The following is a 55546-nucleotide window of genomic DNA, read 5'->3' on the forward strand; positions in this document are numbered from 1 at the left end:
GGGCGCGCCCAGGTAATAGGCGTCGGCGCCTTCGGCGGCGATGGCGCTCAGTACCCTGGCCAGTTCCGGGTTGCTGAAGGTCTCGCCGGCCACGGGCGGGCGCCCGGCGCGGTAGAGCGCGGCGCAGACCGGGTCCTGGTGCAGCACGCGGTCGAACACGGCCCATTCGCGCGCGGCCACCGGCGCCACCGCGAAGCCGTCGCGCGCCAGCGCGATGGCCGGGGCGAACAGTTGCTTCCACTCCATGCGGCCGTAGCGGCGGTGCAGGTCTTCCCAGCCGCGCACCGCGCCCGGCGTGGTCAGCGAGAGCGCGTGGCGCTCGGGGATGCGCTGGTTGGGCAGACCGGCCAGCGCCTCTACGGGGAAGGCGGCCGGCGCGCGGCCGGTGCCGTTGTAGCTGACCGCATGGCCGTCGGGCTCGACGATCATGGCCAGCATGTCGCCGCCGATGCCGGTGGCCATCGGCTCCACCACGCCGAGGATGGCGTCGGCCGCGAGCGCCGCGTCCACGGCGCTGCCGCCTTCGCGCAGCACCCGCAGCGCCGCCTGGGCGGCGAGCGGGTGGCCGGTGGCGACCATGCAGTGCGGCGCGCGCACGCCTTCGGGCGGAATTGCGGTTGTCATGCGGTTTGCTCCATCGAGGTGAGGGGAATGGGGGCTTGCGTTTCGGCGTTGCGGCGTTTCAGCGCCACAGCACCACGGCGCACATCGTCGATACCGCCAGGCCGGCCAGCACCGGAACCAGCAGCGCGCGCACGGCGTCGAGCACCGGCACGCGCGCGAAGCCGGCGATGGCCACCAGCGAGGACCAGGCGATCAGCGTGCCGCCGCCGGTCCACACCGCGCCCATCTGGCCGACCGCGCACAAGGTGGCGGCGTCCAGCCCGACGGTCGGGCCGAGCGCGCCGGCCAGCGTGCCGGTCAGCGGCAGGCCGGCGAAGCCCGAGCCGTCGATGCCGGTGATCATGCCGACCAGCAGCACGCCGAAGGCCACCAGCACGTGGTTGCTGGGGATCCAGTTCTCGGCGCCCTGGATCAGCTCGAACAGCAGGCTGGGCGCGTGGCCGGCGCCAATCTGCAGGATGGCGCCGGCGGTGTCGCCGGCGCCGATGAAGAAGAAGCCGGCGATCGGCAGCACCGAGCCCATCGCCTTGAAGGCGAACACGAAGCCGTCGGTGATGTGCTCGGCGCTGGTGTCTAGCATCCTGCGCGGGCCTTCGGCGGCCAGCGTGCACAGGATCATCAGCAGCGCAGCGGTGCCGCCCACCAGCGCGGCGGCCTCGCCGCCCTTGAGCTCGGCCATGCCCAGGCCGAGCTTGGGCGAGACCATCAGCGCGATGACCGCGGCGAAGGCCAGCGGCGTGAGCATGGCGAAGGCCTTGGACCACTTGATGCGCCGCTGCTCCACCATCGACAGGCTGCGCGCGATGTTCGCATCGGTGCCGAGCGGCTCGCCGTGCGCGGTGCCGCGCGCCAGCTCGCTCTTGTCGAAGCTGCCGGCGGCTTCCACGCGGGCCAGGTCCGCGTCGGGCGCGCGGCCCTGCCAGCGCTCCAGCAGGCTGGCGCTGGCGGGGCGGATGTGGCCGCGGATGGACAGGTAGGCCAGCGTCAGCGCGATGCCGCCGGTGATCAGCGACAGCACCAGCGCGCGGTCCGCCACCATCGTGGCGCTGACCGCGGCGCCGGCGGCCTTGGCGCTGATGCCGGGCGCCACGCCGATCACGTAGTCGGACGACAGCGCCGTGCCCTGGCCGGCGATGGCGATGGCCATCGCGCCGGCCAGCGGCGGCAGCCCGGCGGCGATCGCGGCCGGCAGCAGGATGGCGGACACCAGCGGGATCGCCGGGGTGGGCCAGAAGAACAGCGAGATGGCGTAGGTGATGGCCGCCAGCATGAAGTAGGCCGCGTGGCCGTTCTTCATCACCGCGCGGAACGGCTCGACCATGCGCACGTCGGAGCGCAGCGCCTTGAGCGCATTGAGCAGCGCCGTCATCAGCGCGATCACCAGGAAGATGTTGAACAGCTCGCGCGCGGCCACGAAGCTGGCGTTGAAGATGCTGGCCAGCGCGCTGACCGGGTTGTGGGTCCAGGCCAGCGTGACCAGGAAGGTGGCGATGATGGCGGGCACCACCACGTTGGCGCGGAACACCATCGTGAGCACGATGGCGAACACGCCGGCGAGGTAGACCCAGTGGGCCGCGCCGAGGGCGATGTGTGAATCCATTTGGGGGCTTGTCTCCTGTGCCGGCGCGCCTGGGGGCTGGCGCTGCCGGTCCGTGCAGAGGCGGCATCGTAGCCGGCTTCGCGCCGGGGCGGCAACCCTGGCGCGGACCGGCGGCTGCCGGAGGGGCGGCGCGCGCATGTCCCGCGGCGGGCAGGGCGCCTGCCGCGGGACGGCGAACGGCGTCCGCGTGCCTATTCGGCGTCGGTGGTGCTGGCTGCCGGGGCGGTGGGCGCCGGCGCGGCCGCGGTGGGCCGCACGGCGATCGAGGGCGGCCTGGCGGGGTCGGCCTGCGGCTCCCACGACACGCTGATGTCGCCGTTGACGAAGGTCTGGCACGCCATGCGGTAGCCCTGCGCGAACTGCTCGTCGGTCAGGTGCCGGCGTTCCTTGGGCTTGATGGCGTCCGTGGATTCGCGCCCTTGTTCGATCCTGCACTTGCAGGTGCCGCACAGGCCGCCGCCGCACTTGAAGGGGATGCCGCCTTTCTCGCGCAGCGACACGCGCAGCAGGTTGCTGTTCTCGGGAGCGCTGACGACCTTGCTGCCGTTGGTGAGGAAGGTGATTTCAATCATGGGGCGGTCCGATTGCATGAGGGGGCTGCCCGGCGCCGTGCCGGTCATACTCGGGGTTTGTCGTGGGGCGGGCGGCGGGCTCAGCGCCTGACCAGCGCGATGTCCATGCTGCCGAAGCTGGCCAGGTGCCTGAGCTCCTGGCGCGCGTCTTCGAGCGTGTCGAACTTTTCCAGGAACTTGGAGGGCACGTAGTTGATCAGCGGCGGCGCGGCGCTGTCGGCTTCCGTTTCCTCCACCACCTTGAGCTTGACCGGATGCGCCAGCTCGGCGATCACGTACTGCGCCGTCTTGCGGCCGTAGAAGAGGTAGTCGTAGGCCTCCACGGCCACCAGCCCGTCGACGAGCTCGGTGCGGAACTGGCCTGGCTTGCTGCTGAGAATGACGTACATGACTGCGCTGCCTGCTGGATGCGGTGGGTTGCGGCGGATTGCCGGAGATTACGGATTGGCTGCCGGCACTATCGTGGCCGGCTGGAGCGCGGCGGCGGCGCTTTGCGCCGGCAGCTCGTCCTGCTCCAGTTCGATGTCATGCTCCAGCCAGAGCTGGCAGGTCAGGCGGTAGCCCTGTTCCAGCCGCTCGCCGAGCTGCTTCTTTTCCTTCCAGTTGGGCGGCGGCAGGTGCTCGGCGCCCGCGATCACGCGGCACGCGCATTTCGAGCACTTGCCCATGCCGCACTCGTAGCGCAGGTTGGGATACGGAAACTGCTTGATCCCGGCGCGCACCACCAGGTTGGTGTTGGGCTTGACCTCGTCTTCATAGGTCTCGCCGTTCTTGTGGAATACGACTTTCGGCATACGGCTGTCCCGCGGGCGGTCTCTCTGGTGCGGGCGGCATCGCGCGATGCCGCCCGCGTCATGGCAAATTCAACGCGCCTTCAGGCGGCGAGTTCGAGTTCGGGCAGGGGGATTTCTTGGGCGACGTAGTCGTGGTAGAGCGCGGTGGTGTAGAGCAGGCGCATCTGGGCGCCGATCTCGCAGATCTTCAGGCAGCGCTGCTGCAGTTCGGGCGTGTTGGCGTGCTCGAGCACGATCTGGTAGCCGCGCTCGCCGTGGATCTCGTCGGAGACGATGTGCAGGTCGAAGAACTCGACTTCCTCGTCGGTGAAGCCGTACTTCTCGCGCAGCGTGGGGGTCTGCTTGCGGTAGATGGAAGGCACCTGCGATTCCAGGCCGACCACGAGTCCGGCGACGGCGACGATGGGGTCCTCGCGCATGGCGACGGCGTAGCACCAGCTTTGCAGGCCGCGGGTGGTGGCGGACATGTTGTCGGGGTCGATGACACGCTCGCGGGTGGTGCCGCAGGCTTCGGCGAAGCGGATGAGCAGGTCGGTGTGGCGGTCGCCGCCGATTTCCTCTTCATACATATTGGCGAGCAGGAAGTCCTTGGCTTCGGTGAAGCGGTCGGGGGTGCGGGCGTAGATGTAGGCGAGGTAGTCGGCGAAGGGGCCGACGTAGTGGTAGTGGTTCTCGGCCCAGCGGGCGAGGTGATCGCGGGAGAGCTTGCCGCTGGCCCAGGCGATGCTGAAGGGGGCCTTGTTGGCGCTCTTGCCCTTGATGGCGTTTTCGAGCGCGGTGCGGAAGACTTCGCGGTTCATGAGTTCGGGCATTTGGGGGCTCCAGGGTTGGGATCGCGTTGGAATCGGGCCGCTGTGGCCCTGCCGGTGAATCAATGTGTAGATTGTATACTATCTACCGGGTTGACCAAGGTCAACCCGGTTTTCGGATTTTTTCGGCGTCCGGCGCGTTTTTCCGCTTCAGGCGACCTTGAGTTCACCCGCCTCGCGCACCTTCCGGTAGGCGAAGCCCGCCAGCGCCACATCCTCCAGGCCCACGCCGACCGACTTGTAGATCAGCACGTCCGCCTCGCTGGCGCGCGGCCGGACCTTGCCGGTCACGACGTCGGCCAGTTCGACGATCTTGTCGGCCGGCAGCGCGGCGGGATCGGCCAGCACGATGTCGCCGGCCTCGCGCATCGACTGTGGCCGCCACTCCACCACCAGCTTGCTGGCGCGCGCGAGCGCCACGTCGTCGAGTTCGCGGGTATGCGGCAGGCTCGAGCCGATCGCGGCGACGAAGGCGCCGGGCTTGAGCGAGCGGCCCGAGAACAGCGGCGTGGTGGAGCGCGAGGCGGTGACCACGATGTCGGCCTGGGCGACGGCCTCGTCCGGCTCGGCGAAGGCGACCGGGATGCCACACCACTGCGCCAGGCGCTCCGGCATGGCGGCATCGGCATACGGGTCGGACAGCAGGATGCGCTTGAGCGGCAGGGCCGCGGCGAGCTGGCGCGCATGTTGCACGCCTTGCGTGCCGGCGCCGAACAGCGCCAGCACCTCGGCGCCGGCGCGGGCCAGGTGGCGCGCGGCCAGCACCGAGCAGGCCGCGGTGCGCAGGCGGGTGATGGCGCCGGCATCGAACGAGGCCAGCGGGCGGCCGTCCTCGGTGGAGAAGATCAGGATCACGAAGGAGAACTGGCCGTCGATGGTGGTGTACACCTTGGCGCCTGCCACCTGCTGCTCGGGGATCACGGCGCCGAGCGTCGACAGCTTCACGCCGCCGGCCTCGGTGCGGATGCGCTCCTGCATGGCGGCCTTGCCTTCGCCGAAGCTGCGGAAGGCGTCCAGCATGACTTGCTGGACGTCGGCGGGGCTGACGTGGCGGTCGATCATCTCGTCGGTGATATGCAGCATGGTGTGTTTCCTCGGGTGGCGCGGGGGCGCGATGGGTTAATGGATTGGGTGGCGGTCGATCAGGTCGGAACCGCCTGCGTCGCAGCCGGTGAGGCGGCGGGCGCGCCTGTCCGGCTCACCGGCTGCGCGCGGCATCCCCATCGGGCCGGATGGCGGGGCGGTGACGCCGGCGGGAGGCGGAAATGCGGATGTCATGTGCGGTCGGGGCGGCGGGAACGGGCCGGCAACAGGCGCCGGCTGCGCTTTCTTACGTCTATTTGTATACAGTCTACATAAAATACGAGATGAAGGCATCTGCCGGAAACGCACATAACGTAGGCCTGCTCTCAAAAGGTGCTGGAAATCCCTGTTTTAGCGCGAAAATATAAGGGTTCGCACCAATCCGGGGGCATTCCCTAATCCTTTCAGATTTCGCTTGTTTTGACCTCGATCAAGAATATAGTATACGTTCATGGGGCAGCGATAGCACCCAGAGAAAACAGCACACAGGTCTCTACAGGCAAGGATCCAAGGGGAATACATGCAACACGAAGCAGTGATTGGCGCGGCACACTGGATCTATCTACTGGGCGTGGCGGTCATCGTCCTGACCATGATCCTGCGGGCCAACGTGGTCGTACCCTCGATTCTGGGTACGTTCCTGGTGGTGTTCGCGCTGACCGGCAGCCCGGTCTCGGCGCTCGGAGGCATTTTTTCGGCCAGCCTGGTGGCGGCCAAGGAGTTGTTCAACATCTTCCTGGTCATCGCCTTCATGACGGCGCTGCTCAATTCGCTCAAGACGCTGCGCTCGGACATCCGCATGGTCGAGCCATTCCGCGTGGTGATGAAGAACGGGCATTCCGCCTTCTTCATCCTGGCCGGCATCACCTACGTGATCTCGCTGTTCTTCTGGCCCACGCCGGCGGTGCCGCTGGTGTCCGCCATCCTGCTGCCGGCGGCGATCGCGGCCGGGCTGCCGCCGCTGGCCGGCGCGATGGCCATCGCCATCGCGGGGCAGGGCATGGCGCTGTCGTCGGACTACGTGATCGGCGTGGCGCCGGGCATCAGCGCCAAGGCCGCCGGCGCCGCGGTCAGCGCCGCGGTGGTGGCGGACCGCGCGCTGGTGCTGTCGATCATCACGGGCGGCATCGCGCTGACGCTGGCGTATCTGTCGATGCGCCGGCACATCGTGCCGGCCAGCGGCAGCCTGCTGACCAAGTGGCAGGCGCGCGCCAGCGGCACCGATGCCGAACTGGAGCATTCCGGCACCTTCGACAAGGCGGAGATCGCGCGCGGCACCGAGCATGAGGAGCCGCTCGTCACCGATTCCAACATCGAGCGCAGCCTGTCGATGGTGGCGCAGCGCCGCGTGAAGTGGTCGAAGTGCTTCGCCATCGTCACGCCGCTGGCTTTCCTGGCGGTGGTCGCGGTGATGGTGCTGCCCAAGATGGGCACCGGCCTGCCCGAGCTCAAGGGCGGCGACGCCGCGGCGCTGGTGGGCGGCGTGGCGGCCGTGCTGATGATGCTGGCGACGCTGGCCGCCGAAGGCCCGCGCAAGATGCTCGACGTCTGTCCCGAGCACATCACCGACGGCTTCGTGTTCGCCTTCAAGGCGATGGGCTCGGTGCTGCCGATCGCCGGTTTCTTCTTCGTCGGCGCCGGCGAGACCGCCGCGCAGATCCTGGGCGTGAGCGCCGACCGCGCGCCCAGCCTGCTGTTCGAGCTGATCCAGGCCTACCAGCACATGATTCCGGACAACCACGTGCTGGTCGCCTTCGGCGTGCTGGTGGTGGGCATGATCACCGGCATCGACGGCTCGGGCTTTGCCGGGCTGCCGCTGACCGGCACGCTGGCCGGCGCGCTGGGGCCGGTGGTCGGTTTCGATTCGGCCACGCTGGCGGCGATCGGCCAGATGGGCGCGGTCTGGACCGGCGGCGGCACGCTGATCGCGTGGTCCTCGCTGATCGCGGTGGCGGGTTTCGCGCGCGTGCCGGTGCTCGACGCGGTGCGCGCGCTGCTGCTGCCGGTGCTGATCGGGCTCGGTGTCTCCACGGTCTGCGCGATGCTGATCTGGCACTGACCTGACCACCTGACTGGCCTGAACGGGGTGGCTCCGGGCTGCTTCCTCGGGCTGCTTTCCTCGGGCTGCATCTTCGCCACTGCCTGTTTTCGAGGGCGGCCGTGCCTGCCGGCGCCGCCGCCCTCGTCGCTTTCGCGGCGCCTTCCTGCCTCGCCGAAAAAACCATCCCCGATTCCGCAAGAAACTCATTGACCTTGGTCAACCCGGTAGATAGTATACAATCTACACATTGATTCACCGGCAGGGCCACAGCGGCCCGATTCCAACGCGATCCCAACCCTGGAGCCCCCAAATGCCCGAACTCATGAACCGCAAAGTCTTCCGCACCGCGCTCGAAAACGCCATCAAGGGCAAGAGCGCCAACAAGGCCCCCTTCAGCATCGCCTGGGCCAGCGGCAAGCTCTCCCGCGATCACCTCGCCCGCTGGGCCGAGAACCACTACCACTACGTCGGCCCCTTCGCCGACTACCTCGCCTACATCTACGCCCGCACCCCCGACCGCTTCACCGAAGCCAAGGACTTCCTGCTCGCCAATATGTATGAAGAGGAAATCGGCGGCGACCGCCACACCGACCTGCTCATCCGCTTCGCCGAAGCCTGCGGCACCACCCGCGAGCGTGTCATCGACCCCGACAACATGTCCGCCACCACCCGCGGCCTGCAAAGCTGGTGCTACGCCGTCGCCATGCGCGAGGACCCCATCGTCGCCGTCGCCGGACTCGTGGTCGGCCTGGAATCGCAGGTGCCTTCCATCTACCGCAAGCAGACCCCCACGCTGCGCGAGAAGTACGGCTTCACCGACGAGGAAGTCGAATTCTTCGACCTGCACATCGTCTCCGACGAGATCCACGGCGAGCGCGGCTACCAGATCGTCCTCGAGCACGCCACCACGCCCGAACTGCAGCAGCGCTGCCTGAAGATCTGCGAGATCGGCGCTCAGATGCGCCTGCTCTACACCACCGCGCTCTATCACGACTACGTCGCCCGCGAAATCCCGCTGCCCGAACTCGAACTCGCCGCCTGAACGAGGACAAGGCACGACTGCATTGGCATCGACGGCCCCCGCGCGGGGCCTGACCGGACGAAAGGCTTGCACATCATGGCAGTAACCAAGACAGACGAATTCGCCAACCACATCAACGGCGAATGGACCAAGAGCGCCAGCGGGCGCACCTTCGACAACGTCAACCCCGCGGACACGGACGATATCGTCGGCCGCTTCCAGGCCTCCACGGCGCAAGACGCGCAGGCCGCGGTAGCCGCCGCGGCGGCGGCGTTCGAGGCGTGGAAGAAGACCCCGATCGGCAAGCGCGCGAAGATCCTCAACGGCGCGGCCGACTGGCTCGAAGCCAACGCCGCCCAGATCGCGGAGGAACTCACGCGCGAGGAAGGCAAGGCGCTCGGCCTGAGCAAGGACGAAGTCCTGCGCTCGGCGCAGACCATCCGTTTCTACGCCGTGGAAGGGCAGTCGTTCGCGGGCGAGACCTATCCGCAGGACGACCCCGACATGCTGGTCTACAGCCAGCGCGAGCCGCTCGGCGTGGTGACGGTGATCTCGCCGTGGAACTTCCCGGTGTCGATTCCCGCGCGCAAGATCGCGCCGGCGCTGATCGCCGGCAACACGGTGGTGTTCAAGCCCTCGTCGGACGCGCCGCTGAGCGGCTACCGGCTGGCGCAGGCGTTCGTCGAGGCCGGCATGCCCAAGGGCGTGCTCAATTTCATCACCGGCCGCGCCGGCGACGTGGGCCCGGCCATCACCGAGGCGCCGGCCGTGCGCGCGATTTCCTTCACCGGCTCGACCGCGGCCGGCCAGCACATCCACCGCTCGGTGTCGCTGAGCACGCGCACGCAGATGGAGCTCGGCGGCAAGAACCCGCTGATCGTGATGGAAGACGCCGACCTCGACCGCGCGGTGGACCTCACCATCAAGGGCGGCTTCTCGCTGAGCGGGCAGGCCTGCACCGGCACCAGCCGCGTGCTGGTGATGGCCTCGGTCAAGGCCGCCTATACCGAGAAGCTGCTGGCCAAGGTCGGCACGCTCAAGATCGGCAGCGGCATGACCCCGGGCATGGACCTCGGCCCGCTGGCCACGCGCAAGCAGCTCGAGACCGTGCTGGGCTACGTGGACATCGGCAAGGCCGAGGCCACGCTCCTGTGCGGCGGCGAGCGCCTGAGCGGCGGCGATTTCGACAAGGGCTTCTACGTCGCGCCGGCCATCTTCACCGACGTCACGCAGCAGATGCGCATCGCCCGCGAGGAAATCTTCGGCCCGGTGATCGCCATCATCGAGGTGAGCAGCTACGCCGACGCCATCGCCAAGGCCAACGACACCGAATACGGCCTGTCCGCCGCCATCGTGACCAGCAACCCGCGCTACGCGCACGAATTCGCCAGCGACATCCAGTCGGGCACGGTCAAGATCAACCGCACCACCACCGGCAACCTGGTCAACGCGCCGTTCGGCGGGCTCAAGCAGTCCAGCACCTCCACCTTCCGCGAGTCGGGCCGGGCCGGGCTGGAGTTCTATACGCAGATCAAGACCGTGTACCGCGGCTGCTGAGGCGGCGCGGACTCAACCCATCAAGCAGGAAGCAGGAGCAGGACATGAGAAAAGCCATCAAGCTGGAACTGAAGGAAGCCCGCCACATGGTGGCGGCCGCGATCCGCAAGTCGGAGGAAATCGGCGTGCTGGAAACGATCTGCGTGGTCGACGACGGCGGCTATCCGCTCGCGCTCGAACGCATGGACGGCGCCCGCATCACCGGCCCGCAGATCGCCTGGAACAAGGCCTTCACGGCCGCCGGCCACAAGCGCTCCACCCATCTGTTCAACCAGGTGCCCAATGGCCCCGCGCTGCCGGGCAACGAAGCGTTCGGCATCCAGTGGAGCTTCGAGGGCAAGTTCGCGGTGTTCGTCGGCGGCTTCCCGATCGTGGTCAACGGCGAGGTGATCGGCGGCATCGGCCTGAGCGGCGGCAACGGCGAGCAGGACACCGCCTGCGGCGTGGCCGCGCTGGCCGCGCTGCAGGAACTGCTGGCCGGCGACGACCTCAAGGTGCTGGTCGAAGCCGACATCAAGAAGTAAGCAGGAAACCGCCAAATCGGCCTGCCGACTGTTGTCTCCCTTCTCCTGCGTGCGGGAGAGGGGCGCAGACCGCCGGCAGCACGCCGCGCCTTCGCCTTTCACGCATTGCCGAGTCAGCCATGTCTTACCGTATCCATCTCATCGAATCCCAGCAATCGTTCGAAGTCGGCGCCGACGAATCGGTGCTCGACGGCGCCCTGCGCGCCAACGTGCAAATGGCCCACGACTGCCGCTTCGGCGGCTGCGCCACGTGCCGCGTCAGGCTGGTGGAAGGCACGGTGGCCTATGAGGAATACCCCATGAGCCTGACGCCGGAGGAAGAGGAGGAAGGCTTCGCGCTGGCCTGCCAGGCGCGTCCCACCAGCGACCTCGTGATCAGCACCGCGCGGCCCGGCGAGCCCGGCGTCGAGCCCGCGCGGCACACCGCGGTGATCCGCAAGATCGAGCCGCTGTGCGCCGACGTGGTGCACCTGACGCTGGAGCTGCCGCAGGCCGAGGCGCTCGACTACCGTCCGGGCCAGTACCTGAAGATCTTCACCGGCGACGGCGTGGCGCGCAGCTTTTCGATGGCGTCGGTGCCGAAGGACCGCATCGTGGACCTGCACGTGCGCCGCATTCCCGGCGGCTACTTCACCGAGCGCCTGCTGGCCGGCCTGCGCTCCGACGACCAGCTCGACGTGGAGCTGCCGCTGGGCGGCTTCTATTTCCGCAAGGACGACTACCGCCCGCTGGTGATGGTGGCCACCGGCACCGGGCTGGCGCCGATCAAGAGCATTCTCGAATCGCTGATGGACGACCCGGACTGCCCGCCGGTGTCGCTCTACTGGGGCATGCGCACCGAGGCCGATCTCTACCTGCACGACCAGATCCAGCAGTGGGGCGCGCGCCTGTACGACTTCCAGTACGTGCCGGTGCTGTCGCGCGCGGGCGAGGGCTGGAGCGGGCGCCGCGGCCACGTGCAGCAAGCGGTGGCCGAGGACCTGCCCGACCTGTCCGAGCACGCCATCTACCTGTGCGGCTCGCCGGACATGATCCGCGACGCGCGCGAGACCTTCATGGGCCTGGGCGCCAGCGGCGCGCACATCTACGCGGACAGCTTCACCTTCCAGCGCACCTGAACATGGACCAGCCCGGCGGCAGCCTCGGCGCGCGCCATTCGCCGCTGTTCGCGCAGGTGACGGATACCTTGCGCCAGCGCATCGTGGGCGGCGTCTACCGCCAGGGCGACCGCCTCGTGGAGCATGCCTTGTCGGAGGAGCTCGGCGTGTCGCGCGTGCCGGTGCGCGAGGCGCTGCGCGCGCTCGCGGCCGAAGGGCTGGTGCGCATCGAGCCGCGCCGCGGCGCCTCGGTGGCGCGGCTGTCGGAGCATATGGCGCGCGAGATGGTGGAAGTGCGCGCCACGCTGGAAGGGCTCAACGCCAAGCTGGCCGCGCAGCGCCGCGACCCGCGCCTGGTGACGGAGCTGCAGGCGGTATTGCGCGAGGGCACGGCGGCCGCGCGCGGCGGCGAGGAGGAGCGCCTGCTCGCGCTCAACTTCCGCTTCCACGAGGTGCTCGGCAACATTGCCGCCAACAGCGTGCTGCAGGAGATGATGCGCTCGCTGCGCGAGCGCACCGGGCTGGTGTTCGCGCCGGCGCACCGCCTGCGCGCGCAGCAGAACTGGGACGAGCACGCGCAGATCCTGCGGGCGGTCATCGCCGGCGATGCCGACCTCGCCGCGCTGCTGGCCACGCGCCACGTCTACAGCGCGGCGGACGACGCCACGCCGGTCGCGCCCGAGGTGCAGGCCGGCGCATGAGTCGCGCAGCCGCCTTCGCGCCGCGGCCGCGCTTCGCCTAGACTCAACGGAGTGGGCGCGATGCGCGCCGGCGCGCATCGCATGCCGCCGTTCCCCGTTCCCCGTTTTCCGACAGGAGAGTGCTCATGACCTGCAAGATCCAGGTGGTCTTCTACAGCATGTACGGACACGTCTACAAGATGGCCGAGGCCGTGGCGGCCGGCGCGCGCGAGGTCGACGGCGCGGAAGTGGCGCTGCTCCAGGTGCCGGAACTGGTGCCCGACGCGGTGCTGGAAAAGAGCGGCGCCAAGGCCGCGCGCGCGGCCTTCGCCCACGTGCCGGTGGCCGAGCCGGACAAGCTGGCCGACGCCGACGCCATTCTGTTCGGCACGCCCACGCGCTTCGGCAACATGTGCGCGCAGATGCGCAATTTCCTCGACCAGACCGGCGGCCTGTGGATGAGCGGCAAGCTGGTGGGAAAGGTCGGCAGTGTCTTTACCAGCACCGCCACCCAGCACGGCGGGCAGGAAACCACGATCACGAGCTTCCACACCACGCTGCTGCACCAGGGCATGGTGATCGTGGGCGTGCCCTACGCCGAGGCCCGGCTGCTCGACATGAGCCAGATCACCGGCGGCACGCCGTATGGCGCGTCCACGCTCACCGCGGCGGACGGCTCGCGCCAGCCCAGCGAGAACGAACTGGCCATCGCGCGCTACCAGGGCCGCCACGTGGCCACCATCGCCGCGAAGCTGGCCGCGCATTGAGCGCGCATAGGGAGGGCGCGCAGGGAGGGCGCGCAGGCGGCTAGTCCTGCGCGGCGCTCCGCAGGACCTCGGCCACGCGCCCGCGCAACACCGGCAGCAGGTCCTGCGCGAACCAGGCGTTGTGCTTGAACCAGCCCTGGTTGCGCGGCGACGGGTGGGGCAGCGGCAGATACGCCGGCCCGTGCGCGGCAAAGCCGGCCACCGTGGCCGTCACGCCCTCGCGCGCCGCCGCGCCGAGAAAATGCCGCTGCGCGTATTGCCCGACCAGCAGCGTCAGTTCGACGCGCGGCAGGCGCGCCAGCAGCGCGTCCATCCACAGCGGCGCGCATTCCTTGCGCGGCGGCAGGTCGCCGCTGGCGCCGCGTCCCGGATAGCACAGGCCCATCGGGATGATGGCGATGCGCGCCGGGTCGTAGAACACCGTCTTGTCCACGCCCATCCATTCGCGCAGCCGGTCGCCGCTCGGGTCGTCCCACGGGATGCCGCTGGCGTGCACGCGCGCGCCGGGCGCCTGCCCGACGATCAGGATGCGCGCGGGGGCAGCGGCCTGGACCACCGGGCGCGGGCCGAGCGGCAGCGCGCCGGCGCAGACGCGGCAGGCGCGGACCTGGGTGAGCAGGGCGGGAAGGTCGGGTTCGGTGGCTGGCACGTCGTGAAATGCGTACGGCATCGGGTCTGGCGGCGAAAGCTGCCGGTCGGCATTGTCGAGAGTCTATTCGCTATCCCGGTCGACGGGCGCGCGCCTGTCGCTCCCGCCGGAGTCGAGCGAAGGCGGCTGATCGGCAGGCTGGAGCCAGATGGATCCTCCACGACACATGCCGAAGATCCGCAATTCAACGAACGATCGATGACGCATCGGATGACTCGGCGATGCCCCATCGGGGGATCTCGTGCTGCCCCATCGAGAGGCAGACGTTCTTGATCTCGCAGAAGGTCTCCAGGCTTGCCGCGCCACCTTCGCGGCCGATGCCGGAATCCTTGATGCCGCCGAAGGGCTGGCGCAGGTCGCGCACGTTCTGGCTGTTGATGAAGACCATGCCTGCCTCGATGCCGCGAGCCAGGCGGTGAGCCTTGCCGATGTCCCGCGTCCAGACGTAGGAGGCCAGGCCGTAGCGGATGTCGTTGGCCATCCGCAGCCCGTCGTCTTCGGCGTCGAACGGAATCAGGCAGGCCACCGGGCCGAAGATCTCTTCCTGGGCGACGCGCATGCGGTTCTCGACGTTGGTGAGGACGGTGGGCTGGACGAAGTTGCCATGCCGCATGCTCGCCGGCAGCCCGGGCGGCACTGCGCCGCCCGCGGCGACGGTGGCCCCCTCTTGCCGTGCCATCTCGACGTAGCCCGTGACCTTTTCCCAGTGCTGTCGCGTGATCATGGCGCCGACATGAGTGGCCGGATCGCGCGGATCCCCCACTACCAGACGTTGTGAGCGCTTGGCGAAGGCGTGGGCGAAACTGTCGTAGATGCTGCGCTGGATGAAGATGCGCGAGCCGGCCGTGCAGCGCTCGCCGTTGATCGAGAAGATGGTGAACAGCGTGGCATCCAGCGCCCGGTCCAGATCCGCATCGGCAAACACCAGCACGGGGGACTTGCCGCCCAGTTCCATGGACAGGCGCTTGATGCCCGCGCGCTCGGCGATGCGGTGTCCCGTGGCCGTGCCGCCCGTGAAGGAGATCACCCGCACATCGGGGTGCCTGACCAGGGCATCGCCGGCCTCGGCGCCATAGCCATGCACGATGTTCAGCACGCCCGCGGGCACGCCCGCTTCCAGGGCCAGTTGGCCCAGCCGGTCGACGGTCATCGGCGACAACTCGGACATCTTCAGCACCGCCGTATTGCCCAAGGCCAGGCACGGCGCGACCTTCCAGGTGGCATTCATCAGCGGCACGTTCCACGGCGAGATCAGGCCGCACACGCCCGCCGGCTGGTACAGCGTGTAATTGAGCATCCGGTCGTCGGCCGGATAGGTGTGGCCGTTGGCGCGGGTGGCAACCTCGGCGAAGAAACTGAAATTCTCGCCGGCCCGGGGTACCAGTTGATGCCTGGTCTGCTGGATCGGCAACCCGGTATCGTCCGTCTCCATCGCGGCGAGCTCCGGCACATGGCGCTCGATCAGCGCGGCGAGGTCGCGCAGGATGCGGGCGCGTTCCCTGGCGGGCCGGCCCGCCCAGGCGGGAAAGGCTGCCTTGGCGGCGGCGACGGCCAGGGCAATCTCCTTCTCGGTGCCGCGGGCAACCTCGGCCAGGACCTTGCCCGTGGCGGGATTCAGATTTTCAATGACGGACGGACTTTCGACTGACCGGCCGTTGATCAGGTGGGAAATCATGGCTTGGCTTCTCGATCGGTGAGCGGGCGGGCGGTGCCGCATGGTGTCTTACGGGAGGCGCGCGCGATGGCCGGCACCGGCGGAGCCGACCGCGACGACGGCTTCGATCTCGATCTTCAGGCCGGGGCGGGCCAGTTGCGCCACGCCGACGGTGGAGCGCGCGGGCGGAGACTCGGGAAAGGTCCGGCGAAAGACGGCATTCATGCCCTGGAAGTCGGCATCCAGGTCGGTCATGAAGACCGTCAGCTTGGCGATGTCCGCCATGCTCGCCCCGGCGGCATCGAGTACCGCGCGGATATTGCGGAATGCCAGCTCGGTTTGCGCGGCAATGCCTTCGGGAATTTCTCGGGATACCGGATCGGACCCGGTATGCCCGGAAACGAACAGCAGGTCGTCGACGCGGATCGCGGGCGAGTAAGGGCGGTGCGGCAGCAGGCCCGTGGCAGGGATGATGACTTCGCGCTTCATGAGGATGCTGTTCTCCGTGCGGCGGATCGAGGGTTTCATTCGACGTAGAGGGGGATGGCGCGCGTAGTGGGTGCCTGTACCGGTTGGGGTTCGCCGGTCGCCAGGGAGGTCACGCGCATGGACTCCTCGAACCAGCAACGCGGCGGCGGCGGGCCCCACAGGCTTTGGCGGCGCGGGTTGTCGAGCTCCCAGCGCTTGGGCGGCTGGTCCCGGTCCACGGTAAGGTAGTCGCCGGTGTACAGCTCGAAGCGGTTGCCATCGGGGTCGCGGACGTAGACGAACAGGGCGTTGGAGATGCCGTGGCGGGCCGGACCGCGCTCGATGTTGTCGGCGTATCCGGCCGCGGCCAGGGCATCGCAGGCGCGAATCACGCCCATCGGTTCCATCAGGGAAAAGCCGGCATGGTGCATGGTCGGCCCCGGCCCGGTCATGACCGCCAGATCGTGCGTCGTGGGCTTGCGATAGAGCCAGGCGCCGTACACGTGGTCGTCGGGCGGAGCCGATTGCGTGTACTCGGAGCAGAAGAAGCCCAGCTCGCGGGTGTACCACTCGTAGCCGGCCTGCGCGTCCGGCATCAGGACGTTCACATGGTCCAGCCGCGTCGGACAACCGTGGCGATGCAGGTGGTATTGCTGCAGCAGCGATTCCACCGGCTGCTTGGTGGCGTAGTACTCGATCGGGAAGCCGAACGGGTCCTGTACCTGCAAGGTGCGCCCCTGGCCGCGCTTTTCCCACGGCTGGAGCCAGCGCATCGGCAACTGCCGGGCCTGGAACTTCCGTGCGAGCTGGTCCAGGTCTTCCTCGCGGGACACCCGAAAGCCAATGGCGCCGACGCCCGGCGTGCCGGACTGCGTCAGCACCATGCTGTGATGCTCGCGATCTTCGATGGCGCGCAGATACACATGCCGTTCGTCGCGCTCGGTCTCGAACAAGCCGATCGCGTCCACGTAGAAATCGCGCGAACGGGAGAGGTCGTCAACGAAGTATTCGATATGCCCGAGGCGAAGGATGTTGAAATTCATGTCGTCCATATTGCGCTCCATGTGGTTCTCCTTGTCCATGCCGCTGCCAGCGGCGATTCGATGTCATCGATTTTCTTGTGGTGGCTTGCGTGGCGCTGTATCCAGAGATACAGCGCCACTCAAGCGGCGAACGGGGCCAGCCGCAGCGGCAACACGCTCTCCAGCCACATCGCCAGGGCGAGCAGTCTTCCTTCCTGGTAGCGTGGAGCGACAAACTGGATGCCCGCGGGCAGATCGTCGCTGGCCGATGTCCAGAGCGGATAGGACATTGCCGGTACCTGCGCGCCGTTGAACGCCGGCGTATAGGGATTCCACGACATCCAGTCCGCCCCGGGCCAGTGCTCCGGCTGGTCCATCCCCGCGCGGAAGGCCCGGATCGGGACAGTGGGCAGCAGCAGCATGTCCACGCGCTCGAACAGCGCCTCCAGTGCGCCGGCGTGCGCATCCCGCTGCCGGCACAGGGCGTGGTACTCCGGCATCGACCCGCATCGGGTGGCGCCGGCAAACGCGACGAGCCCGGGGTCCAGCTTTGCGCGCTGGGCGGGCGGGACGCCCGCGACCGCGGCCGCGCACCCCAGCCGGTATAGTTCTGCGGCGGTCCGGGATGCCGCATGGATGTCGTAGTCCACCTCCTCGATGCAGGCGCCGCCGTCGGCCAGGAGGACGAGCATGCCGTGCATGGCCGCGTGGACGGCCGGTTCGCTTTCTGCCCAGCGTCGCGGCGCGAGCAGGCCGATGCGCAGCTTGCCCGGAGGCGTGCCCGCGGCGGATATCCGCAGCGCCTGGCCCAGGTTCGAGGTCCAGTCCGCCGGGCTGGGGCCGCTGACGACCTGCAGGGTTTCGGCGATGTCGCGCGCGTGCGTGCCGAGCAGGCCGGCATGCACCAGGTGCGAAAACGTACTGGGGAACGGCGCCAGCGGGATGCGGCCATGATTCGGCTTGAACCCGATGATGCCGCAGAAGGCCGCGGGGATACGCACCGACCCGCCGGCATCGCTGCCCAGCGAGATGCGGACCACGCCGGCCGCCACCGCCGCGGCGCAGCCCCCGCTGCTGCCGCCCGGCGTGAGCGCCGTGTTCCACGGATTGCGGGTGATGCCAAAGGCCGGGCTGTCGGTCACGCCTTTCCAGTTGAACTCCGGCGCGCGCGTCTGGCCCAGCAATATTGCCCCCGAGGCCAGCAGCCGCCGCACGAAGACCGTGGTGTCCGGGGCGGGAGTGTCGGCGGTGGTGGCCGATCCCCGGCGGGACGGCCATCCCCGCACGGAAGCGGACTCCTTGACAGTGATGGGCATGCCGTCGAGCGGCCCCAGCGGCGTGTCGTGCCGCCAGCGCCTGGCGGACTGCGCCGCCGCCACCAGGGCCGGCTGCCGATCGATCAGCGCAAAGGCATTCAGGACCGGATCGACCCGCTCGGCATGCTCCAGGGCCGAACGAACGACGTCGACCGGGGTCAGCGCACGGTCGCGGTACAACGCGCGCAGGCGCTGGAAACTGGCTTGGTGGATCATGCCGCCCGGCCCTGAACGGCGGAGGATTCGCATTCGTTCCGCCTGGCGCTGCCAAGGTAGCTGCGCAACAGATCGGGATCGTCGGCCATCGCCTGGCTGCTGCCGGACTTGACGATGCGGCCGAGTTCGATCAGATACGCCAGGTCGGCGTTCCTCAGGGCCAGGCGGGCGTTCTGCTCCACCAGGATGACGGTGAGCCCTTCCTCGCGGCGCAGCGCCACCACCACTTCCATGATCTGCTGGACGATCTTCGGCGCCAGTCCGATGGAGGGTTCGTCCAGCAGCAGTATCTTCGGGCGTGCGATCAGGGCGCGGCCAATGGCGACCATCTGCTGCTCGCCGCCCGACAATGTCCCCGCCAACTGGCCGCGGCGCGCTTGCAGGATCGGGAACAACGTGTAGATGCGCGCGAGCTCGCGCGCAAGATCGGTCCGGCGCCACCGGGTGTAGGCGCCCAGCAGCAGGTTGTCCTCGACGCGCATCGAGCCGAACAACGCGCGTTTTTCCGGGATCAGGCTCATGCCGCGGCGCACGCGCTCGACCACCGGCGCATGCCCGATGGCGGTTCCGTCCAGCGCGATGCTGCCCGAATGGATGGGCAGGCTGCCCATCAGGGCCTTGAGCAAGGTGCTCTTGCCGGCGCCGTTGGCGCCGATCAACGTCACCAGCTTCCCCTGTGGCACGTCGAAGCTGACATCCTCGAGGGCATTGACCCGGCCATAGGCCACGGTGAGATTGCGCACGGCCAGCGTACTCATGCCTCGGCTCCCAGATAGGCGGCGACCACGGCCGGGTCGCGCTGCACCTCGGCGCTGGCGCCTTGCGACAGCAGCTCGCCGTAGTTCAGGACAAAAAGGTAGTCGACGCAGCCCATGACCAGGTTCATGTCATGCTCCACCAGCAGGATGGCCATCCCCTGTTCGTCGCGCAGCCTGCGCATGAGGGCGACGAGCGCGCGCTTCTCCGGCTCGCGCAGGCCGGCCGCCGGTTCGTCCAGCAACAGCACGCGGGGATGCGCCATCAGCGCGCGGGCTACCTCGACCAGGCGCTGGCTGCCCAGGGTCAGCTCGGCCACCGGGCGCCCGGCCTCCGCCGCCAGCCCGACCTGCGCCAGCGCGGTATGAGCCGCCGCGGCCAGGGCGCGCTCCTCGGCCCGGTCCCGGCCCAGCGCCGCCGCCAGCAGGCCGGCGCGGCCGTGGATGTAGCCGCCGAGCATGACGTTCTCCAGGACGCTCAGTTCCGCGACCAGTTGCACGTGCTGGAAGGTCCGGGCCACGCCCTGGCGGACGACCTGCGCCGATGTCCTTGCCAGCGGCTCGCCGCCCAGGGTGATCCGGCCCCGGGTGGCGGGCAGCACGGCCGTCATGACGTTGAACAGGGTGGACTTGCCCGCCCCGTTGGGCCCGATCAGGCCGGTGATGCGCGCGGCGCCGATCTCGATAGACACGCCCTGCAGCGCTCTGAGGCCCCCGAAATGCTTCTCCACCGCCTCCACGCGCAGCGCGCGCGCCGGCAACCTGTCCGCCCCGGCAGGCGAGACCGCATGGTCTTCCATTGCCGGCGCGGCGGCAGAGCGGGGCACGCGCACCCAGGTCATCAGGCCGTTCGGCCAGCGCAGCAGCGCGGCGATGAGAATCGCACCGAACAGCATGCTCTCCATCTGTCCCGGCAGGTCGAGCAGACTGGCGACCAGGTACTGCGCGCCGATTTCCAGGCCGGTGAACGCGATGGCCCCCAGCAGCGCGCCGAGCGGATGGAGCACGCCGCCGAGAACCACCATGATCAGCAGGTTGAACGAGGCGCCGACGGAAAACGAACCGGGACTGAGGAATTGCATGTAGAACGCGTACAAGCCGCCAGCCAGCGCGGTCATGGCGGCGGACAGGACGAATATCCGGATCTTCACCGCGGCCACGTCGACGCCGAACGCGCTCGCCATCGTCGGATTGGACTTGATGGCCGCGGCGGCTCTTCCGATCCGCCCGCGATGGATGCGGCAGAAGGCGAGGAAGGACAATGCCACCACACCCCAGGTGAGCGCCGTCATGGCGCGCGTGCCCAGCACGGCGCCATGCAGGCTGAAGGCGGGGATGTCCGGCAGGCCGGAAGCACCGCCCGTCACCCCGGTCGCGGCACCGAAGCAGACATGGATCGCCATGCCCCAGGCCAATGTGGCCAGCGGCAGGTAATGGCCACGCAGGCGCAGCGTCAGGTGTCCGAGCAGGCAGGCCAGCGCCGCGCAGCCGGCCACGGCGGCAGCCAGGGCCAGCGGCGGCGGCCAGCCGGCGTCCCGGGTGAGAATGGCGGCGGCATAGGCGCCCGTGCCGAGGAACGCGGCATGGCCCAGGGACAACTGCCCGGCCGCCAGCAGGAACGACAGGCCAAGGCAGACGATCGCGTGGATGCCGGCCAGCGCAAGCAGCCCCGCGTAGTAGGTCGGCAATACCGCAATCATGGTCGCCAGGACCAGCGTGGAGCCGACAAGAATCGATTTGGTGGAATGCATGCGCTTTCGAGCCAGGGAGTTGTCAGGGGCGCGTCATTCGTCGTGCGCGGCGGCGCCGCGGTTGCGCCACAGCAGGATCGGAATGACGAGGGCAAAGACGAGTGCGTCGCGATATGCGCTGCTCAGAAACGACGCGAAGGATTCGAGCGCGCCCACGAGGAACACCCCCGCCACCGAGAGCGGATAGTTGATCAGCCCGCCCATGGCGGCGCCGACGAAGCCCTTGAGGCCAACGACAAAGCCCATTTCATAGTGCGCAGTCACCAGCGGGGCCAGCAACATGCCGCTGAGGCCGGACAGCGCGGCCGCCAGGAAGTAGCTGAGCCGGCCCGCGAACACGACCGGAATGCCGCAATACTCGGCGCCCTCGCGGTTGATGGAGGCCGCGCGCAATGCCTTGCCCGCCAGCGTGTGGCGGAAGAACAGATACAGCGCCAGCGCCGCGGCCAGCGAGATGGCGACGATGAACAGTGACTGGGCGCCCACGCCGATGCCGGCGAATGCGAGGCTCGCATCGCTGAGCGCGGGCACCGGCCGTGGGTCGGGGCCCCACAGCAGCAGCGCCAGCGGATGCAGGATCATCGCCACCCCCACGCCGATGATGACCAGCACCACCGTGGAACTATCCGGCTTTGGCTCCACGGTGAGGCGATAGACGATCGGTCCCAGCGCCGCCACCAGTGCCACGGAAGCCAGCATGCGCAGTCCGGCAAAGGGCAGCCGCAGCGACAGCATGCATAGCACCGCCAGCGCGAGGAAGGCCCCGAGATAGCCCGCCAGCGGGCGCAGCAGGCTGCGCTGGCCGTGGCGCGCGCGGCGCAGATCGAGCAGCAGGCAGACGGCGCCGCCGGCGGCCACCACATAGGCGACCGGCGCCAGCGTGCTTTCCAGGAAGCTCGCGTAGGTCAATGCGCCGAAGGTGATGTACTCGCCTTGCGCGATGTTGACCACGCGCGTGGTGGTGTAGACCAGCACCAGGCTCAGTCCGAGCAGGGAGTAGACGGCGCCGTTGGTCAGGCCATCCACGAGCAGAAACAGCGAGGTGAGCGCGTCCATGGTCATTTCAGCAGTTCGAACTTGCCGTTCCTGACGATGGCGAGGAAGGTGCTGCGCCCGTCCAGGCCGAGGTGGTCCTGCGGGCTGTAGTTGTAGATGCCGGTGACGCCGACATATTCCCGCGTCTGCTCGATCGCATCGCGCAACGCGAGCCTGGCCTGGGCCAGGCCGGAGGCCTTGCCGGCGGCAACGACCTGGCGATAGGCGGCGACCGGAATGTTCACGGTGTCGTAGGCCTGCGCGGCGAACAGGTCGGCCTTGCCCGCGCCGTACTTGCCCTCATACAGGCCGACGAAGCGCTCGACCACCGGCTTGATCGGGTGGCTGGCCGGCAGCTGCCGGTAGACGGTGAGCGCGGCCGTGCCGACCACGGCGCCCTCGATCGCCTTCTTGCCCACGGCGATGAGCGCCGCGGTGGACGAGCCGGCACCGTGCAGGATCTCGCCCCCGAAGCCGACCCGGCGCAGGCTTTCGTGCGCCAGCGCGGACGAAGGCGGGATGGCGTGGACGTACACGGCATCCGGTTTCTGCCGCACTACGCGCATCGCCTGCGGCGTGAAATTGGTGTCGCCCCGCGCGAAGCGTTCCGCCGAGACGATCTTCATGCCTTTCTCGCCGGCGATGCGCTGGAATTCGACCCAGCCGCCCTCGCCATAAGAATCCTCCAGGCCCATGAAGGCGACCGTGCGATAGCCCTTGCTGCGCAGGTAGTCGACGGTGCGGACGATCATCAGGCGATCGGTCAACGGGGTCTTGAAGGTAAAGCGGTGCTGATCGGCCGGTTCGATCACCGCGGCCGCCGAGGCCAGCGACAGATTCGGCGTCTTCTCCTCCTCGACCACCTTGTTGACCGCCAGCGATGCGGGCGTCGTCGTGCAGCAGATGACGAGATGAACGCGATCCTCCTGGATCAATTTGCGCGCGGCATTGACCGCGCGCGCCGGGTCGGAGCCGTCGTCGTACTTGACGAACGTGACGCGGAAAGGGAGTTCGGCGTCCTGGCCCAGCCGCTCCTGCATCAGATTGATGGTTGCCACGGCGCCGGCGGCGATGGCCGATGCCCCGCCGGTCATGGAACTCACCACGCCGATGCGCAGTTCCGGGCGCGTATCGGCGCTTGCCGCGTGGGCCAGCGCCAGGCCGGCGAGACTGAGCGCCGCGGCGGACCGCTTGATTCCCAACATGTCTTGTCCCCCTCGAAGATCCCGGCTCGCGCCGGCCGCGTTGCCACTCGGAGGCAAGCGCCGGATTGCGTGCTGGTGGAGAGGGCAGTCTCTCAGCGGGCGGCGCGTCACGCTGTATCTGGCGATACAAGAGGGGGGAAGCAGCCCTAGGGGTTTCCCCCGAAGGGGTGCCGTGCGCCCGCGCCGGCGTGTTTGCCTGGCGCTAGTGGGAGGGCTGAACGAGAGACTTCAGCAAGAGCACGCGCCGGCCGCTGAAGGCAATGACGCCGTCACGCCGGAAGCGGTTGAGGACGCGGGTCACGGTAACGCGGGACAGGTCGGTGAGATGGCCGATCTGCTCATGCGTGAGGTCGACGGCCACCGCGCGCCCCGGGGATTCGGGATGCTGGTGTGTTACCCGGAACTGCTCGAGGAACTGGACGATGCGTTGTTCGGGCGGATCGAACACGGTCTGCCGCAGCCGTTCGATGGCCTGGCGCTGTTTGATGCTGAGCAGGTACAGCATGGCCATGGCGAAGGTCGGATCACTCGCGACCATCGCCGGCATTCGCCGGATGTCGAACCGCAGCAGTCGCGAAGGCTCCATGGTGCGCGCGGACGCGCAGCGCGGGCGCTGCAGGAAGGCCGCGGCTTCGCCGATGACGCTGCCCGGCCCCATGATGTTGAGGATGGATTCCTGCCCGTCCTCGCTGAGCATGTGAACGTGGAGGCGGCCCTCCACCACCACGTAGAACGCCTGGTCGATCTGCCCCTGGCTGAACAGGCAGACCCCGCTCTCCAGACTGAGAGATTCGCCCAGGTGCGTCAGCGAACGCAGATAGGCAGCCTGCTCGCCTTGCGGGAGCCAGGTTTCCATCGCCAGGAACTGCGACAAGCCTTCAGCGGTGCCTTTGCTCATGGGGCCTTCCGTGGACATGTCCGACTACATGGCGGAAATTGTACGGCCACCATTGGGGACCGGCGCTGTCTTAAGGGTAATCCCTGGCCCCAACTCGCCGCCGGCCGCGGCAGCCCCGGAGCGCGCCCGCATCAGAACCGGTGCCGCATCCCCAGCCCGAAGCTGTCGCCGTGCGACTGGTCGGTCAGCTTGTCGTAGAAGTAGGCCACGTACACGTCGGTGCGCTTGGACAGGTTGTAGTCGTAGGCGAGGCCCGCGGTATTGCGCCGGAAGTCCGCCGCGTCGTTCCTGGTCTTGTCGTAGGCATACGAGACCAGCACGCTGCCCGCGCCGACCGGGATGGACGCGCCGATCTGGCCGTTGGTGTGCTTGATGTCGCCGGTGGCGTTGTTCACGCTGCTCTTGATGTACTGGCCCTGCGCGAACAGCTTGACCACCTTGAAGTCGTAGCTCACGCCGACCTGCACCGCGTTCTGCTTGTCGAAGCCGGCCAGCGTGGCGGGCGAGGTGACGTCGCCCGGCACGTTGCTGAACTTGACCTGCTGGAACGCCACGGTGGCGCCGAAGCCGCCGTTGAAGTAGAGCACGTTGCCGCCCCACTTGTTCTGGCCGTTGCTGCCCGGCTGCTCGCCGAAGGCGTAGATCGCGTTGGCGGTGAGGCCGCCGATGGTGGGCGTGGAGTACACCAGCGAGTTGCTCCAGCCCGAGTCACCGATGATGCCCGGGTCGAACACGCGGCCGTTGCTGGCGGTGAAGTAGGTGTGGAAGATCGACGGCGAGAAGGTGTAGGAGTCGATCAGCGGGTTGAACAGGATCGTCGAGATGAAGTACGGCGTGGTGTTGCGCCCGAGCCGGACCGCGCCCAGCTTGTCGCTCTGCAGGCCGACGAAGGCGTTGCGCGTAAACAGCGGGTCGCCGTCGAAGCGGCCCTGCTTGCCGGCGTCGGGGCGGAAGAAGCCGTTGAGGTCGAAGATCGCCTTGAGGCCGCTGCCGAGGTCCTCGGTGCCGCGCACGCCCCAGTACGAGGTCTGCATGCCGCCGCTGTCGACGCCGTAGGCGCGCTGGCCGCCGCCGGCCTTGCTGGCGCCGGCGAAGGCGTCGACCATGCCGTAGAGCGTGACGCTGGACTGCGCCATCGCGCTGCCGCACAGCAAGGCTGCGGCCATGATCGCCGGTTTGACCACCGGCTTGAACTTGTAATGCATGAAGACCTCCCTGGTTGATCCCGTTCTTGTCATTGCTGTGGTTGCTGGCTCTTGTGGTATGGCATCGCTGCATCCGGGCGCCGGCCCGGCGCGGGCGCGACAGGGCCCGCGGGGCGTGTGCGGGACACGTCCCCGTTGCATCTGGCGTCTTGCGGTTCGCTGGAAATGGCCGGGCCCAGGGCGGGCCCGCCGCTAGGCTGGCGGCCGCCGCGGGCCGGCCTGCGCGCGTCGTGGATGTTGCATCGGTTGGCGATGGATGGCTGCGATGGATGCAGTTTGCGGCAATTCGACCGCACGCAACCAGCACTTATTTCTTCTCATGGCGCGCGCAAAATGTGTGCGCTGGCGGAGCCGGCGCCATCGTCGCCCGGCGCTGTCGGCGCCATCGCCTCACGCGGCTTGCGCCAGCGGCTGGTACAGCCCCGCCAGCGCGGCCTTCAGGTGCTCGGAAAAGGCCGCCGCCGCCGGCGGCAGGATGCGGCCCTTGCGCGCGCCCAGCACCAGCCGGCCGGCGCACAGCTCGGGGTCCGACAGCGGGATGGCGGTCAGCGTGCCCTGGCGCGTCTCGCGCAGCGTGCCGGCCTGGAACTGGAAGCTGATGGCGCCGGTCTGGCGCGAGAAGCTCTTGAGCATCTCCACCGTGGTGGCCTCCAGCATGACCCGCAGCGACAGCCGGTTGCGCGCGCAGATGGCCTCGATCAACTGCCGGCTGCCGAAGCTCTCGGGCCCGAGCGCGACCGGGTAGGGCTGGCAGTCGGACAGGCGCAGCGAGCGCCGCTCCGCCAGCGGATGGTCGGGCCGCATCATGGCGCAGAACGGCTGCGCGGAGACCGACAGCTCGTGCAGGAACGGCGTGGGCGGCGGGTCGTGCGCGAGCAGCAGGTCCGCCTCGTCCTCGCGCAGCGCGGCCAGCAGCTCGCCGGAGTTGCCCACCGAGACGCGGAACTGCACGCCGCGGTGGGTGGCCTGGTAGCGGCCGATGACCTCGGGCAGGAAATCGGTGGCGACCGATTCCACCGTGGCCACGCGCACGGTGCCGCGCACCAGCCCGCGCAGCTGCTCCATCTGCGCGGCGGCGGCGTCCAGGTCGGCCAGGCTGCGCCGCACGGTGGCGATCAGCACCTCGCCGGCGGCGGTCAGGCGCACGCCGCGCGGCAGGCGCTCGAACAGCGCGGTGCCGACCTGCTGCTCCACCTCCAGGATCTTGCGGTTCAGCGCGGTGGACGCCACGTGCAGCTGTTCGGCGGCCTTGCGGATGGAGCCGTGGCGGGCCACGGCGTCCAGGTAGAGGTACAGGCGAGGCGGGTGGAGCATGGCGTGGGCGCTCGGGCGCTAGTGAGAACGATAAGTTCTCGCTAGCAAGGATCGTGCGCGCGCCAGGCCCGGAACGAGGGCGCGCTCAGGGCACCACCGACAGGAACAGGTAGGCCGCCAGCAGCACCAGGTGCACCACGCCCTGCAGCATGGTGGTCCGCCCCGAGTGCAGCGTCAGCGTGCTGACCAGCAGCGTGAACGCCAGCAGCACGGTCTCGGTCGGCCCCAGGCCCAGCACGAGCGGCTTGCCGACCACGATGAAGACCGCCGCCACAGTGGGAATGGTCAGGCCGATGCTGGCCAGCGCCGAGCCCAGCGCCAGGTTCATGCTGGTCTGCAGCCGGTCGGCGCGCGCGGCGCGCAGCGCGGCCAGGCCTTCGGGCAGCAGCACCAGCGCGGCGATCACGATGCCCACCACCGCGGGCGGCGCGCCGGCGCTGGCCACCGCGGCTTCCACCGTCGGCGAGAGCAGCTTGGCCAGCCCGACCACCGCCACCAGGCACACCAGCAGCATGCCGCCGCTGGCCAGCGCGACGCGCGTGGGCGGCGGCGGCGCGTGCACGCTTTCGTCGGAGTTGCCGGGCACCAGGAAGTAGTCGCGGTGGCGCACCGTCTGCACGAACACGAAGCTGCCGTACAGCACCAGCGAGGCGATGCCGGCGAAGGCCAGCTGCGACTGCGACAGCATCGGCCCGGGCACCGCGCTGGTGTAGTTCGGCAGCACCATCGTCAGTCCCGCCAGCGCGGCCAGCACCGCCAGCGCGGCGGTGGCGCCGGGCGCCTGGAAGGCCTGCTCGCGGTGGCGCAGGCCGCCCACCAGCAGGCACAGCCCGACGATGCCGTTGCATACCAGCATGGCCGCGGCGAACACCGTGTCGCGCGCGAGTCCGGCCTTTTCCGGGCCGGCCGAGAGCATCACCGAGACGATCAGCGCCACCTCGATCACCGTCACGGCGATGGCCAGCACCAGCGTGCCGAACGGCTCGCCCACCTTGTGCGCCACCACCTCGGCGTGATGTACGGCGGCGAACACGGAACCCGCCAGCGCCACGCCGGCCAGCGCCAGCAGCAGCGCCTGGCCGGGCAGCGCCAGGCCCGCCGCCAGGATGGCCCAGGCCGCCAGCGGCAGCCACAGCGTCCAGGCCGGCAGTTTCGTCGAAGTCAAAGTCATCCGTTCTCCCTTTTTTCGTTGGATCTTGCGATGGTGGCGCGGTTTTGTGCCGTATCGGGCCCGCCGGGCATGCCGCTGGCCGTTTCCTCCTTTGCGTCCTATTGTGGTTCAGCCTGGGCACGCAAGCCGCGCGCCAGGCGTGCATCGCGGAGATAAGGCAGGCCCGCGGGTAATTCGGTTCCCGATAATTCGCATGAATTGACAGAAATTGGTGGTGAATTTGCTGGAATTGCCGTTGCTTCAGCGAATTTCCGCCAGATGGCGCCGTCCCGGGTGAAGCCGGCGGCACCGGAGCGCGCCGGCGCCGCATGCGGCGCACGCGCGTGGCAAGCGGTCCGGGCGGGACGCGGTTCCGTCACATCATCGGCTCGGCGCAGGCCCTGCCGCAACCTTTTCGCTTTTCCTCGTGGGAGCACAGTCATGCAAAAGTATGGATCGGCCAGATGGCAGGGCGGCATCAAGGACGGGCAGGGCACCATCTCGGCCCAGAGCGGGGTGCTGAAGGACGCGCCCTACGGCTTCAAGGCGCGTTTCGAAGGCGGCCCCGGCACCAACCCCGAGGAATTGATCGGCGCGGCGCACGCGGGCTGCTTCTCGATGGCGCTGTCGCTGATCCTTGGCGAGGCGAAGCTGGTGCCGGAGAAGATCGAGACCAAGGCCACCGTCACGCTGGACAAGGACGACAGCGGCTTCACCATCACCGCGGTGCAGCTCGACGTGGCGGTGCGCGTGCCGGGCGCCGACAAGGCCGCCGTGGAGCGTTGCCTGCAGGCGGCCAAGGCGGGCTGCCCGGTGTCGAAGGTGCTCAAGGCCGAAATCAGCATGCACGCCACGGTGGAGACCTGAGCCCGCCGCGCCAACAGTCCGGGCACGCCCGGACTGGCTTCCTATAATGAAAACTGCCTGCCGCGCGCCGCACTCCGGCGCGCGGCGTAGCGTGCGTTCGCCGGACGGAACGCGTCTCCTATATCCAGACCCATTAAAGATAAGGCAGACATCATGCATAGCAGTGAAGCAGTCCTGACCCAGGCCCGGGCGGCCATCGCCCACGTGCCGTTCCACAGCCATCCCATCCATCCCACCATCCACCTGCGCCTGAGCGACGGCGCGCTGATCCTCGAAGGCGACGTCCCGGACATCGTCGACAAATCCCGCGTGGCCGCGATGGTGCGCCGCGTCGACGGCGTGCCCGAGGTGATAGACCATCTGCGCATTGCGGCCGAGGGCACGCCGGTGGGCGACGCGGAGCTGCGCAATGCGATCTGCGTGCGGCTGCTGCAGGCCATCGATTTCCGCAACTGCCGCATCTGCGCCCATGCCAAGGGCCGCGTGGAGCCCGTGCGCGAGGCCGTGGGCGAATCCAGCGGCGAGATCGCCATCGAAGTCACCGACGGCGTGGTCACGCTGCGCGGCCACGTGATCAGCCTGTCGCACATGCGCCTGGCCGGGGTGCTGGCGTGGTGGTCGCGCGGCTGCCGCTGCGTCGTCAACGAACTGGTGGTGGCCCCGGCCGAGACCGACCGCGACGACGAAGTCACCGAGGCGCTGCGCCTGGTGCTGGAAACCGATCCGTTCGTCGACGCCGACCGCATCCACGTGCAGACCCGCAACCGCGTCGTCACGCTCGAAGGCTATGCCACCAGCGAGACCGCCCGGCGCCAGGCCGAGCGCGACGCCTGGTACGTCCACGGCGTGGAGGACGTGGTCAACCGCATCGTCCTGAGCAACTGAAGTCCCCCGCGGCGGGCGCGGCGCGCTACGCCCCGCCCGTGGCGCGCGCCATGTCCTCCACGCGCCAGTAGCGCCGCTGCGCCCGCAGCGCGAAGCGCGCGCGGTAGTTCGACATGGACATCCCCGTGGCCCGCTGGAACAGCCGGCGGAACGCCGCCGCGTCGCTGTAGCCGCACGCCTCGGCCACCGCCTGCGCGCCGTGCAGCGTCACTTCCAGCAAGGTCTTGGCGCGCTCCACGCGCAGCGTGTGCAGGTAGTCGAGCGGGCTCATGCCGCTGACCTGGCGGAAGTGCCGCAGCAAGGTGCGCTCGCTGACCGCGGCGGCCTCGGCCACCTGCGCGAGCCGGTAGGGCGCGTCCACGTTGGCCTGCAGCCAGCGCATGGCGCGGTAGACCGGGCTGTCGGCGGTGCGGCTCAGCCAGCGCTGCGAGACCAGCTCCGGCGTCAGCTGCTGGCGCCCGGCCTGGTACAGCAGCAGCCGCGAGCAGGCCTGCGCGAGGTCGGGGTCGTGCAGGTGGCCCAGCACGCGCAGCATGAACTCGGTCTGGAGCGCCGGCGCCACGCAGCCGAACACGCGCTGGTGCACGCTCATGGGCTCGCTCGCGGAGAAATCGCAACGCGGATAGCGCCTGGCCATCCAGCTCTGGAACGGCCACGGCGCGCCCATGCGCGCGCCGTCGAGCAGGCCGAGCTCGGCCGGGAAGGCGATGCCGCATTCGCCGGCCGCGATCCAGCCGCCCGCCTGCGCGTGCCGCTCCAGCAGGCGCAGCGCCGGGCCGGCGCCGCTCACGATCTCCTCCAGGTGCGGCGCATTGCGCGCGTGCACGCCCGGCACCACCACCAGCGCGTTGCCGTCCTCGCCGCCGCGGCGGCGGCGCGACGGCTCCAGCCCGAGCGCGGGCAGCGACAGCGCGCGGCCGCCGGGGCCGATCACGCTCCAGCTCAGGCCGGGGTCGGCGTCGGGGCGCTGCAGGCGGGCCACGCCGGCCGCGGTGCGCAGCACGTCCAGCGCGCCGAACAGCATGCCCGGCATGGCATCGGGCAGCCACAGCAGGCGCACGCGCAGCGGCACGGCGCGCGGTGGCGGCGCGGCGGCGGGTGGAAGGGCGGTCGGGTCGGCGCAGGCGGTCATGGCGAGATCGGCATTCCAAATGGCGGGATCGATCCTACCCCGAGGCGCGCGCCCGGGCTAGCATCGTCGCTCGGCCGGCACCACGCCGCCGCCACGACAACAATGCCAACAGGAGACTTCATGCAGCCATCCCTGCGCCGACTTACCCATGCCGCCGCCGTGCTCGCCCTGGCGCTCGGCGCCGCCGGCAGCGCCCGCGCGGCCGACCAGCAACTGCTCGATGGCGCGCGCGCGGCCCAGCCCGCGGTGATCCAGTCGCTCAAGGACATGGTGTCGATCGAGTCGGGCAGCGCCAATGCTGCGGGCCTGGCGCGGATGGCCAGCTTCACCGAGGGCCGCCTCAAGGCGCTCGGCGCCACCACCGAGCGCATCGCCGTCACGCGCGGGCCCGGCACCATCGTCAAGGGCACCTTCACCGGCAACGGGCGCCGCCGCATCATGCTGATCGCGCACATGGACACCGTCTACGGCCCCGACACGCTGGCCACCCAGCCGATCCGGCAGGACGGCAACCGCCTGTACGGCCCCGGCATCGCCGACGACAAGGGCGGCATCGCCGTGATCCTGCATTCGCTGGCGCTGCTCAAGGCCGCCGGCTGGCAGGACTACGCCCGGCTCACGGTGCTGTTCAACCCGGACGAGGAAGTGGGCTCGCCGGGCTCGGGCGACACCATCGCCACGCTGGCCGAGCAGCATGACGTGGTGCTGTCCTGCGAGCCGTCAGCGGGCTCGGTGGTCATGAAGGGCCAGCCGCTGCTGCTGGCCTCGGCCGGCGTGGCCACCGCCACGCTCGACGTGAAGGGCCGCGCCGCGCATGCGGGCGCCGCGCCCGAACTGGGCCGCAACGCGCTCTATGAACTGTCCTACCAGATGCTGCAGACGCGCGACGTGGCCAGGGACGTGCCCGGCGCCGCGCTGATCTGGACCCGCGCCAGCGCCAGCGGCCCGCTCAACCAGGTCACGGAGCAAGCCGAGGCGGTGGGCGACGTGCGGCTGACCCGGCCCGGCGCGCTGGAAAAGCTGCAGGCCGCGCTGCAGAGCAAGCTGGCCACCGGCAAGCTGATCCCCGACACGGAAACCACGCTGACGCTGACCCCGGGACATCCGCCCTACGTGGCGGACCAGCGCGGCCGCGCGCTGGCGGCGCGCGCGCAGGCCATCTACCAGGAGATCGACCGCGAGCTGACGATGGTGCCGCAGACCGGCGGCGGCACCGACGCGGGCTACGCCGCGCGCTCGGGCAAGCCCACGGTGCTGGAGAGCTTCGGGCTGGCGGGCTTCGGCTACCACGCGCGCGACGAATACATCGAGATCGACTCGATCGTGCCGCGGCTTTACCTGATGTCGCGCATCCTGCAGGAGATCGGCCGCGACTGAGAGCCGCGCGCGATTGCGGCGCGGCGTGTTTCAGGCGGGCTTGCGGGCGGTGCCGAAAGCCTGCTCGCAGCACGCCAGCCACGCGCGCGCGGCGCGCGACAGGTAGCCCTCGCGCCAGACCAGGCCAAGCTCCCACACCAGCCCCGCGGCCAGCGGGCGGATCGCCACGCGCGCAGGGTCGAGCTGGCCGGCGACCGGCGCGGGCAGGATCGCCACGCCCACGCCGGCCGCCACCAGCTCGCCGATGAAGTCCCACTGGCGGCTCTGCCCGGCGATCTGCGGCGTGAAGCCGGCCGCCTCGCAGGCGTCGAGCAGCATGCGGTAGAGCACGAAGTCGTCCTCGTACATCACGAACGGCCGGCCGGCCAGATCCGTCAGCTTCACCGCGCCGGCCTTGCGCGGCGCGTCGCCGGCGGGGAACACCACGACCAGCGCGTGGCTGGTCACGGCCAGGCTGGCCAGCCCCGCCACCGCCGCCGGCAGCACGGTCACGCCGAGGTCCAGCTCGCCGGCGGCGACGCCTTCCTCCAGCGCGCGGCCGCCTTGCTCGCGCAGCCGCAGCTTGACGCCCGGGTACAGGCGCCGGTACGCGCCGATCACCGGCGCCATGTAGCGCCCGGCCATCGGCGGAATGCCGACCCGCAGCTCGCCGCGCGCCATGCCGTCCACCTCGGCCACTTCCTGGCGCAGGCGGGCCACCTCGGCCAGCACGGCCTGGCCGCGCGCGAACACCACCTCGCCGGCGTCGGTCAGCTGCACGGTGCGGCCTTCGCGCAGCAGCAGCGGGCCGCCCAGTTCTTCCTCCAGGCTCTTGACCATCTTGCTGATGGTGGGCTGGGTCACGTGCAGGGTCTCGGCCGCGCGGGTGAAGCCACCCTGGCGGACCACCTCGACGAAATAGCGCAGGGCGCGAATGTCCATTGGGCTGCCTGAAAGATTGCCAACTCCGATCGCCGTCGGATCGTGGTCGGATCGCCGCGCCGGATTGGTATTCCAGATTGGCATCGATTCGATAATTTATATTCATTTTATATATCGAAGTGCGCTTCGTACACTAGCTTCCGTCGCCATCCCCGGTTTTTCCCCGATCCATGCACAGCGCAGTTCCCTCCACGCCGGACGCCGGCCACCCGGCGCCGTCCATTCCCTCCCCGCGGCCCGCCGGCCGGCTGCGCAACGGCGCCGTGGCCGGCGCGCAGGTGGCCGCGCTGTCCGCCCTGTGGCTGCTGGCGGACTGGCTGCGCGTGCGCCTGGGCATTCCGCTGCCGACCGGCCTGCTGGGCCTGATGGCGCTGGCGGCGCTGCTGTTCAGCGGCGCCGTGCGCGGCGGCTGGGTGCGGCGCGGCGCCGACTGGCTGCTGGGCGAGATGCTGCTGTTCTTCATTCCCGCCGTCTTGGCCGTGGTGCAGTACCCGGACCTGGTCCGGCACCAGGGCCTGCGCATCTGCGCGGTGATCGGCGCCAGCACGGTGGCGGTGATGCTGGTCACGGCGCTGGTGGTGGAGCAGGTCTACCGGCTGGAGCTGCGCCTGGCGCGCCGCGCGCGCGGGCGCAAGCATCTCCGGCAGCGGCACCTGGGCAAGGAGCAGCATCGTCATGCGTGACACCGTGCTGGCGGCGCTGAGCTTCGCGGCCACCGTCGCCTTCTACTATCTCAACAAGCGCGTCTACGCGCGCCGCGCGCGGCTGTGGCTGATGCCGCTGCTGGCCACGCCGGTGGTGCTGATCGCGCTGGTGCTGGCCGCGCGCATTCCCTATCGCGACTACATCGCCGACACGCGCTGGCTGATGTGGCTGCTGGGGCCGGCCACCATCGCTTTCGCGCTGCCCATCTACGACCATCGCGCGCTGGTGCGCCAGCACTGGCTGTCGATCTCGCTCGGCGTGCTGGCCGCGGTGACGACGTCCGTGTTCAGCTCGGTCTGGCTGGCGCGCGGCTTCGGCTTGTCGGAGGCGCTGCAAAAGGGGCTGGCGGTGCGTTCCGTGACCACGCCGTTCGCGGTGGACGCGGTGCGCGCGCTGGGCGGCCCGCCCGATCTGGCCGCGGTGTTCGTGGTCATCACCGGGCTGCTGGGCATGGCCATCGGCGAGACCGTGCTCGCGTGCCTGCCGTCGGTGCGCAGCCGGCTCGCGCAGGGCGCCATCTTCGGCGCGGCGGCGCACGGCGCCGGCACCGCCAAGGCGCGCCAGCTCGGCGAAGTGCAGGGCGTGGTGGCCTCGCTGGTGATGATGATCGCGGGGCTGGTCAGCGTGCTGGCCGCGCCGCTGATCCGCGGCCTGTTCTTCTGACCTTCCGGCCTTTCGATCTTTCGACGCGGGGGGCGGCCCCGCGCCGCCCGTGCCGCGGTACGATGTGCGCTGTTTTTTCAACCCACGCCCGCCGCCACGCATGGACTACGCGCACATCCTCGAACGCATCCACCGCGACATCCAGCCCCTGCTCGGCCAGGGCAAGGTGGCGGACTATATTCCCGAACTCGGCAAGGTCCGCGGCGACCGCTTCGGCATGGCGCTGGTGTTCGCCGACGGCCGCAGCCACTGCGTGGGCGACGCCGCGGTGCCGTTCTCGATCCAGAGCATCTCCAAGCTGTTCGCCTGCACGCTGGCGTTCCAGCTGCTGGGCGAAGACCTGTGGCAGCGCGTCGGGCGCGAGCCTTCGGGCAACGCCTTCAACTCGCTGGTGCAGCTCGAATACGAGCAGGGCCTGCCGCGCAACCCGTTCATCAACGCCGGCGCGCTGGTGGTGACGGATGTCCTGTGCAGCCGCTTTGTCCTGGCCGAGACCGCGCTGGTGCAGTTCATGCGCCGCCTCAGCGGCAATCCCGCCATCGACTACGACACCCGCGTGGCGCAGTCCGAGTCCGAGCACGCGGAGCGCAACCGCGCGATGGCCTATTTCATGAAGAGCTTCGGCCGCCTGGAGATGCCCGTCGACAAGGTCATCGAGGCCTATTGCCGCCAGTGCGCCATCACCATGAGCTGCCAGGACCTGGCCCGCGCCGCGCTGTTCCTCGCGCACGGCGGCGTGGTGCCGTGGAGCGGCGAGCGCATCCTCGGCGCCAGCCCGGCCAAGCGGCTGTCCGCGCTCATGCTGACCTGCGGCACCTACGATGCGGCCGGGGATTTCGTCTACCGCGTCGGCCTGCCGGCCAAGAGCGGCGTGGGCGGCGGCATCGTCGCCGTGCTGCCGCACCGCTGGGCGGTGTGCGTGTGGTCGCCGGGGCTGGACCACAGCGGCAATTCGCTGGCCGGCGTGCAGGCGCTGGAATGGCTGACCACGCTCAGCGGGCACTCCATCTTCTGAGCATCTGCGTGCCGGCACGGCGCCGGCACGGTGTCGCCGGCGCAACAGCCGGCCCGACGCGGGCGGCGTTCGCGGCCAGCTTTGATAGGATAGTGACTAGGTTCCGGCACCCGCGCGCGCGGGCGCGGGTGACGCGCAAGCGCCATCGTTCGCCATCGTTCGCCAGCGGCGGCACCGGGACCGCCCCATAAGAACGGAGACAGTCATGCCCTATGAGATTGCCTGGAAGAAGCGTGTGTTCGAAACGCACGAGGTGCAGGTGCTGGTGCGCGCCAAGACGCCCAGCGCGTGGGACTACACGGTGCGCGTGTGCCGGCCCGGCACCAATATCCGGGCCGCGAGCACCCTGGTGGAGTCCGCCAAGCCCTCGGAGCAGTACTCGACGCCCGAGGCGGCCGAGGCCGCGGGCTTCGTGCATGGCAAGGAGATGGCGGCGCGCCTGCCGTAGCCGCCGGCGCGGCCTGGCCGGCGGCGGTTCAGGCCTGCGCGCGCCGGTACACCGCCAGCACGCCGGCCAGGCCGATCAGCGTCGCGCCGGAGACGCGGTTGAGCCAGCGCATGCCGCTGTCGCGGAACGCGTGCATCACGCGCGCGCCGAGGATGGCGTAGACCAGCATGGCCAGCAGGTTCAGCAGCGCCAGGATGGCCATGATGAGCGCGTATTGCGGCAGCAGCGGCGCGCCGGTGTCGATGAACTGCGGCAGGAAGGCGGACATGAACAGCAGCGCCTTCGGGTTGGTCGCGGCCACCAGGAAACAGCGCATGAACAGCTCGCGCGCGGGCGCGCTTTCCCGCGGGTGGCCGGCTTGCCGCGCGGCCCCGGCGGGCAGGTGGCCGACCCTGGCGCGCAGCAGCTTCCAGCCCACGTAGGCCAGGTACGCGGCGCCGATCCACTTGAGCGCGCGGAAGGCGACCTCCGACGCGGCGATCACCGCGCCCAGCCCGGCCGCGGCGGTGGCGATCAGCAGCATGTCGGCGCATACCGCGCCGGCCATGCCCCAGCAGGCCGCGCGCACGCCGAAGCGGGAGCCGTTGCTGAGCGCCAGCAGCACGGTCGGGCCGGGCGTGGCGATGGTGACGGCCGAGGCCAGCACGAACAGCAGCAGCGTGGAATGGGTCATGGCGGGTTCCTGATGAGATGCGGGGCGGAAGGCATGCCCGCCATTCTAGCGTCCGCGCGCGCGGTGGCCACTTTGGCTGTCATGGCCGCTTGCGCGGCTACTTCTGCGCCATCCAGCGCGCCGTGGCCTGCACCACCTGCGGCTCGATGCCGTTGAAGCCGTGGTAGGCCAGCGCCTCGCACGGATCCCCCTCGTTGCTGCCGCCGTCGAAGCGGATCAGGCCGGCCCTGGGCGCCTTCGCCAGCTTGTCCATCAGGCCCTGCACCTCGCCGAACGGGCACAGCTTGCAGCCGTCCTGCACGTGGTGCACCACCAGCACCGGCACCTTGAGCTTGTCGAGGTCCATCGCGGGCACGGCGCGGCCGCGCTCCTCGCGCAGGATGGTGGAGGTCAGCACGATGCCGTCGGGGCCGCCGCCGTCGGCCAGCCGGATGGCGATGGCGGCCACCGACTGGGTGCCGCGGCTGGTGCCGACCAGCCACACGGGCACCTTGGCGCGGCTGCGCATCCAGGCGATCACGGCCTGGGCGTCCTGCGCGTGCTCGGCGGTCTGGCGGAAGCCGTTGAGGAAGGGCGGCGCGAGGCGGTCGCTGGGCGCGTCGACCACCGCCACGGCCAGGCCGTTGTCGACGAACAGTTGCCGCGCGCGCACCAGGAAGTTGTTGGCGCCCCAGCCGAAGCTGCCGCCGGGCGCGATGCGCAGCCCGCCGTGGCCGCCCGCGTAGAGGATCACGGCGGCGGTCGGCTGCGCCGGCGCGAGGTAGATGAAGCGCTGCGTGACGCCGGGCCGGGTCGGGAGGTCGATCACTTCCGGCGCGCCTTGCGCGCGCGCAGGCGCGGCCAGCCACGCCTGGGCAAGCAGCACGGCGAGCAGCAGGGCCATCATCCATGCCGCGCCGGGCAGGCGGGCGAATCCGGAAGCGGGGCGGTTCGGCATGGTTGTCTCCATTGGTGGCGGGCGCCGGTTTCTTGTCGGGGTGCCGGGCGGCCGGCCCAAGATAGCATTGCCGCGCCCGCCCATCAAACGCGGCCCGCCCGCGTCAGGCCGCCGCGCGGATCCGGTACACGCAGCGGCGCGCGTTGCTCAGCAGATGTTCTTCGCGGTCGACGGTGGCGCCGGCGCCGGCGACCTCGCGGAAGATCTCCAGCTCGGCGCGGCAAAAGCCCTGGCAGGCCTGCGCCGCCGCGCAGATCGGGCAATGGTCTTCGATCAGCAGCCAGTCTTCGCCGTCGCGCTCGAGCCGCGCCATGTAGCCTTCGGCGCTGCGCAGCCCGGCCAGCGTCTCCAGCCGCCGGCCGATCTCCGCCTGCCCCGCCACTGCGGCGAGGTATTGCGCGCGGGTGTCGGCTTCGCGCCTGGCGATCAGTTGTTCCATGCCGGCTTCGCCGAACAGTTGCCGCACCGAGCCAATCAACTGGATGGTCAGTTGCGCGTGGGTGTCGGGAAAGCGGCCGTGGCCGCTGGCGGTGAGCACCCAGTCCTGGCGGGGCCGCCCGGCGCCGGCCGGGGTTTGCTGGCGGCCTTCGATCAGTCCCGCCGCCAGCAGCTTGTGCACCTGCTGGCGCGCGGCCTCGGCGGTGCCGCCGAGGGCCTGGGCGATCTGCGTGGTGGAAGCCGGGCCGCGCGTCTTGAGCAGGAACAGGATGCGATCACCCGGAGACCCGGCAGGGTTATCCAAGTTTTCTATTGCGTAATGCATGGTGGCGCCCTAATATCCAAAAACTTTCTTGGATATTAGGGCAGCCCGCGCGCGTTGTCGAGCGCGGCGCTTTGCTTCCGCCCTGTCCGGCATCCGCCGCATCCGCCACAGTCGTCAAGAGTCAAAAGGAGACCGCCCCATGCACGCCCCCGGCATCCGGCCCGCGCCGCGCCAGCTCACCATGCTCAACCCGCCCGGCCTGTACGATCCCCGCGCCAACGGCTATTCCCACGTGGCGATGATTCCGCCCGGCGCCGCCCTGGTCTGCGTGGCCGGGCAGGGCGGCGAACGCGCCGACGGCAGCCTGCCCGCCGGCTTCGCGGCCCAGGTGCGGCAGGCGCTGGACAACCTGTGCGTGGCGCTGGCGGCGGCGGGCTCGCAGCCGCGGCAGGTGGCCAGGCTCGCGGTACTGGTGGTGGATCACAGCGAAGCGCGCCTGGCGGTGCTGTCCGGCGAGCTGCGCCGGATCTGGGGCGACGCGCCCGCGCCGGCCTGCACGCTGATCCCGGTGCCGCGGCTGGCGCTGGACGGCATGCTGTTCGAGATCGAGGCGCTGGCGGTGGCGGATGCCCCGGCGGCCCGCCCGGCGTGATGCGGCCGCGCCTACGCCGCCAGCTTGGGCGGCTGCGCGGGGCGGCCGTCCTTGCTGTCGCCGAAATGCGGGTGGCGGGCGAACAGGTCGGCGGCCCAGTTGACGAACACGCGGACCTTGGCGGACAGGTGGCGGTTCTGCGGATACATGGCGGACACCGGCAGCGAGTCGGTGGGCCAGTCGGTCAGCACCTCGACCAGCCGGCCGCTTTCCACGTAGGGCTGCGCCATCATGCGCGAGATGCGCGCCAGGCCGTGGCCTTCGAGCGCGCAGGCCAGGTAGGCGTCGGCGTCGTTGGTGGAGATGGCCGAAGGCAGCAGCAGCTCGGTGCGCTTGTCGCCCTGGCCCATCGGCCACGGCATTTCGCGGCCGGTGCGGTTGGACAGGTAGTTGACCGCCCTGTGCTGCGCGAGGTCGCTCGGCTGCGTGGGCGTGCCCTGGCGGTTGAGGTAGAGCGGCGAGCCGTAGAAGCCCAGGCGCAGCTGCCCGATGCGGCGCGCCACCATCGTCTCGTCCACCGGGTCGCCCACGCGCAGCACCACGTCCACGCCTTCCTTGAGCAGGTCGATGGGCTTGCCGTTGATGGTCAGCTCCATCTTCAGCTCGGGATAGGCGGCGAAGAACTCGTGCAGCCCGGGGATCAGCACCATCTGCGCCAGCCCGGCGGAGGTGTCCACCGCCAGCGTGCCGCGCGGCGTGTTGTTCTGGTGGGTCAGCGACTGCTCGGCTTCCTCCACGTCGGCCAGGATGCGCACGCAGCGCTCGTAATAGGCGGCGCCGTCGGTGGTGACGCTGATGCGCCGCGTCGTGCGATGCAGCAGCTTCACGCCGAGGTGCGTTTCCAGGTTCTGGATCAGCCGCGTGAGGGTGGCCTTGGGCAGATCCATCGATTCGGCCGCCCGCGCGAAGCTGCCTATATCCACGACGCGGGTGAATGCCTGCATTGATACGAGACGATCCATGTTCACTCCCCGGGAAAAGGATACGGGCGGGCCTGGCTGGCGTGCCGGACTTCTTGTCGAGTCCGTCGGGCCTGCCGGGCCTGTTGGGATTACAGGGCCTGCTGGACTTGTCGGCCGCCCGGGCCAGACCTTTAGCGGCCGGGCCGGGAGCGCATCGCGCAGCGCGCGCGGCCGCGGAAGTGCGGGAGTGGATCACAAAACCAATGACCTTGCACGGCGCAGGGTTTCCCGCCGCGGGCGCGCCGGATTATTTCACGGCAGAAACAGTGCATTGGTAAAGCCTCGCTTTATCCCACCTTTATCAACCACCATAATTCGCTGCATCGCAATATGCAATGGAAGCGCCGTTAACACGCGGCGCATGTGATCGCCATGCCTTCCCGATCGAAAGCTGCAGCCGCAGCGTCCGCCGCCGAACTGGCCGTGGGACGCACGACCGAGCACGCCGTCGAGAGCTGCGGCCGCACGATCCTGGTGCGCCTGAGCTATCCGCCGGGCTATCCGGAAGGCAAGGGCGCCGCGCTGCTGCCGTGGCTGCTTTATCTGCACGCGGGCGGCTTCGTGGAATGCAGCGTGGAGAAATCCCAGCGCCTGGCCGCGTGGCTGGCGGCCACGATGCCGGCGGTGGTGGTGACGCCGGCCTATTCGCTGGCACCCGATTTTCCGTTTCCGGCGGCGCCGGAAGACGTATTCAATACCACCGCCTGGGTGCTGCGCCACGCGCGCCGCCTGAAGGTGGACAAGCTGCGCTTCGCCCTGGTGGGCGAGGAGGCCGGCGGCAACCTGGCGATCGCGCTGTCGCAGATGCTGCGCGACCGCGGCCTGCCCGAGCCGCGCGCGCAGTGGCTAATCCGGCCGGTGACGGACCCCTGCCTGGAGCACGCCTCGTGCGCGTTCGCGCAGGGCGGGCCGAGCGTGTCGCTGGAGCGGCTGCAGCGCCTGGCGGGTTTCTACCGCGATTACCTGCCGACCCCGGCCGCCAGCGTGCACCCGTATGCGGCGCCCGCGCTGGCCTCGCGGCTGGCGGGCTTGCCGCCCACGCTGATCCAGGTGGCGGAAGAAGATGCGCTGCGCGCCGAGGGCGAGGCCTTCGCCGCGCGGCTGCAGGCGGCCGGCGTGCCGGCCGAAGCCAGAATCATGCCCGGCGCCTGTGGCGACGGGGTGGAACAGACCCTCGACCGATGTCAGGTCTGGGTCAACGAAGGCGCGCATTACCTGCAAGGCTGCCTTGCCGGCGATGACGATGCCTCACCAAGGACCGGACGCGACCCGGGCGCCAGCTCGCCAGGCTGACCCGCGCGAACCACGACAAGCCGGCCTGCGCGAGCAGGCATACCGGGCGCGGCCCCTGGCGCGCCCCGGCGGCGGCGTTCGTCCTTTTTTTGCTTTCCAGTTGAAGAAAACCCGCTACGGAATACGGAGTGTAGAAAAATGAAGCAGCAATATCGACGCACCATGATTGCCCTGGCCATCGTCGCCGTGCTCGGCGCGGGCCTGGCGACCTCATTGCTCAAGCCCTGGCATGCCGGCGAGGCGCAGGCCGTGCCGGCACCCGCCCCGACCGCCGTGGACGTGGCCGGCGTGATCGGCAAGACCATCACCGAGTGGGACGAGTTCTCCGGCCGCCTCGAAGCGGTGGACCGCGTGGAGATCCGCGCGCGGGTGGGCGGCACCATCGACGCCGTGCACTTCCGCGAGGGCGCGCTGGTGAAGAAGGGCGACCCGCTGTTTACCATCGACCCGCGCCCCTACGCCGCCGAAGTGGCGCGCGCCGAGGCCGCGCTGGCCGCCGCCCAGGTGCGCGCCTCGCACGCGCAGACCGAACTGGCGCGCGCCCAGCGGCTGGTGCAGGACAACGCCGTGTCGCGCCGCGAGTTCGACGAGCGCGACAACACCGCGCGCGAGGAAGTCGCCAACGTGCGCGCCGCGCAGGCCTCGCTCGAAGTGGCGCGGCTGAACCTGACCTATACCCGCATCGTGGCGCCGGTGAGCGGGCGCGTCTCGCGCGCCGAGATCACGGTCGGCAACCTGGTCGCGCCGGGCGCTTCGTCGCCGGTGCTGACCACGGTGGTGTCGGTGTCGCCGATGTACGCCAACTTCGAGGTCGACGAGCAGACCTACCTGCGCTACACCGCGCCCGAGGCCGGCGGCACGGGCGGCGCCCAGGGCGCGCAGTCCAGGCTGCCCGTGTTCCTGGGCCTGGGCAACGAGGACGAATACCCGCGCGAGGGCCGCATCCAGTCGATCGACAACCGGCTCGACACGCGCAGCGGCACCATCCGCGTGCGCGCCGTGTTCGACAACCCGGACGGCCGCCTGCTGCCGGGCCTGTACGCGCGCATCAAGCTCGGCGGCGGCGCGCCGCATCCGGTGGTGCTGATCAATGACCGCGCGATCGGCACCGACCAGGGCAAGAAGTTCGTGCTGGTGCTGGACAAGGCCAACAAGCTGGCCTACCGCGAAGTCACGCTCGGACCGTCGTACGAAGGCCTGCGCGTGATCCGCCAGGGCCTGAAGGCCGACGAGAAGATCGTGGTCAACGGCCTGCAGCGCGTGCGCCCCGGAGACACGGTGTCGCCCAAGGCGGTGGAGATGGCCTACAAGCGCGAGCTGGACCAGCGCGCCGACGCCGCCGAGCGCAAGCAGGCCGCCGCCGACAAGGAAACCGACAAGGCCGCCGAGGGCAAGCCGGTGACCTGAGCCCCGAATGGCCGACATGAACCCGACATGAACGGAATCTGCTGAGGGTTTGCTCCCCTCTCCCGCGTGCGGGAGAGGGGCCGGGGGGCGAAACGCCGCCCCCCGGAAAACCGAGCCATTTATTTGCTTCCCCACGCTCCATATGGCGCCCGCCCCCGGGCCGCCAGGGGGAGCGCTTTCGCCGAGACTGAGATGAATCTCTCGAAATTCTTTATCGACCGGCCTATCTTCGCCGGCGTGCTATCGGTGCTGATCTTCCTGATCGGCGCCATCTCGATGTTCAAGCTGCCGATCTCGGAGTACCCCGAGGTGGTACCGCCGTCCGTGGTGGTGCGCGCGCAGTTCCCGGGCGCCAACCCCAAGGTGATCGCGGAAACCGTGGCCACGCCGCTGGAAGAGCAGATCAACGGCGTCGAGGACATGCTGTACATGTCGTCGCAGGCCAACAGCGACGGCACGCTCACGCTGACCGTGACCTTCAAGCTGGGCACCGACCCGGACAAGGCGCAGCAGCTCGTGCAGAACCGCGTCTCGCAGGCCGAGCCGCGCCTGCCGGAAGACGTGCGCCGCCTGGGCATCACCACCGTCAAGAGCTCGCCTGACCTGACGATGGTGGTCCACCTGGTCTCGCCGAACGACCGCTACGACATGACCTACCTGCGCAACTACGCGCTGATCAACGTCAAGGACCGCCTCGCGCGCATCCAGGGCGTGGGCCAGGTGCAGATGTTCGGCTCGGGCGACTACTCCATGCGCGTGTGGCTCAATCCCGAGAAGATGGCCGAGCGCCAGCTCGCCACCAGCGACGTGGTCAACGCGATCCGCGAGCAGAACGTGCAGGTGGCCGCCGGCGTGATCGGCCAGTCGCCCTCGCTGCCCGGCACCGACCTGCAACTCTCGGTCAATGCGCAAGGCCGCCTGACCAGCGTGGAAGAGTTCGGCGACGTGGTGGTGCGGACCTCGGCCGACGGCGCGGTGACCTACCTCAAGGACATCGCCCGCATCGAGCTGGGCGCGTCGGAATACGCGCTGCGCTCGCTGCTGGACAACAAGTCCGCGGTGGCGCTGCCGATCTTCCAGGCACCGGGCTCCAACGCCATCCAGATCTCGGATGACGTGCGCAAGACGATGGAAGAGCTCAAGGAGAACTTCCCCGACGGCGTGGACTACAGCATCGTCTACGACCCCACGCAGTTCGTGCGCCACAGTATCGAGGCCGTCACCCACACGCTGTTCGAAGCCATCGCGCTGGTGGTGCTGGTGGTGATCCTGTTCCTGCAGACCTGGCGCGCCTCGATCATCCCGCTGCTGGCCGTGCCGGTGTCGATCGTCGGCACCTTCGGCCTGATGCATGCGTTCGGCTTCTCGATCAACGCGCTCTCGCTGTTCGGGCTGGTGCTGGCGATCGGGATCGTGGTGGACGATGCGATCGTGGTGGTGGAGAACGTCGAGCGCAACATCGAGGAAGGGCTGAGTCCGAAGGAAGCGACCTACAAGGCCATGCGCGAAGTCAGCGGCCCGATCATCGCCATCGCGCTGACCCTGATCGCCGTGTTCGTGCCGCTGGCCTTCATGAGCGGCCTGACCGGGCAGTTCTACAAGCAGTTCGCGCTGACCATCTCGATCTCGACCATCATCTCGGCCTTCAACTCGCTGACGCTGTCGCCGGCGCTGTCCGCGCTGCTGCTGCGCGGCCACGACGCGCCCAAGGACTGGCTGTCGCGCGGCATGGACCGCGTGCTGGGCAAGTTCTTCGCCCGCTTCAACCGTTTCTTCGGCGCCAGCGCCGAGCGCTACGGCCGCGGCGTGAAGGGCGTGATCTCGCGCAAGACCGCCGTGTTCGGCGTCTACGCGGTCATGCTGGTGCTGACCTGGGGCGTGTTCCAGCTGGTGCCGAAGGGCTTCGTGCCGGCGCAGGACAAGCAGTACCTGGTGAGCTTCGCCAAGCTGCCCGACGGCGCCACGCTGGACCGCACCGAGGACGTGATCCGCCGCATGTCGGAGATCGCGCTCAAGCATCCGGGCGTGGAGTCGGCGGTGGCCTTCCCGGGCCTGTCGATCAACGGCTTCACCAACAGCCCGAGCGCCGGCATCGTGTTCGCCACGCTCAAGCCGTTCGAGGAGCGCAAGAGCGCCGCGCTATCGGGCAACGCGATCGCCGCCGACCTGAACCAGAAGTACGCGTCGATCCAGGACGCCTTCATCGCGGTGTTCCCGCCGCCGCCCGTGCAGGGCCTCGGCACCATCGGCGGCTTCAAGCTGATGATCGAGGACCGCGCCGCGCTCGGCTACGACGCGCTGTTCGACGCCACCAACGCGTTCATGGGCAAGGCACGCGCCACGCCCGAACTGGCCGGCATCTTCAGCAACTACCAGGTCAACGTGCCGCAGCTCGACGTCAAGCTCGACCGCGTCAAGGCCAAGCAGCTCGGCGTGCCGGTCACGGACGTGTTCGACACGCTGCAGACCTACCTCGGCTCGGCCTACGTGAACGACTTCAACAAGTTCGGCCGCACGTACCAGGTCAAGGTGCAGGCGGATGCGCAGTTCCGCAACCACGCCGAGGACATCCTGCAGCTCAAGACGCGCAACCGCGCCGGCGACATGGTGCCGCTGTCGTCGCTGCTCACCGTCAAGCAGGGCTTCGGCCCGGACAGCGTGGTGCGCTACAACGGCTTCACCGCCGCCGACATCAACGGCGGCCCGGCGCCGGGCTTCTCCTCGGGCCAGGCGCAGGCCGCGGCCGAGCGCATCGCCGCCGAGACGCTGCCCAAGGGCATCAAGTTCGAATGGACCGACCTGACCTACCAGGACATCCTGGCCGGCAACGCGGGGGTGTGGATCTTCCCGCTGTGCGTGCTGCTGGTGTTCCTGGTGCTGGCCGCCCAGTACGAAAGCCTGACGCTGCCGCTGGCGGTGATCCTGATCGTGCCGATGAGCCTGCTGGCCGCCATGACCGGCGTGTGGCTCACGCGCGGCGACAACAACATCTTCACGCAGATCGGCTTCATCGTGCTGGTGGGGCTGTCGGCGAAGAACGCGATCCTGATCGTGGAGTTCGCGCGCGAGCTGGAGCATGAAGGCCGCTCCATCGTGCAGGCCGCGATCGAGGCCAGCCGCCTGCGCCTGCGCCCGATCCTGATGACCTCGTTCGCCTTCATCATGGGTGTGGTGCCGCTGGTGATCTCCACCGGCGCCGGCGCCGAGATGCGCCACGCGATGGGCGTGGCGGTGTTCGCCGGCATGCTGGGCGTGACCTTCTTCGGGCTGTTCCTCACCCCCGTGTTCTATGTGGCGCTGCGCCTGCTGGCCACGCGCGGCGAGCGCCGCCGCGCCGCCAGCGCGGGCGATGCCCCGTCGGCGAGCCACAAGGCCATCGCCTCCGCAGAATAAGGACGACTGACATGACTGCATCAATCACATCCGGGACCCTGCCGCGCCTGGCCACGCTGGCCGTGGCCCTGATCCTGGCCGGCTGCTCGCTGGCGCCCACGTACAAGGTGCCCGAGGCTGCCACCGCCGCCACGCCGGCCTACAAGGAAGCCGAGGCCGCGCGGGCCGAAGGCAGCCAGTGGAAAGTGGCCACGCCCGCCGAAGGCGCGCAGCGCGGCGAATGGTGGAAGATCTTCGGCGACGCCGACCTCGACCGCCTGATCGCCCAGGCCAGCGAGTCCAACCAGGACCTCGCCGTGGCCGCGGCGCGCCTGAAGCAGGCGCGCGCGTTCACCGGCGTGGCCGAGGCCGACCTGTATCCGCAACTGAGCGTCGGGCTGGACCCGACCCGCACGCAGTACTCGGCCGCCTCGCAGGGCTTCCCCGACGGCACCAAGGTGCCGGCGCAGACCGTGTACAAGGCGCGCGCGTTCGCCAGCTACGAGCTCGACCTGTTCGGCCGCGTGGCCGACAACGTCAAGGCCGCGCGCGCCGAGGGCGCCGCCGCCGAAGACCTGTACCGCTCGGTGCAGCTCGCGCTGCAGGCGGACGTGGCGCAGGCCTACTTCTCGCTGCGCACGCTCGACAGCGAGCGCGACCTGCTCAACGCCACCATCGTGCTGCGCGAGGACGCGCTCAAGCTGCTCAAGCGCCGCTTCGACGAAGGCGAGACCACCGACCTCGACCCGGCCCGCGCCGAAGCCGAGCTCGGCACCGCGCGCGCCGACCTGGCCGCCATCGAACGGCGCCGCGCCAACCAGGAGCACGCGCTGGCGGTGCTGACCGGCGCGCCGCCGGCAGCGTTCACGCTGGCCGCGCGCCCGCTCGACGCCACGCTCATCACGGTGCCGGCCGGGCTGCCCTCGGACCTGCTCGAGCGCCGCCCCGACATCGCCCAGGCCGAGCGCCTGATGGCCGCGGCCAACGCGCGCATCGGCGTGGCGCGCTCGGCGTTCTTCCCGAAGATCACGCTGACCGGGCTGTTCGGCTTCGAGTCGAGCGACCTGTCGAACCTGTTCAAGTGGTCGTCGTCGGCATGGATGCTGGGACCGCTGGTCGGCAGCACGCTCGTCGCGCCGATCATCGACGGCGGGCGCAACCGCGCCAACCTCAACGCGGCCAAGGCCCAGCACGAAGAAGCGGTGGCAAGCTACCGCCAGAGCGTGCTGACGGCGCTGCGCGAAGTGGAAGACAGCCTCGCCGACGTGCGCTGGCTGAGCCAGCAGGCCGGCGCGCTGGACGGCGCGCTGGGCGGCGCGCGCCGCGCGGCGAAGATCTCGCGCAGCCGCTACGAGGCCGGCGCGGTGGACTACCTGACGGTGATCGACGCCGACCGCACGGTGCTGCAGTCGCAGCGCGACGCCAACCAGGTAGCCGGCCTGCGCGCCTCCGCCACGGTGGCGCTGGTGCGCAGCCTGGGCGGCGGCTGGGGGCCGCTGCCCGACGCCGGCTCGTCCGCGCCGCCGGCGCCGCTCGCGGCGAACCCGTGAAGCGGTAAGGCCGCGGCGCGCCGACATGGCCGCCGCCCCGATGGCGCAAACCTGAGGCGACTGACGAAGCCGCCAGAACGGGCCAAAGCCGCCAGAGCTGGCCCAAGCAAGGTGTCCTCCCTCTCCCCTCACGGGGAGAGGGCCGGGGAGAGGGGCGGTTTAGCTAGGAGCCACAAGAAGCGGGGCCAACGGTGTTGTCCAGCTTGGTGGCCAGCAACGAAGCCGCCGGTTTTTTCCAGCACGACAGCATTCGCAAGCGCCGGCCCTCTCCCCCGACCCCGCTCCCGCAAGCGGGAGAGGGGAGCACACAAGCGGCAGGCCGATGTCGTCGGCACCCCCAAAAGCGCCCCCAGGGCGCTTTTTTTTCGCGTCTAGGCCCGATGCGCCAGCTCGCAGGCGAACACCAGGCGCTGCAACTGCTTCTCGGTCTGGCCGTCGACATGGCGGAAGGCCCCGCCGAAATGGTGGACGGCCTTGCCGCCGCGCCAGGCAACGCGGTGCCTGACCACCTCCAGATCGACCTCGAGCGTGCCCAGGTCTGCGCACGACAGCCGGCACCGCCTGATGCGCGCATCGCGCAGCAGTGGCGGCGCGTCGGCCTGCGGGGCGCGCAGGCCGACGCCGGACACGGACAGGTCCGCGATGCGCAGATGCGCGAGCTGGCCGTCGTCGAGCGGGATCTCGCAGCGAAAGCCGCTGCCCGCGGGCACGCTGGCGCGGAAATGCCGGCGGCGATGCAGGTAATGGACGCTGGCCGGAAACGGCGTGACGAAGGCGGGCCGGTCGTCGAAGCGGGTGATGGCCGGCGTGCCGACCGGGAAGCGGACGGGTGCGCCGTTGAGCGAGCCCGAGAGCGTCAGCTCGCGGGCGTTCAGGATGGCGTCGAGCTCGGCGCCGTTGCGGCACCATTCCAGGATGCAGGCGCGGCTTGCCGGCTCGGCCAGCAGCAGCCGGGTGGCGATGGGATGCATGCCGGCGGGCCGCAGGCGCAGCGACGCGCCCTGGCGGGCCAGGCCCAGCAGGACGAGCAGGATCTGGTCCGGATCGGTGAGCCCGCCCTCGTGGTCGGGCGCCGGGGGCGTTCCGGTCTGCGGTGTCGTGGCTGGCATGTCGGTGTTCGTGGTATTGCGCCCGCGGCCCGGGCATGGGCCGCGGGCTGGCGCATGCGGGACCCGCGAGGGGCCGGCCAGCCCGTGATTATGCCAGCGCCGCCGCCGCGCCCGAATGCGCGGGACCGTTGCGCGGGCGCTCCCGCCGCGGCCGCAGCCGGGTTGTCCGCTCGGCGGTATACTTGGGGTGCAATCCAACCGGAGTCGATGGTGTCGGTACAAAACCCCGCGTCCACAGCAGCAGAGCGCAGCGCAGCCGCGCAGCCCGCGCCGCAGCCCGCGGCGGCCTTGCCGCCGCGGCCGCAAGCGCCGCTCGCGCCGGACATCAACGAGTGCTGCGGCAACGGCTGCGAGCCCTGCATCTTCGACCTGCACGCTGAGGCGATGGCGCGCTACCGCGCCGAGCTGAAGGCGTGGCAGGCCCTGGCCGGCGAGACGGCGGATGCCGCCGCCGCCGGCGGCCCGAGCTTCTGAAAGCGTGCGCGCCGCCTTGTCTTCCGAATCTCCCGAGTCTCCCGTACTCGCCGCCGGCCAGCCCGCCGTGGCCGATCTCCACGATTTCGTGCGGCGCCATCCGCGCCTGCTGGTGCTGACCGGCGCCGGCATCAGCACCGATTCCGGCATTCCCGGCTACCGCGACGCGCAGGGCAACTGGCAGCGCACGCCGCCGGTGCAGGCGCAGGACTTCTTCCGCTCGCACGCGGTGCGCCAGCGCTACTGGGCGCGCAGCATGCTGGGCTGGCCGGTGCTGGCCAACGCGCAGCCCAACGCCGCGCATTTCGCGCTGGCGCGGCTGCAGGCGGCCGGCCACGTGCGCCTGCTGGTCACGCAGAACGTGGACGGCCTGCACCAGCGTGCCGGCAGCCACGGCGTGATCGAGCTGCATGGCCACGTGGGCACGGTGGTCTGCCTGCAATGCGGCACGCGCCGTCCGCGCGCCGCGTTGCAGGCGCAGCTCGAGGCGGACAACCCGGCGCTGGCCGAACTGCGCGCGTTGCCCGCTTCCGACGGCGACGCCCATCTGGAACTGGCCAGCTTCGAGTCCGTGCGCATTCCCGCGTGCGGCCATTGCGGCGGCGTGCTCAAGCCCGACGTGGTGTTCTTCGGCGAGTCCGTGCCGCGCGAGCGCGTCGATGCCGCCATGCAGGCGCTGGCGCAGGCCGATGCCCTGCTGGTGATCGGCTCCTCGCTCACGGTGTTCTCCGGCTATCGCTTCTGCCTCGAGGCGCAGAAGCAGGGCAAGCCGGTGGCCGCCGTCAACCTCGGCCAGACCCGCGCCGACGCGCTGCTGGCGCTCAAGGTGGACGCCGCCTGCGCGCCCGCGCTGGCGGAACTGAACGCGCGGCTGGGCCTGACCTGAGCGCCGCGGGCGGCGTCCAGCCGCATCAAGCCTTCATCAGGCCTCCATCAGGCCTCCATCAAGCCGCCGCCTTGCGCACGATCAGCCTGTGCATCCGCTTGCCCGGCGGCGGGCCCGCCTCTTCCTGGTCGGACAGCACGCTGTCGCCGCGCCCCAGCGCGCCGGCCACCAGCGCCTTGTCGAAGGCCGCGTAGAAGCGGCCGTCCGGGTCGCGCCGCGAGACGTGGTCGGTGACGCGCCAGCTCAGGCACAGCGTGCCGCCGGGGCGCAGGATGCCGAGCAGGTGCCGCACGGCGCTGGCGATCATGCGTGGCTCCAGGTGCATGATGACGGCCTCGCACAGCACGTTCTGGTAATAGCCGCGCGGCACGCCTTCGAGTTCCGGCAGCGCGGCCTGCTCGAAGGGCAGGGCGGGGTAGCGCCGGCGCGCCTCTTCCAGCAGCGCTTCGCAGGGATCGAAGCCGCACGGGTCGAAGCCGTGCGCGGCCAGCCACGCCGTGTCGCGGCCCGCGCCGCAGCCGATGTCGGCGCTCGGACCGGGCGCGAATGTTGCAAGCAGCGTGGCGTAGAGGCCGGCCGGCGCGGGCTGCGCGTGCCAGTCCCTGGCATGGTCGGCGGCGGCGCGGTCGTAGGCTTGCAGTGTCGCGGTATCGGTGCTCACGATGTGCCCCCTGTGCGCAGTCGCCATGCGGCGCGGAATGCGCCGGGCCCGCAAGGCAAATCTAGCAGATTCCGGCGCCAATCCGGCCCCGCCGGCCCCGTCGGCGGCGCTGCGTGCCGCAACGCACGGAGCGCGCGCCGGCACGCAGCGCATAGTCCGGGCGGCGGCTGTCATGCTGCCGCGCTTGTGCCGCACGCCGCCGCCCGGCTAATATGGATCGCGAGTTCCCACGGAACATGGGAAAGTGGCGCGCAAGCCGCCGGTTGGCGCATCGCCGGTCTCATGAGGATGCCTGAATGTCATCGCAGATGAATCGCCTGTTCGTTCCCGGCGCGCGCTTTGGCGGGCTTGCGGCGGCGCCGCCCGCGATCGGGCTGGATACGATGGACAGCCCGGTGGCCGTTGCCGACGCGCGCGGCCGCATCGTCCAGGCCAATGCCAGCTTCGTGTCCCTGTTCGGCCCGCTGGCCGGCCCGGCGGGCGGCGCGGCCCTGTGGGCGTGGCTGCAGCCGGCGACGCCGGCCGGCGAGTTCCTGGGCCGGCTCGCGGCCGGGCAGGCGGTGCGCGGCGAATGCCTGCTGGACACGGCCGGCGGATATCCCCGCTGGTTTTCCGCGCTCACCAATCCGGTGCTCGACGACCACGGCGCGCTGGCCAGCCTCGTCTGCGTGCTGACCGACATCACCGAGACCAAGCTGCGCGACGGCATCCAGCGCACCGCGCTCGAAGCCATCGCGCAGGACCGGCCGCTGGCGGAAATCATGGACGCCATGTGCCGCGCGATCGAGCGCGTCACGCCCGGCGTCGCGGTCTCGGTGCTGCGCGTCGACGCCGAAGGGCGCCTGCGCCCGCTCGCCGCGCCCAGCCTGCCGCCGCGCTACTCCGCCGGCATCGACGGCGCGCCGGTCGGTCCGTGCAACGGCTCGTGCGGCACGGCGGCGTTCCGCGGCGAGCCGGTTGCCGTCACCGACATCTTCACCGATCCGCTGTGGGCGTCGTTCCAGGACATGGCCCTCCTGTCCGGCATGGCCGCCTGCTGGTCGACGCCGATCAAGTCCGGCGACGGCAGCGTGCTCGGCACCTTCGCGTTCTACTATTCCACCCGCCGCGGCCCGGACGCCTATCACTGCCGCCTCACCGAGATCTGCACGCATCTGTGCGCGCTGGCGCTGGAGCGCGACGCCGCGCGCGAGCGGATCCGCTGGCAGGCTAATCACGATGCGCTGACCGGTCTGCTCAATCTTCACGCCGTGCGCCGCCTGACCGAGGACGCCATCGCGCAGACGGACCGCGGCGGCGTGCCGCTCGCCGCCCTGTTCATCGATCTCGACGACTTCAAGCAGATCAACGACGTGCTGGGCCACCGGCAGGCCGACCTGCTGCTGGAGGAAATCGCCGGGCGCCTGCGCGCCCAGGCGCCCGCCGCCGCGCTGCTGGGCCGGCGCTCGGGCGACGAATTCGTCATGATCCTGCCCGGCCTGGACGCGCCGGCCGCGCTGGCGCTCGCCGAAAACCTGCGCGCGGCCATCGCGCGGCCGCTGGTGTCGATACCCGGGCGCAAGCTGAACGTGTCGGCGAGCATCGGCGCCTGCGTCTGCCCCGCGCACGGGCGCGACTGGGACACGCTGATGCGCCATGCCGACCTCGCCCTGCGCGAGGCCCGGCACGGCGGCCGCAACCGCGTGCGCCTGTTCGACGCCGAGCTGGGCGCGCGCGAGCTGGCGCGCGCCCGGCTCGAGCAGGCGCTCAAGGCGGCGCTGCTCGAGAACCGGCTGCAACTGCACTACCAGCCCAAGATCCGCCTGTGCGACAACAGCCTGGCCGGGGTCGAGGCGCTGGCGCGCTGGCACCACGGCGAGACCGGCAACGTTTCCCCGGACCAGTTCATTCCGCTGGCCGAGCAATGCGGCCTGGTCGTCGACCTGGGCTACTGGGCCCTGGACGAGGCCTGCGGGCAACTGGCGCGCTGGCGGGCCGCCGGGCTGCGGGTGCCGTCGGTGGCCGTCAACCTGTCGCCGCTGAACTTCCATCACCACGAGCTTCCCGACGTCATCGCCGGGATACTGCGGCGGCATCGCCTGGCCGGCAGCGACCTGACCGTGGAGATCACCGAGGGGCTGGTGATGGAGAGCAAGCCCGAGATACAGGCCACGCTCGCCGCGGTGCGCGGGCTGGGCGTGCGCCTGTCGATGGACGACTTCGGCACCGGCTACTCCAGCCTCGGCCACCTGCTGAACCTGCCGGTCGACGAGCTCAAGCTCGACAAGAGCTTCGTGCAGGGCCTCGACTCGCACCACGCCGCCGCCACGCTGGTGGACGCGGCCATCCGCATCGGCCAGAGCATCGGCCTGACCCTGGTCGCCGAGGGCATCGAGGAAGAGTCGCAGCGCGCCTTCCTGTGCGCGCACGGCTGCGAGATCGGCCAGGGCTACCTGTTCGCCATGCCGATGCCGCCGGCGGCGTTCGAGACGTGGCTGGCCGAGCGCGGCGTGGCGGAGCCGGCTGCCTGACGGCGGGCGGCGGGCGGCGCGCGCGGCCGCCGCCGCTGCGTCGGTCTCCCTGCTTGCCTTTTCGTCCGCTTTTTCGTTCGCCTCCGCGCTCGCCGCTTTCCTAGGGAATCCCACTACAGCACTGGTGCGGAAATTGCATGAGAATCGCCCTGCCATTACTGTGAAATTTCAGTTTATCGAACAGGGGGAACATGCGAATGACGGCATCCGGGGCGTTCCGGACATCCCGCGCGCCCGGGACATCCGGCGTGCCGGCGGCCACGGCTGTGGCCGCTGCGGTAGCCAGGCAGGCGCAGCTGGCGCCGCGCCGGCGCGGCGGAGGCGGCGCGCGCGGCGGGCACGGCGGCCGGCGCAGGTGCCGGCATGCGTGCCGGCGTGGGCGCGGGGCAGGCCCGGCGCCATGAACACGCGCTTCATCGAAGCCTTCATGTGGGTGGCCCGCCTGGGCAGCTTCCGCGCGGCGGCCGAGAAGCTGCACATCACGCAGGCGGCGATGTCCAACCGCATCGCCTCGCTCGAGCAGGAGATCGGCGCGCGGGTGTTCGAGCGCGAGGCGCGCGACCTGCGCCTCACGCCGGTCGGCCTGCGCCTGCTCGGCTACGGCGAGCGGCTGCTGGAGCTGCAGCGCGAGATCATGGTGCTCGGGCGCGCCGGCGACGCGCCGCTGGGGCTGGTGCGCATCGGCGCCATCGAGAGCGTGGTGCATACGTGGCTGGTCGATTTCCTGCGCCACCTGCAGACGCACTATCCCGGCATCGAGGTGCAGCTCACCTCGGAGACCACGCAGAGCCTGCACAACACCCTGCGCGCGGGCGGCATCGACATTGCCCTGCAGACCGATCCGGCGGTGGGCGAGGGCATCACCAGCACGCCGTGCCTGCCGATGGCCATCGGCTGGGTCGGCCCGCCCGGGCCCGCGCAGCCCGGCGAAGGCCGGCTGGCCACGCTGCTCCAGCATCCCACCATCACCATGAGCCCCGGCTCGCAGCCGCATCTCGCGCTCAAGGAGCTGTACCGCAAGGCCGGGCTGCCGGTGGGCAAGGTGCATTGCGTCAGCTCCATCGCGGCCATCGTGCGGCTGGTCAGGGGCGGCTTCGGCAACGCGCTGATGCCGCTGGCGCCGGTGCGCGAGGAAGTGGAGCGCGGCGAGTTGCGCGTGATCCCGTGCGACGTGCCCCTGCCGCACCAGCGGCTGGTGGTCAGTCACCTCGACCACGCCGCCTCCGAGGCGATCCGCCTGGTGGCGGAGCTGGCCTGCCGCGAATCCGACCGCTACGTGCGGTCGCTGCCTGCACCATTTGCGCCGGCATAGGGCGCGCGCGCGCCGTGCTGGTGCGCGCGCATGGCCGCATCGAACAGAAAAACTGATCGGAAACGCGAAGAAAAACCCGTTTGCCGCGCGCGCGGCCGGCGCCGATCATCTTCTCACCGCCCGCAGACGGCGCGGGCCACAGGAGAGAAGGATGAGCGAGATGCAGGAGAGGCACGATACGCAGGAAATGCGCGAGATGCGGCAAATGCGCGGGATGGCCGGAACGTCCGGCGTGGACGACGCGCCGGCGGGCATGGCGCCGCACGGCATGCTGTTCGTCGCCGCCAATGTGGACGCGGCCGACGAGGACGATTTCAACCAGTGGTACGACCGCGAGCACGTGGAAGAGCGCGCTCGCATCCGCGGCTTCATCTCCGCCGCGCGCTACGAGGCGGTGCAGGGCGGCCCGAAATACCTGGGCCTGTACCGCACCGAATCGCTGGCGGCCTTCACGTCCGCCGCCTACCAGGCCGCGTTCGGCCGCCAGACGCCGTGGTCGGTCGCCAACCTCGGCCGCATGCGCCAGCCGGTGCGCCGCGTGAGCGAAGTCGCCGCGGTGGTCGGGCAGGGCAGCGGAAGCTGGCTGGCCGTGCTGCCGCTGGCGCGGCCCGACGACGTGCCGGCGCTGGTCGACCAGGCCGCCGACGTGGGCGGCGAGCTCTCCGCGCGGCCCGGCTTCGTGCAGTCCTACCTGCTGGTGCCGGACGCCGCGCTGAGCCAGCCGCTGCCGCGCGAGAGCGTGGAGAACCGGCAACTGCGCCCGCTCCTGGTGATCGAGACCAGCAGCGAAGCCGCCGGCGCGGCCGCGCTGCGCGACGCGGCCGCGCGCCTGGATGCATGCGGCGCGGACGCCGCCGGCGCCGCGCGCTATGCGCTGCGGTGGAAGCTGTTCTCGCGGGAGGTGGCATGATGCGCGGCGCCGACACCGTTATCGCCACCGCCACCGCCGCGCAGGAGCCGGCCGGCGCGCAGGCCGCCACGCACCCGGTCGCGCACGCCGGCATGCAGGCCGGCACGCACGCCGCCGCCGGCAAGCCCCGCATGGGCCGGCTGGCCGCGGCCAGCACCATCGGCACCACGCTGGAGTGGTACGACTTCACCGTCTACAACCTGATGGCGGCGCTGGTCTTCAACGCCATCTTCTTCCCCTCGTTCGATCCGCTCACCGGCACCATCCTGGCGTTTTCCACCTATGCCGTGGGCTACGTCTCGCGCCCGCTCGGCG

General features: G+C 70.1%; 53 protein-coding genes (2 of these 53 running past the window's edge). 25 read left to right on the forward strand and 28 right to left on the reverse strand.

The window, feature by feature from the left end; all coding sequences use genetic code 11:
- The 7 genes from ACWTPI_RS25220 to ACWTPI_RS25250 all read right to left on the reverse strand — a co-directional run.
- A protein-coding gene (locus ACWTPI_RS25220) for a gamma-glutamyltransferase family protein (protein WP_059414067.1) crosses the window boundary here: on the reverse strand, positions 1–624 show its start. 852 nt of this gene lie to the left of the window's left edge; the window shows 624 of its 1476 coding nt (coding positions 1–624); it begins with the start codon at positions 622–624; its stop codon lies beyond the left edge, outside the window.
- Between the two features lie 58 nt (positions 625–682).
- Positions 683–2224, reverse strand: coding sequence for a hypothetical protein (locus ACWTPI_RS25225; RefSeq protein ID WP_059414069.1), 1542 nt, complete (start codon positions 2222–2224; stop codon positions 683–685).
- A 191-nt stretch (positions 2225–2415) separates the two neighbouring features.
- The gene (locus tag ACWTPI_RS25230; RefSeq protein WP_029043843.1) at positions 2416–2796 is read right to left on the reverse strand and encodes a 2Fe-2S iron-sulfur cluster-binding protein; all 381 of its coding nucleotides are present in this window, start codon (positions 2794–2796) and stop codon (positions 2416–2418) included.
- Positions 2797–2876: 80 nt separating this feature from the next.
- Entirely contained in the window at positions 2877–3185 is a 309-nt protein-coding gene (locus ACWTPI_RS25235; RefSeq protein WP_020204124.1) for a hypothetical protein, read from the reverse strand.
- A 48-nt stretch (positions 3186–3233) separates the two neighbouring features.
- Positions 3234–3590 (reverse strand): 2Fe-2S iron-sulfur cluster-binding protein, encoded by a 357-nt coding sequence (locus ACWTPI_RS25240; RefSeq protein ID WP_059414073.1) that lies wholly within the window; start codon positions 3588–3590, stop codon positions 3234–3236.
- Positions 3591–3670: 80 nt separating this feature from the next.
- A complete protein-coding gene (locus tag ACWTPI_RS25245; RefSeq protein WP_059414075.1) occupies positions 3671–4402 on the reverse strand; it encodes a TenA family transcriptional regulator in 732 nt (243 codons plus the stop codon).
- 147 nt (positions 4403–4549) lie between these two features.
- On the reverse strand, positions 4550–5482 hold the full coding sequence (locus ACWTPI_RS25250; RefSeq protein ID WP_454733078.1) for an ornithine cyclodeaminase family protein: 933 nt from the start codon (positions 5480–5482) through the stop codon (positions 4550–4552).
- Positions 5483–6002: 520 nt separating this feature from the next.
- On the opposite strand from ACWTPI_RS25250, the gene ACWTPI_RS25255 reads away from it, so the two are divergent.
- The 7 genes from ACWTPI_RS25255 to wrbA all read left to right on the forward strand — a co-directional run bounded on the left by ACWTPI_RS25255 (position 6003) and on the right by wrbA (position 13169).
- Entirely contained in the window at positions 6003–7541 is a 1539-nt protein-coding gene (locus ACWTPI_RS25255; RefSeq protein ID WP_020207105.1) for a hypothetical protein, read from the forward strand.
- A 292-nt stretch (positions 7542–7833) separates the two neighbouring features.
- Complete coding sequence (locus ACWTPI_RS25260) at positions 7834–8565, forward strand: TenA family transcriptional regulator (RefSeq protein ID WP_454733079.1); 732 nt, start codon at positions 7834–7836, stop codon at positions 8563–8565.
- 75 nt (positions 8566–8640) lie between these two features.
- Positions 8641–10101, forward strand: a complete 1461-nt coding sequence (locus ACWTPI_RS25265; RefSeq protein WP_020205483.1) for an aldehyde dehydrogenase family protein — start codon at positions 8641–8643, stop codon at positions 10099–10101.
- A 44-nt stretch (positions 10102–10145) separates the two neighbouring features.
- On the forward strand, positions 10146–10625 hold the full coding sequence (locus tag ACWTPI_RS25270; protein WP_020205484.1) for a GlcG/HbpS family heme-binding protein: 480 nt from the start codon (positions 10146–10148) through the stop codon (positions 10623–10625).
- A 119-nt stretch (positions 10626–10744) separates the two neighbouring features.
- On the forward strand, positions 10745–11743 hold the full coding sequence (locus ACWTPI_RS25275) for a 2Fe-2S iron-sulfur cluster-binding protein (RefSeq protein ID WP_454733080.1): 999 nt from the start codon (positions 10745–10747) through the stop codon (positions 11741–11743).
- A gap of 2 nt (positions 11744–11745) precedes the next feature.
- Entirely contained in the window at positions 11746–12423 is a 678-nt protein-coding gene (locus ACWTPI_RS25280) for a GntR family transcriptional regulator (RefSeq protein ID WP_454733081.1), read from the forward strand.
- Positions 12424–12548: 125 nt separating this feature from the next.
- Positions 12549–13169: an NAD(P)H:quinone oxidoreductase gene (wrbA, locus tag ACWTPI_RS25285; protein WP_020205487.1), complete on the forward strand. Its 621-nt coding sequence runs from the start codon at positions 12549–12551 to the stop codon at positions 13167–13169.
- A gap of 40 nt (positions 13170–13209) precedes the next feature.
- Here wrbA and ACWTPI_RS25290 read toward each other — a convergent pair whose 3' ends face one another.
- The 13 genes from ACWTPI_RS25290 to ACWTPI_RS25350 form a co-directional block, all read right to left on the reverse strand.
- The gene (locus ACWTPI_RS25290; protein WP_454733082.1) at positions 13210–13839 is read right to left on the reverse strand and encodes a uracil-DNA glycosylase family protein; all 630 of its coding nucleotides are present in this window, start codon (positions 13837–13839) and stop codon (positions 13210–13212) included.
- Positions 13840–14002: 163 nt separating this feature from the next.
- Positions 14003–15493, reverse strand: coding sequence for a 5-carboxymethyl-2-hydroxymuconate semialdehyde dehydrogenase (gene hpaE, locus ACWTPI_RS25295; RefSeq protein ID WP_454733083.1), 1491 nt, complete (start codon positions 15491–15493; stop codon positions 14003–14005).
- 48 nt (positions 15494–15541) lie between these two features.
- Positions 15542–15961 carry a RidA family protein gene (locus ACWTPI_RS25300; protein WP_043367136.1) on the reverse strand — a complete coding sequence of 140 codons (420 nt, stop codon included), beginning with the start codon at positions 15959–15961 and terminating at the stop codon, positions 15542–15544.
- A 35-nt stretch (positions 15962–15996) separates the two neighbouring features.
- Positions 15997–17004 (reverse strand): 3,4-dihydroxyphenylacetate 2,3-dioxygenase, encoded by a 1008-nt coding sequence (gene hpaD, locus ACWTPI_RS25305; RefSeq protein ID WP_231586596.1) that lies wholly within the window; start codon positions 17002–17004, stop codon positions 15997–15999.
- Between the two features lie 98 nt (positions 17005–17102).
- On the reverse strand, positions 17103–18494 hold the full coding sequence (locus tag ACWTPI_RS25310) for an amidase family protein (RefSeq protein WP_454733084.1): 1392 nt from the start codon (positions 18492–18494) through the stop codon (positions 17103–17105).
- Positions 18491–19252, reverse strand: coding sequence for an ABC transporter ATP-binding protein (locus ACWTPI_RS25315; protein WP_454733085.1), 762 nt, complete (start codon positions 19250–19252; stop codon positions 18491–18493). Before ACWTPI_RS25315 ends, ACWTPI_RS25310 begins: the two co-directional genes overlap by 4 nt.
- Positions 19249–21000, reverse strand: a complete 1752-nt coding sequence (locus ACWTPI_RS25320; protein WP_454733086.1) for a branched-chain amino acid ABC transporter ATP-binding protein/permease — start codon at positions 20998–21000, stop codon at positions 19249–19251. Before ACWTPI_RS25320 ends, ACWTPI_RS25315 begins: the two co-directional genes overlap by 4 nt.
- A 33-nt stretch (positions 21001–21033) precedes the next feature.
- Positions 21034–22056 (reverse strand): branched-chain amino acid ABC transporter permease, encoded by a 1023-nt coding sequence (locus tag ACWTPI_RS25325; RefSeq protein WP_454733087.1) that lies wholly within the window; start codon positions 22054–22056, stop codon positions 21034–21036.
- 2 nt (positions 22057–22058) lie between these two features.
- On the reverse strand, positions 22059–23351 hold the full coding sequence (locus tag ACWTPI_RS25330) for an ABC transporter substrate-binding protein (RefSeq protein ID WP_454733088.1): 1293 nt from the start codon (positions 23349–23351) through the stop codon (positions 22059–22061).
- A 91-nt stretch (positions 23352–23442) separates the two neighbouring features.
- Positions 23443–24138, reverse strand: coding sequence for a Crp/Fnr family transcriptional regulator (locus ACWTPI_RS25335; protein ID WP_020205497.1), 696 nt, complete (start codon positions 24136–24138; stop codon positions 23443–23445).
- A 131-nt stretch (positions 24139–24269) separates the two neighbouring features.
- Positions 24270–25343: a porin gene (locus tag ACWTPI_RS25340; protein ID WP_020205498.1), complete on the reverse strand. Its 1074-nt coding sequence runs from the start codon at positions 25341–25343 to the stop codon at positions 24270–24272.
- A 390-nt stretch (positions 25344–25733) separates the two neighbouring features.
- Positions 25734–26657, reverse strand: coding sequence for a LysR family transcriptional regulator (locus ACWTPI_RS25345; RefSeq protein WP_043367138.1), 924 nt, complete (start codon positions 26655–26657; stop codon positions 25734–25736).
- Between the two features lie 85 nt (positions 26658–26742).
- Positions 26743–27828, reverse strand: a complete 1086-nt coding sequence (locus ACWTPI_RS25350) for a calcium:proton antiporter (protein ID WP_029044145.1) — start codon at positions 27826–27828, stop codon at positions 26743–26745.
- 420 nt (positions 27829–28248) lie between these two features.
- On the opposite strand from ACWTPI_RS25350, the gene ACWTPI_RS25355 reads away from it, so the two are divergent.
- Positions 28249–28674, forward strand: a complete 426-nt coding sequence (locus ACWTPI_RS25355) for an OsmC family protein (RefSeq protein WP_020205501.1) — start codon at positions 28249–28251, stop codon at positions 28672–28674.
- Positions 28675–28827: 153 nt separating this feature from the next.
- A complete protein-coding gene (locus ACWTPI_RS25360) occupies positions 28828–29559 on the forward strand; it encodes a BON domain-containing protein (RefSeq protein WP_020205502.1) in 732 nt (243 codons plus the stop codon).
- A gap of 25 nt (positions 29560–29584) precedes the next feature.
- On the opposite strand, the gene ACWTPI_RS25365 is transcribed toward ACWTPI_RS25360, so the two are convergent.
- On the reverse strand, positions 29585–30691 hold the full coding sequence (locus ACWTPI_RS25365) for a GlxA family transcriptional regulator (protein WP_020205503.1): 1107 nt from the start codon (positions 30689–30691) through the stop codon (positions 29585–29587).
- Positions 30692–30811: 120 nt separating this feature from the next.
- Between ACWTPI_RS25365 and ACWTPI_RS25370 the strand changes: the two genes are divergently transcribed.
- Positions 30812–32068, forward strand: coding sequence for a glutamate carboxypeptidase (locus ACWTPI_RS25370; protein ID WP_454733089.1), 1257 nt, complete (start codon positions 30812–30814; stop codon positions 32066–32068).
- 30 nt (positions 32069–32098) lie between these two features.
- Here the strand turns inward: ACWTPI_RS25370 and ACWTPI_RS25375 are convergent, their stop codons facing one another.
- Positions 32099–32989, reverse strand: coding sequence for a LysR substrate-binding domain-containing protein (locus tag ACWTPI_RS25375; RefSeq protein WP_454733090.1), 891 nt, complete (start codon positions 32987–32989; stop codon positions 32099–32101).
- A gap of 170 nt (positions 32990–33159) precedes the next feature.
- On the opposite strand from ACWTPI_RS25375, the gene ACWTPI_RS25380 reads away from it, so the two are divergent.
- The 4 genes from ACWTPI_RS25380 to ACWTPI_RS25395 all read left to right on the forward strand — a co-directional run bounded on the left by ACWTPI_RS25380 (position 33160) and on the right by ACWTPI_RS25395 (position 35820).
- Complete coding sequence (locus tag ACWTPI_RS25380) at positions 33160–33672, forward strand: CidA/LrgA family protein (RefSeq protein WP_454733091.1); 513 nt, start codon at positions 33160–33162, stop codon at positions 33670–33672.
- A complete protein-coding gene (locus ACWTPI_RS25385) occupies positions 33665–34357 on the forward strand; it encodes an LrgB family protein (RefSeq protein WP_020205507.1) in 693 nt (230 codons plus the stop codon). Before ACWTPI_RS25380 ends, ACWTPI_RS25385 begins: the two co-directional genes overlap by 8 nt.
- 100 nt (positions 34358–34457) lie before the next feature.
- Positions 34458–35372, forward strand: a complete 915-nt coding sequence (locus ACWTPI_RS25390) for a glutaminase (RefSeq protein ID WP_454733092.1) — start codon at positions 34458–34460, stop codon at positions 35370–35372.
- A gap of 205 nt (positions 35373–35577) precedes the next feature.
- Positions 35578–35820: a hypothetical protein gene (locus ACWTPI_RS25395; protein WP_020205509.1), complete on the forward strand. Its 243-nt coding sequence runs from the start codon at positions 35578–35580 to the stop codon at positions 35818–35820.
- A 28-nt stretch (positions 35821–35848) separates the two neighbouring features.
- Here ACWTPI_RS25395 and ACWTPI_RS25400 read toward each other — a convergent pair whose 3' ends face one another.
- From ACWTPI_RS25400 to ACWTPI_RS25410, 3 genes are all read right to left on the reverse strand, one after another.
- The gene (locus ACWTPI_RS25400; RefSeq protein WP_059414102.1) at positions 35849–36493 is read right to left on the reverse strand and encodes a LysE family translocator; all 645 of its coding nucleotides are present in this window, start codon (positions 36491–36493) and stop codon (positions 35849–35851) included.
- A gap of 97 nt (positions 36494–36590) precedes the next feature.
- Positions 36591–37430, reverse strand: a complete 840-nt coding sequence (locus ACWTPI_RS25405) for an alpha/beta hydrolase (RefSeq protein WP_454733093.1) — start codon at positions 37428–37430, stop codon at positions 36591–36593.
- A 103-nt stretch (positions 37431–37533) separates the two neighbouring features.
- Entirely contained in the window at positions 37534–38193 is a 660-nt protein-coding gene (locus ACWTPI_RS25410; protein ID WP_059414104.1) for a helix-turn-helix transcriptional regulator, read from the reverse strand.
- A gap of 139 nt (positions 38194–38332) precedes the next feature.
- Between ACWTPI_RS25410 and ACWTPI_RS25415 the strand changes: the two genes are divergently transcribed.
- Positions 38333–38785, forward strand: a complete 453-nt coding sequence (locus ACWTPI_RS25415; protein WP_454733094.1) for a RidA family protein — start codon at positions 38333–38335, stop codon at positions 38783–38785.
- 11 nt (positions 38786–38796) lie between these two features.
- Here the strand turns inward: ACWTPI_RS25415 and ACWTPI_RS25420 are convergent, their stop codons facing one another.
- Positions 38797–39747 carry a LysR family transcriptional regulator gene (locus ACWTPI_RS25420; RefSeq protein ID WP_059414109.1) on the reverse strand — a complete coding sequence of 317 codons (951 nt, stop codon included), beginning with the start codon at positions 39745–39747 and terminating at the stop codon, positions 38797–38799.
- A 372-nt stretch (positions 39748–40119) separates the two neighbouring features.
- On the opposite strand from ACWTPI_RS25420, the gene ACWTPI_RS25425 reads away from it, so the two are divergent.
- The 4 genes from ACWTPI_RS25425 (at position 40120) to ACWTPI_RS25440 (ending at position 47369) form a co-directional block, all read left to right on the forward strand.
- Complete coding sequence (locus ACWTPI_RS25425) at positions 40120–41040, forward strand: alpha/beta hydrolase (RefSeq protein WP_043367010.1); 921 nt, start codon at positions 40120–40122, stop codon at positions 41038–41040.
- 138 nt (positions 41041–41178) lie between these two features.
- Entirely contained in the window at positions 41179–42447 is a 1269-nt protein-coding gene (locus ACWTPI_RS25430) for an efflux RND transporter periplasmic adaptor subunit (RefSeq protein WP_059414111.1), read from the forward strand.
- Positions 42448–42639: 192 nt separating this feature from the next.
- A complete protein-coding gene (locus tag ACWTPI_RS25435; protein ID WP_020204765.1) occupies positions 42640–45840 on the forward strand; it encodes an efflux RND transporter permease subunit in 3201 nt (1066 codons plus the stop codon).
- A gap of 11 nt (positions 45841–45851) precedes the next feature.
- Complete coding sequence (locus ACWTPI_RS25440; protein WP_454733095.1) at positions 45852–47369, forward strand: efflux transporter outer membrane subunit; 1518 nt, start codon at positions 45852–45854, stop codon at positions 47367–47369.
- A gap of 371 nt (positions 47370–47740) precedes the next feature.
- Here ACWTPI_RS25440 and ACWTPI_RS25445 read toward each other — a convergent pair whose 3' ends face one another.
- Entirely contained in the window at positions 47741–48478 is a 738-nt protein-coding gene (locus tag ACWTPI_RS25445) for a flagellar brake protein (RefSeq protein ID WP_059414115.1), read from the reverse strand.
- A gap of 207 nt (positions 48479–48685) precedes the next feature.
- Between ACWTPI_RS25445 and ACWTPI_RS25450 the strand changes: the two genes are divergently transcribed.
- Entirely contained in the window at positions 48686–48952 is a 267-nt protein-coding gene (locus tag ACWTPI_RS25450) for an oxidoreductase-like domain-containing protein (protein ID WP_454733096.1), read from the forward strand.
- A gap of 16 nt (positions 48953–48968) precedes the next feature.
- Positions 48969–49838 carry an NAD-dependent protein deacetylase gene (locus ACWTPI_RS25455; RefSeq protein ID WP_454733097.1) on the forward strand — a complete coding sequence of 290 codons (870 nt, stop codon included), beginning with the start codon at positions 48969–48971 and terminating at the stop codon, positions 49836–49838.
- A gap of 58 nt (positions 49839–49896) precedes the next feature.
- Here ACWTPI_RS25455 and ACWTPI_RS25460 read toward each other — a convergent pair whose 3' ends face one another.
- Entirely contained in the window at positions 49897–50499 is a 603-nt protein-coding gene (locus tag ACWTPI_RS25460; protein ID WP_156173969.1) for a class I SAM-dependent methyltransferase, read from the reverse strand.
- A gap of 296 nt (positions 50500–50795) precedes the next feature.
- Here ACWTPI_RS25460 and ACWTPI_RS25465 point away from each other — a divergent pair, with 296 nt between their 5' ends.
- The 4 genes from ACWTPI_RS25465 to ACWTPI_RS25480 form a co-directional block, all read left to right on the forward strand.
- On the forward strand, positions 50796–53009 hold the full coding sequence (locus ACWTPI_RS25465; protein WP_454733098.1) for a sensor domain-containing protein: 2214 nt from the start codon (positions 50796–50798) through the stop codon (positions 53007–53009).
- A 400-nt stretch (positions 53010–53409) separates the two neighbouring features.
- The gene (locus ACWTPI_RS25470; protein ID WP_059414124.1) at positions 53410–54321 is read left to right on the forward strand and encodes a LysR family transcriptional regulator; all 912 of its coding nucleotides are present in this window, start codon (positions 53410–53412) and stop codon (positions 54319–54321) included.
- 205 nt (positions 54322–54526) lie between these two features.
- Positions 54527–55231 carry a hypothetical protein gene (locus ACWTPI_RS25475; RefSeq protein WP_454734016.1) on the forward strand — a complete coding sequence of 235 codons (705 nt, stop codon included), beginning with the start codon at positions 54527–54529 and terminating at the stop codon, positions 55229–55231.
- Positions 55232–55323: 92 nt separating this feature from the next.
- Positions 55324–55546: the start of an MFS transporter gene (locus ACWTPI_RS25480; protein WP_454734017.1), read on the forward strand. Its footprint extends 1076 nt past the window's final position; the window shows 223 of its 1299 coding nt (coding positions 1–223); the start codon lies at positions 55324–55326; the stop codon falls past the right edge of the window.

It is taken from the genome of Cupriavidus ulmosensis (assembly GCF_977008105.1).

Excerpts from the sequence above, each read along its gene's own strand:
- wrbA (WP_020205487.1), top strand. The coding sequence starts at position 12,549 with ATGACCTGCAAGATCCAGGTGGTCTTCTACAGCATGTACGGACACGTC.
- ACWTPI_RS25425 (WP_043367010.1), top strand. The coding sequence starts at position 40,120 with ATGCCTTCCCGATCGAAAGCTGCAGCCGCAGCGTCCGCCGCCGAACTG.
- ACWTPI_RS25465 (WP_454733098.1), top strand. The coding sequence starts at position 50,796 with ATGTCATCGCAGATGAATCGCCTGTTCGTTCCCGGCGCGCGCTTTGGC.
- ACWTPI_RS25230 (WP_029043843.1), bottom strand. The coding sequence starts at position 2,796 with ATGATTGAAATCACCTTCCTCACCAACGGCAGCAAGGTCGTCAGCGCT.
- ACWTPI_RS25420 (WP_059414109.1), bottom strand. The coding sequence starts at position 39,747 with ATGGATCGTCTCGTATCAATGCAGGCATTCACCCGCGTCGTGGATATA.
- ACWTPI_RS25440 (WP_454733095.1), top strand. The coding sequence starts at position 45,852 with ATGACTGCATCAATCACATCCGGGACCCTGCCGCGCCTGGCCACGCTG.
- ACWTPI_RS25340 (WP_020205498.1), bottom strand. The coding sequence starts at position 25,343 with ATGCATTACAAGTTCAAGCCGGTGGTCAAACCGGCGATCATGGCCGCA.
- ACWTPI_RS25265 (WP_020205483.1), top strand. The coding sequence starts at position 8,641 with ATGGCAGTAACCAAGACAGACGAATTCGCCAACCACATCAACGGCGAA.
- ACWTPI_RS25395 (WP_020205509.1), top strand. The coding sequence starts at position 35,578 with ATGCCCTATGAGATTGCCTGGAAGAAGCGTGTGTTCGAAACGCACGAG.
- ACWTPI_RS25225 (WP_059414069.1), bottom strand. The coding sequence starts at position 2,224 with ATGGATTCACACATCGCCCTCGGCGCGGCCCACTGGGTCTACCTCGCC.
- ACWTPI_RS25430 (WP_059414111.1), top strand. The coding sequence starts at position 41,179 with ATGAAGCAGCAATATCGACGCACCATGATTGCCCTGGCCATCGTCGCC.
- ACWTPI_RS25400 (WP_059414102.1), bottom strand. The coding sequence starts at position 36,493 with ATGACCCATTCCACGCTGCTGCTGTTCGTGCTGGCCTCGGCCGTCACC.
- ACWTPI_RS25435 (WP_020204765.1), top strand. The coding sequence starts at position 42,640 with ATGAATCTCTCGAAATTCTTTATCGACCGGCCTATCTTCGCCGGCGTG.
- ACWTPI_RS25240 (WP_059414073.1), bottom strand. The coding sequence starts at position 3,590 with ATGCCGAAAGTCGTATTCCACAAGAACGGCGAGACCTATGAAGACGAG.
- ACWTPI_RS25310 (WP_454733084.1), bottom strand. The coding sequence starts at position 18,494 with ATGATCCACCAAGCCAGTTTCCAGCGCCTGCGCGCGTTGTACCGCGAC.
- ACWTPI_RS25255 (WP_020207105.1), top strand. The coding sequence starts at position 6,003 with ATGCAACACGAAGCAGTGATTGGCGCGGCACACTGGATCTATCTACTG.
- ACWTPI_RS25270 (WP_020205484.1), top strand. The coding sequence starts at position 10,146 with ATGAGAAAAGCCATCAAGCTGGAACTGAAGGAAGCCCGCCACATGGTG.
- ACWTPI_RS25250 (WP_454733078.1), bottom strand. The coding sequence starts at position 5,482 with ATGCTGCATATCACCGACGAGATGATCGACCGCCACGTCAGCCCCGCC.
- ACWTPI_RS25345 (WP_043367138.1), bottom strand. The coding sequence starts at position 26,657 with ATGCTCCACCCGCCTCGCCTGTACCTCTACCTGGACGCCGTGGCCCGC.
- ACWTPI_RS25350 (WP_029044145.1), bottom strand. The coding sequence starts at position 27,828 with ATGACTTTGACTTCGACGAAACTGCCGGCCTGGACGCTGTGGCTGCCG.
- ACWTPI_RS25300 (WP_043367136.1), bottom strand. The coding sequence starts at position 15,961 with ATGAAGCGCGAAGTCATCATCCCTGCCACGGGCCTGCTGCCGCACCGC.
- ACWTPI_RS25325 (WP_454733087.1), bottom strand. The coding sequence starts at position 22,056 with ATGGACGCGCTCACCTCGCTGTTTCTGCTCGTGGATGGCCTGACCAAC.
- ACWTPI_RS25380 (WP_454733091.1), top strand. The coding sequence starts at position 33,160 with ATGCACAGCGCAGTTCCCTCCACGCCGGACGCCGGCCACCCGGCGCCG.
- ACWTPI_RS25320 (WP_454733086.1), bottom strand. The coding sequence starts at position 21,000 with ATGCATTCCACCAAATCGATTCTTGTCGGCTCCACGCTGGTCCTGGCG.
- ACWTPI_RS25385 (WP_020205507.1), top strand. The coding sequence starts at position 33,665 with ATGCGTGACACCGTGCTGGCGGCGCTGAGCTTCGCGGCCACCGTCGCC.
- ACWTPI_RS25335 (WP_020205497.1), bottom strand. The coding sequence starts at position 24,138 with ATGAGCAAAGGCACCGCTGAAGGCTTGTCGCAGTTCCTGGCGATGGAA.
- ACWTPI_RS25260 (WP_454733079.1), top strand. The coding sequence starts at position 7,834 with ATGCCCGAACTCATGAACCGCAAAGTCTTCCGCACCGCGCTCGAAAAC.
- ACWTPI_RS25470 (WP_059414124.1), top strand. The coding sequence starts at position 53,410 with ATGAACACGCGCTTCATCGAAGCCTTCATGTGGGTGGCCCGCCTGGGC.
- ACWTPI_RS25235 (WP_020204124.1), bottom strand. The coding sequence starts at position 3,185 with ATGTACGTCATTCTCAGCAGCAAGCCAGGCCAGTTCCGCACCGAGCTC.
- ACWTPI_RS25450 (WP_454733096.1), top strand. The coding sequence starts at position 48,686 with ATGGTGTCGGTACAAAACCCCGCGTCCACAGCAGCAGAGCGCAGCGCA.
- ACWTPI_RS25355 (WP_020205501.1), top strand. The coding sequence starts at position 28,249 with ATGCAAAAGTATGGATCGGCCAGATGGCAGGGCGGCATCAAGGACGGG.
- ACWTPI_RS25360 (WP_020205502.1), top strand. The coding sequence starts at position 28,828 with ATGCATAGCAGTGAAGCAGTCCTGACCCAGGCCCGGGCGGCCATCGCC.
- hpaE (WP_454733083.1), bottom strand. The coding sequence starts at position 15,493 with ATGATTTCCCACCTGATCAACGGCCGGTCAGTCGAAAGTCCGTCCGTC.
- ACWTPI_RS25280 (WP_454733081.1), top strand. The coding sequence starts at position 11,746 with ATGGACCAGCCCGGCGGCAGCCTCGGCGCGCGCCATTCGCCGCTGTTC.
- ACWTPI_RS25445 (WP_059414115.1), bottom strand. The coding sequence starts at position 48,478 with ATGCCAGCCACGACACCGCAGACCGGAACGCCCCCGGCGCCCGACCAC.
- ACWTPI_RS25375 (WP_454733090.1), bottom strand. The coding sequence starts at position 32,989 with ATGGACATTCGCGCCCTGCGCTATTTCGTCGAGGTGGTCCGCCAGGGT.
- ACWTPI_RS25410 (WP_059414104.1), bottom strand. The coding sequence starts at position 38,193 with ATGCATTACGCAATAGAAAACTTGGATAACCCTGCCGGGTCTCCGGGT.
- ACWTPI_RS25370 (WP_454733089.1), top strand. The coding sequence starts at position 30,812 with ATGCAGCCATCCCTGCGCCGACTTACCCATGCCGCCGCCGTGCTCGCC.
- ACWTPI_RS25415 (WP_454733094.1), top strand. The coding sequence starts at position 38,333 with ATGCACGCCCCCGGCATCCGGCCCGCGCCGCGCCAGCTCACCATGCTC.
- ACWTPI_RS25390 (WP_454733092.1), top strand. The coding sequence starts at position 34,458 with ATGGACTACGCGCACATCCTCGAACGCATCCACCGCGACATCCAGCCC.
- ACWTPI_RS25245 (WP_059414075.1), bottom strand. The coding sequence starts at position 4,402 with ATGCCCGAACTCATGAACCGCGAAGTCTTCCGCACCGCGCTCGAAAAC.
- ACWTPI_RS25475 (WP_454734016.1), top strand. The coding sequence starts at position 54,527 with ATGCGCGGGATGGCCGGAACGTCCGGCGTGGACGACGCGCCGGCGGGC.
- ACWTPI_RS25275 (WP_454733080.1), top strand. The coding sequence starts at position 10,745 with ATGTCTTACCGTATCCATCTCATCGAATCCCAGCAATCGTTCGAAGTC.
- ACWTPI_RS25315 (WP_454733085.1), bottom strand. The coding sequence starts at position 19,252 with ATGAGTACGCTGGCCGTGCGCAATCTCACCGTGGCCTATGGCCGGGTC.
- ACWTPI_RS25405 (WP_454733093.1), bottom strand. The coding sequence starts at position 37,430 with ATGCCGAACCGCCCCGCTTCCGGATTCGCCCGCCTGCCCGGCGCGGCA.
- ACWTPI_RS25365 (WP_020205503.1), bottom strand. The coding sequence starts at position 30,691 with ATGACCGCCTGCGCCGACCCGACCGCCCTTCCACCCGCCGCCGCGCCG.
- ACWTPI_RS25290 (WP_454733082.1), bottom strand. The coding sequence starts at position 13,839 with ATGCCGTACGCATTTCACGACGTGCCAGCCACCGAACCCGACCTTCCC.
- hpaD (WP_231586596.1), bottom strand. The coding sequence starts at position 17,004 with ATGGAGCGCAATATGGACGACATGAATTTCAACATCCTTCGCCTCGGG.